The organism is Lentzea cavernae (assembly GCF_014653695.1).
In the GTDB taxonomy this organism is placed as follows: Bacteria; Actinomycetota; Actinomycetes; order Mycobacteriales; family Pseudonocardiaceae; genus Lentzea; species Lentzea cavernae.
The window spans coordinates 569,436-627,106 of record NZ_BNAR01000005.1 but is presented as its reverse complement, the minus strand read 5'-3'; the positions used below and the strand labels follow the sequence as shown (position 1 = coordinate 627,106).

General features: G+C 72.4%; 45 protein-coding genes (2 of these 45 cut by a window edge). 24 read left to right on the top strand and 21 right to left on the bottom strand.

Annotation, left to right across the window (positions count from 1 at the left end; translation table 11 throughout):
• On the bottom strand, window positions 1-230 hold the start of the coding sequence (locus IE307_RS20125) for an NADP-dependent oxidoreductase (RefSeq protein WP_191299668.1). Its footprint begins 748 nt before the window's first position; the window shows 230 of its 978 coding nt (coding positions 1-230); the start codon lies at window positions 228-230; its stop codon lies off the left edge, out of view.
• Window positions 231-323: 93 nt separating this feature from the next.
• Here IE307_RS20125 and IE307_RS20120 point away from each other — a divergent pair, with 93 nt between their 5' ends.
• From IE307_RS20120 to IE307_RS20070, 11 genes are all read left to right on the top strand, one after another.
• Window positions 324-1,202, top strand: coding sequence for a LysR family transcriptional regulator (locus IE307_RS20120; RefSeq protein ID WP_229904897.1), 879 nt, complete (start codon window positions 324-326; stop codon window positions 1,200-1,202).
• A 184-nt stretch (window positions 1,203-1,386) separates the two neighbouring features.
• Complete coding sequence (locus IE307_RS20115; RefSeq protein ID WP_229904896.1) at window positions 1,387-2,121, top strand: GntR family transcriptional regulator; 735 nt, start codon at window positions 1,387-1,389, stop codon at window positions 2,119-2,121.
• A gap of 41 nt (window positions 2,122-2,162) precedes the next feature.
• Window positions 2,163-2,390: a 4Fe-4S dicluster domain-containing protein gene (locus IE307_RS20110; protein ID WP_191299662.1), complete on the top strand. Its 228-nt coding sequence runs from the start codon at window positions 2,163-2,165 to the stop codon at window positions 2,388-2,390.
• Between the two features lie 11 nt (window positions 2,391-2,401).
• Window positions 2,402-3,709: an ABC transporter substrate-binding protein gene (locus tag IE307_RS20105; protein ID WP_191299660.1), complete on the top strand. Its 1,308-nt coding sequence runs from the start codon at window positions 2,402-2,404 to the stop codon at window positions 3,707-3,709.
• Window positions 3,709-4,473, top strand: a complete 765-nt coding sequence (locus IE307_RS20100) for an ABC transporter permease (RefSeq protein ID WP_191299658.1) — start codon at window positions 3,709-3,711, stop codon at window positions 4,471-4,473. Before IE307_RS20105 ends, IE307_RS20100 begins: the two co-directional genes overlap by 1 nt.
• Entirely contained in the window at window positions 4,470-5,126 is a 657-nt protein-coding gene (locus IE307_RS20095; RefSeq protein ID WP_191299656.1) for an ABC transporter ATP-binding protein, read from the top strand. Before IE307_RS20100 ends, IE307_RS20095 begins: the two co-directional genes overlap by 4 nt.
• Window positions 5,123-7,705, top strand: a complete 2,583-nt coding sequence (locus IE307_RS20090) for a fumarate reductase/succinate dehydrogenase flavoprotein subunit (RefSeq protein WP_191299654.1) — start codon at window positions 5,123-5,125, stop codon at window positions 7,703-7,705. The genes IE307_RS20095 and IE307_RS20090 overlap by 4 nt, the downstream gene beginning before the upstream one ends.
• Before the next feature lie 39 nt (window positions 7,706-7,744).
• Complete coding sequence (locus tag IE307_RS20085) at window positions 7,745-8,872, top strand: sensor histidine kinase (RefSeq protein WP_191299652.1); 1,128 nt, start codon at window positions 7,745-7,747, stop codon at window positions 8,870-8,872.
• A complete protein-coding gene (locus tag IE307_RS20080) occupies window positions 8,869-9,567 on the top strand; it encodes a response regulator (RefSeq protein ID WP_191299649.1) in 699 nt (232 codons plus the stop codon). Before IE307_RS20085 ends, IE307_RS20080 begins: the two co-directional genes overlap by 4 nt.
• Before the next feature lie 54 nt (window positions 9,568-9,621).
• Window positions 9,622-10,281: a DUF2306 domain-containing protein gene (locus IE307_RS20075; protein WP_191299647.1), complete on the top strand. Its 660-nt coding sequence runs from the start codon at window positions 9,622-9,624 to the stop codon at window positions 10,279-10,281.
• Window positions 10,278-11,264 (top strand): NAD(P)-dependent alcohol dehydrogenase, encoded by a 987-nt coding sequence (locus IE307_RS20070; protein ID WP_191299645.1) that lies wholly within the window; start codon window positions 10,278-10,280, stop codon window positions 11,262-11,264. The genes IE307_RS20075 and IE307_RS20070 overlap by 4 nt, the downstream gene beginning before the upstream one ends.
• On the opposite strand, the gene IE307_RS20065 is transcribed toward IE307_RS20070, so the two are convergent.
• Together IE307_RS20065 and IE307_RS47445 are read right to left on the bottom strand one after the other, a co-directional pair.
• Window positions 11,254-11,397, bottom strand: coding sequence for a hypothetical protein (locus tag IE307_RS20065; protein ID WP_191299643.1), 144 nt, complete (start codon window positions 11,395-11,397; stop codon window positions 11,254-11,256). The genes IE307_RS20070 and IE307_RS20065 overlap by 11 nt on opposite strands.
• A gap of 351 nt (window positions 11,398-11,748) precedes the next feature.
• Complete coding sequence (locus IE307_RS47445; RefSeq protein ID WP_308436375.1) at window positions 11,749-11,913, bottom strand: hypothetical protein; 165 nt, start codon at window positions 11,911-11,913, stop codon at window positions 11,749-11,751.
• Here IE307_RS47445 and IE307_RS47440 point away from each other — a divergent pair.
• Window positions 11,885-12,295 (top strand): VldE C-terminal domain-containing protein, encoded by a 411-nt coding sequence (locus IE307_RS47440; RefSeq protein ID WP_505744279.1) that lies wholly within the window; start codon window positions 11,885-11,887, stop codon window positions 12,293-12,295. The genes IE307_RS47445 and IE307_RS47440 overlap by 29 nt on opposite strands.
• A 6-nt stretch (window positions 12,296-12,301) precedes the next feature.
• On the opposite strand, the gene IE307_RS20055 is transcribed toward IE307_RS47440, so the two are convergent.
• The 4 genes from IE307_RS20055 to IE307_RS20040 all read right to left on the bottom strand — a co-directional run bounded on the left by IE307_RS20055 (window position 12,302) and on the right by IE307_RS20040 (window position 15,266).
• A complete protein-coding gene (locus IE307_RS20055; RefSeq protein ID WP_229904895.1) occupies window positions 12,302-13,228 on the bottom strand; it encodes a PDR/VanB family oxidoreductase in 927 nt (308 codons plus the stop codon).
• Entirely contained in the window at window positions 13,225-13,383 is a 159-nt protein-coding gene (locus IE307_RS20050; RefSeq protein ID WP_191299637.1) for a hypothetical protein, read from the bottom strand. The genes IE307_RS20055 and IE307_RS20050 overlap by 4 nt, the downstream gene beginning before the upstream one ends.
• Complete coding sequence (locus IE307_RS20045; protein ID WP_191299635.1) at window positions 13,380-14,414, bottom strand: Rieske 2Fe-2S domain-containing protein; 1,035 nt, start codon at window positions 14,412-14,414, stop codon at window positions 13,380-13,382. The genes IE307_RS20050 and IE307_RS20045 overlap by 4 nt, the downstream gene beginning before the upstream one ends.
• An 84-nt stretch (window positions 14,415-14,498) precedes the next feature.
• A complete protein-coding gene (locus IE307_RS20040) occupies window positions 14,499-15,266 on the bottom strand; it encodes an IclR family transcriptional regulator (protein ID WP_191299633.1) in 768 nt (255 codons plus the stop codon).
• A gap of 148 nt (window positions 15,267-15,414) precedes the next feature.
• Here IE307_RS20040 and IE307_RS20035 point away from each other — a divergent pair, with 148 nt between their 5' ends.
• Entirely contained in the window at window positions 15,415-16,536 is a 1,122-nt protein-coding gene (locus tag IE307_RS20035; RefSeq protein ID WP_191299631.1) for a GH12 family glycosyl hydrolase domain-containing protein, read from the top strand.
• An 11-nt stretch (window positions 16,537-16,547) separates the two neighbouring features.
• On the opposite strand, the gene IE307_RS20030 is transcribed toward IE307_RS20035, so the two are convergent.
• The gene (locus tag IE307_RS20030) at window positions 16,548-18,857 is read right to left on the bottom strand and encodes a beta-L-arabinofuranosidase domain-containing protein (protein WP_191299629.1); all 2,310 of its coding nucleotides are present in this window, start codon (window positions 18,855-18,857) and stop codon (window positions 16,548-16,550) included.
• A 425-nt stretch (window positions 18,858-19,282) separates the two neighbouring features.
• Here IE307_RS20030 and IE307_RS20025 point away from each other — a divergent pair, with 425 nt between their 5' ends.
• On the top strand, window positions 19,283-20,311 hold the full coding sequence (locus IE307_RS20025) for a S1 family peptidase (RefSeq protein ID WP_191299627.1): 1,029 nt from the start codon (window positions 19,283-19,285) through the stop codon (window positions 20,309-20,311).
• Window positions 20,312-20,357: 46 nt separating this feature from the next.
• Window positions 20,358-21,341, top strand: a complete 984-nt coding sequence (locus tag IE307_RS20020; RefSeq protein WP_191299625.1) for a hypothetical protein — start codon at window positions 20,358-20,360, stop codon at window positions 21,339-21,341.
• Window positions 21,342-21,502: 161 nt separating this feature from the next.
• Here the strand turns inward: IE307_RS20020 and IE307_RS47725 are convergent, their stop codons facing one another.
• The 9 genes from IE307_RS47725 to IE307_RS47290 are packed head-to-tail and all read right to left on the bottom strand — an operon-like array spanning window position 21,503 to window position 43,297.
• Window positions 21,503-30,106, bottom strand: a complete 8,604-nt coding sequence (locus IE307_RS47725; protein WP_191299623.1) for a non-ribosomal peptide synthetase — start codon at window positions 30,104-30,106, stop codon at window positions 21,503-21,505.
• A 12-nt stretch (window positions 30,107-30,118) separates the two neighbouring features.
• Complete coding sequence (locus IE307_RS20010; RefSeq protein WP_191299621.1) at window positions 30,119-31,348, bottom strand: MFS transporter; 1,230 nt, start codon at window positions 31,346-31,348, stop codon at window positions 30,119-30,121.
• Between the two features lie 14 nt (window positions 31,349-31,362).
• Window positions 31,363-32,541 (bottom strand): cytochrome P450, encoded by a 1,179-nt coding sequence (locus IE307_RS20005; RefSeq protein WP_229904894.1) that lies wholly within the window; start codon window positions 32,539-32,541, stop codon window positions 31,363-31,365.
• Window positions 32,519-33,289: a thioesterase II family protein gene (locus IE307_RS46860; RefSeq protein ID WP_229904893.1), complete on the bottom strand. Its 771-nt coding sequence runs from the start codon at window positions 33,287-33,289 to the stop codon at window positions 32,519-32,521. The genes IE307_RS20005 and IE307_RS46860 overlap by 23 nt, the downstream gene beginning before the upstream one ends.
• A complete protein-coding gene (locus IE307_RS20000) occupies window positions 33,286-33,576 on the bottom strand; it encodes a phosphopantetheine-binding protein (RefSeq protein ID WP_191299619.1) in 291 nt (96 codons plus the stop codon). The genes IE307_RS46860 and IE307_RS20000 overlap by 4 nt, the downstream gene beginning before the upstream one ends.
• A gap of 1 nt (window position 33,577) precedes the next feature.
• Window positions 33,578-33,772: an MbtH family protein gene (locus IE307_RS19995; protein WP_191299618.1), complete on the bottom strand. Its 195-nt coding sequence runs from the start codon at window positions 33,770-33,772 to the stop codon at window positions 33,578-33,580.
• A gap of 34 nt (window positions 33,773-33,806) precedes the next feature.
• On the bottom strand, window positions 33,807-38,504 hold the full coding sequence (locus IE307_RS19990; RefSeq protein ID WP_229904892.1) for a non-ribosomal peptide synthetase: 4,698 nt from the start codon (window positions 38,502-38,504) through the stop codon (window positions 33,807-33,809).
• A complete protein-coding gene (locus IE307_RS19985) occupies window positions 38,501-43,129 on the bottom strand; it encodes a non-ribosomal peptide synthetase (RefSeq protein WP_191299616.1) in 4,629 nt (1,542 codons plus the stop codon). The genes IE307_RS19990 and IE307_RS19985 overlap by 4 nt, the downstream gene beginning before the upstream one ends.
• Before the next feature lie 45 nt (window positions 43,130-43,174).
• A complete protein-coding gene (locus IE307_RS47290; RefSeq protein ID WP_268250386.1) occupies window positions 43,175-43,297 on the bottom strand; it encodes a hypothetical protein in 123 nt (40 codons plus the stop codon).
• Window positions 43,298-43,321: 24 nt separating this feature from the next.
• Between IE307_RS47290 and IE307_RS19980 the strand changes: the two genes are divergently transcribed.
• The 3 genes from IE307_RS19980 to IE307_RS19970 are packed head-to-tail and all read left to right on the top strand — an operon-like array spanning window position 43,322 to window position 46,799.
• Complete coding sequence (locus IE307_RS19980; protein ID WP_191299614.1) at window positions 43,322-44,362, top strand: TauD/TfdA family dioxygenase; 1,041 nt, start codon at window positions 43,322-43,324, stop codon at window positions 44,360-44,362.
• Window positions 44,359-46,026, top strand: coding sequence for a non-ribosomal peptide synthetase (locus tag IE307_RS19975; protein WP_191299612.1), 1,668 nt, complete (start codon window positions 44,359-44,361; stop codon window positions 46,024-46,026). Before IE307_RS19980 ends, IE307_RS19975 begins: the two co-directional genes overlap by 4 nt.
• A gap of 8 nt (window positions 46,027-46,034) precedes the next feature.
• On the top strand, window positions 46,035-46,799 hold the full coding sequence (locus IE307_RS19970) for a thioesterase II family protein (protein WP_191299609.1): 765 nt from the start codon (window positions 46,035-46,037) through the stop codon (window positions 46,797-46,799).
• A gap of 592 nt (window positions 46,800-47,391) precedes the next feature.
• Here the strand turns inward: IE307_RS19970 and IE307_RS19965 are convergent.
• Complete coding sequence (locus IE307_RS19965) at window positions 47,392-50,223, bottom strand: AfsR/SARP family transcriptional regulator (RefSeq protein ID WP_191299607.1); 2,832 nt, start codon at window positions 50,221-50,223, stop codon at window positions 47,392-47,394.
• A gap of 146 nt (window positions 50,224-50,369) precedes the next feature.
• Here IE307_RS19965 and IE307_RS19960 point away from each other — a divergent pair, with 146 nt between their 5' ends.
• From IE307_RS19960 to IE307_RS19945, 5 genes are all read left to right on the top strand, one after another.
• On the top strand, window positions 50,370-50,735 hold the full coding sequence (locus tag IE307_RS19960) for a nuclear transport factor 2 family protein (protein WP_191299606.1): 366 nt from the start codon (window positions 50,370-50,372) through the stop codon (window positions 50,733-50,735).
• A 101-nt stretch (window positions 50,736-50,836) separates the two neighbouring features.
• Window positions 50,837-51,274: a cobalamin-dependent protein gene (locus tag IE307_RS46855; protein WP_229904891.1), complete on the top strand. Its 438-nt coding sequence runs from the start codon at window positions 50,837-50,839 to the stop codon at window positions 51,272-51,274.
• Window positions 51,271-52,524: a methylaspartate mutase gene (locus IE307_RS19955; protein ID WP_229904890.1), complete on the top strand. Its 1,254-nt coding sequence runs from the start codon at window positions 51,271-51,273 to the stop codon at window positions 52,522-52,524. Before IE307_RS46855 ends, IE307_RS19955 begins: the two co-directional genes overlap by 4 nt.
• 5 nt (window positions 52,525-52,529) lie before the next feature.
• Window positions 52,530-53,522, top strand: coding sequence for an asparagine synthetase A (locus tag IE307_RS19950; RefSeq protein WP_191299601.1), 993 nt, complete (start codon window positions 52,530-52,532; stop codon window positions 53,520-53,522).
• Entirely contained in the window at window positions 53,519-54,781 is a 1,263-nt protein-coding gene (locus tag IE307_RS19945) for a glutamate synthase-related protein (protein WP_191299599.1), read from the top strand. The genes IE307_RS19950 and IE307_RS19945 overlap by 4 nt, the downstream gene beginning before the upstream one ends.
• A gap of 165 nt (window positions 54,782-54,946) precedes the next feature.
• Here the strand turns inward: IE307_RS19945 and IE307_RS19940 are convergent, their stop codons facing one another.
• Both IE307_RS19940 and IE307_RS19935 read right to left on the bottom strand, forming a co-directional pair.
• Window positions 54,947-55,291 (bottom strand): hypothetical protein, encoded by a 345-nt coding sequence (locus IE307_RS19940; protein WP_229904889.1) that lies wholly within the window; start codon window positions 55,289-55,291, stop codon window positions 54,947-54,949.
• A 124-nt stretch (window positions 55,292-55,415) separates the two neighbouring features.
• On the bottom strand, window positions 55,416-56,549 hold the full coding sequence (locus tag IE307_RS19935; protein WP_191299595.1) for a helix-turn-helix domain-containing protein: 1,134 nt from the start codon (window positions 56,547-56,549) through the stop codon (window positions 55,416-55,418).
• Window positions 56,550-56,800: 251 nt separating this feature from the next.
• Between IE307_RS19935 and IE307_RS19930 the strand changes: the two genes are divergently transcribed.
• Window positions 56,801-56,977, top strand: a complete 177-nt coding sequence (locus tag IE307_RS19930) for a hypothetical protein (RefSeq protein ID WP_191299593.1) — start codon at window positions 56,801-56,803, stop codon at window positions 56,975-56,977.
• A 22-nt stretch (window positions 56,978-56,999) separates the two neighbouring features.
• On the opposite strand, the gene IE307_RS19925 is transcribed toward IE307_RS19930, so the two are convergent.
• Window positions 57,000-57,671, bottom strand: partial view of an ATP-dependent Clp protease ATP-binding subunit gene (locus IE307_RS19925; RefSeq protein WP_191299591.1) — the 3' portion only. 1,338 nt of this gene lie beyond the right edge of the window; 672 of the gene's 2,010 nt are visible here — the last part of the coding sequence; its start codon lies off the right edge, out of view; its stop codon occupies window positions 57,000-57,002.

Below are 57,671 nucleotides of genomic sequence, written 5' to 3'. Positions count from 1 at the left end.
TGCAGCGCTGATCGCGAGTCGACGACCCGTCCGATCGCCCTGCCCTCCCGGCCCGCCTCGCCGTTGTCCATCAGCTGCCGCATGTAGGGGTCGACGGACAGGTAGACGTTCTCGACCAGGACCTGCCCGTCGGTGAGGGCGGGCAGGTCTTCGGTGACGACGGTGAAGTCGTCCGCGCTGGGTGCGCCTTCGGGCCGGCGTACCTGGCGGACGGAGAGGAAAGTGCTCATGCCGGGAACGTAAGGAATCCCGTGGTGTGGGAGCAGATCGCGCAGTTGATCGATCGGGCCGTTCCATGAGCGGCGTTCATGGATAGTGGAGTCGTGGACCTGAGTCCGTCTGAGCTGCGCCTGCTGATCGCCGTCGAGAACACCGGGAGCTTCACCGCGGCCGGCCGGGAGGTCGGGCTCTCGCAGTCCGCGGTGTCGCACGCCGTCCGGGAGTCCGAACGCCGGGTCGGAGCGGTGCTGTTCGACCGCGGACGCCGCGGCGCCACGCCGACCCCGGCCGGGGAACGGGCACTCGTGCACGCCCGGCAGATCCTGCGCCAGCTGGAACTGCTGCGCGTCGAGGCGCGGGGAGCGGCGTCGGGTTCGGTCACCGGAACGGTGCGCGTCGCGGCCTTCCGCACCGCCGCGGCACACCTGCTGCCACCCGTGCTCGACCGGCTCACCACCCGCTTTCCCGGCCTCCGCCCGCAGGTGCTCGTCGTGCCGGAACTGGGGCGCGGCACGGCGGGTGAGGTGGCGGACGGCCGCGCGGATCTCGCGATCGCCACCCTCGACGACAACGCGGAGCTCCCCGGCCTGCGGCACGGTGACCTGTTCACCGAGCCCTACCTGCTCGTGCACCCCGCGAACCACCCCGACCCGCGCGGCCTGCCGCTGCTCGACTGGCCGGAGAACTGCTCCTCCTACACCCGGCGCTGGTGGCGCACCCAGGACTGGCTGCCGCCGCGCAGGCTGGACGTGACCGACGACAGCGTCGTGCTGTCCATGGTGGCGCAGGGCATCGGCATCGCGATCCTGCCGCGGCTGACCGTGCTCACCCCGCCGCCGGGCGTCACCGTCGTCGACCTCGGTCCCGGCCGCCCGACGCGCAGGCTCGTCCACGTGACCACCGGTGCCGCCAGGTACTCCCTCGCCGTGCGGGAGCTGATCCGCGAGCTCCGCGCGGGCGCCGCGGTCAGCGAACGCGACTGACGCCGGTCTCGTCAGGGAGGTGGACTCCGTGCTATACCTCGTATTCCGAGGTATCAGCCCGTTTTCCGCGGTTCCACATGATGGACTGGCGTAGCGGGAGTCTTTTGCCTGCTCGCCGCGCTGACCAGGCGGCGTAACACAGGCGTAACAAACTGATCGTCTCGTGCCGTCCATGCTGTGGGCCATGAGCAGCAGCCCGCGACCAGCGCGGCGGTTGCGCGCCGACCGGGCGCGTCAGGCCGCCGACGTCATCCGCCAGCAGGTGGTGCGCCGTGCCTTTCCGGACGGTGTCCTGCCCGACGAACGGTTCCTCGCCGCCGAGTTCTCGGTGTCCCGCAACAGCATTCGCGAGGCGCTGGACCTCCTGCGCGAGGAGGGGCTCGTCGAGCGCGTGCCCGGCGTCGGCACGGTGGTCATGGCGGACAAGGTCGAGCACGGGCTGAACCAGTTGATGGGCCTTGCGGAAACCCTGCACGAACAGGGAGAAGTCACCAACGACGTGCGTGCGGCCAGCGTCATCCGCGCGCCTTCGTCGGTGGCACAACGACTCCGGCTCCCGCTCGACTCCGCAGTGGTCTACGTGGAACGGTTGCGGCGGCTCAACGGACTGCCGTTGTCGCTCGACCTGACCTACCTCGCCCTGGACGTCGGGGAGCGGTTGCTCGAGGAAGACCTCGTCAACCGCGACATCTTCTCGCTGATCGAGCAGACCTCCGGGCAACGGCTCGGCACCGCGGCGGTGACGCTCGAGGCGGTGAACGCCGACCTGCACTCGGCGACCGTGCTGGAGGTGCCGCGCGGGTCGGCGCTGATGGTCGTGGAACGGCTCAGCCACTTCGCGGACGGCCGGCCGGTCGACCTCGAGTTCATCCGCATGCGCGGCGACCGACTGACCATGCGCGCTGAAATCTGTCGTTAGCAAAACCTCATATCTCCCACCACATTTCCTGGAGTTGAGTCATGGCTCTGGTCAACAACCGTGCCGACGTACCGGTCACCATCAACGAGTCCAAATGCATCGACGGCTGCCGGCTGTGCGTTGACATGTGCCCGCTCGACTCGCTGTCGATCAACCCGGAGACCGGCAAGGCCCACATGCACGTCGACGAGTGCTGGTACTGCGGACCGTGCGCCGCTCGCTGCCCCACGGGCGCCGTGACCATCAACATGCCCTACCTGCTGCGGTGAAGGGAAAAACGATGAAGCGCGCCTTGCTCGCGTCAGTTCTCCTGGTCGCCGCCTGCGGTACGGGCGAGGCCGCGTCCGGCGACGAGGTACCCGTGGTCGTCGGGTACCAGTCGAAGACCATCAACACCGTTACCGCGGGAACGTTGCTGCGGGACAAGGGCTTCTTCGAGCAACGGCTCGCCGAGCTCGGCAAGAAGACCGGCAAGGCGTACAAGGTGACGTGGCAGGACTACGACACCGGTGCGCCGATCACCGCCCAGATGATCGCCGGCAAGATCGACATCGGGTCCATGGGCGACTACCCCCTGCTGATCAACGGGTCGCGCACCCAGAAGCAGGGCGACCAGGGCACCCGGATGGTCGCGGTCACCGGGTACAACGCCCGCGGTGCGCTGAACATGGTCGTGGTGCCGCCGAGTTCGCGGGCCAGGACGCTGGCGGACCTCAACGGGCAGAAGGTGTCCGCGAGCGTGGGCTCGGCCGGGCACGGCACGCTGGTGCGTGCGCTCGGGGACACCAAGGTGACGGTGGAGAACCAGCAACCGTCGGTGGGTGCCTCGGCGCTGCAGTCGGGCAACGTCTCCGCGCTGGCGCAGTTCGTGGCGTGGCCGGGGCAGCTGGTGTTCGCCAAGCAGGCCAAGCTGCTCTACGACGGCGCGGCGCTGAACCTGCCGACGCTGCACGGCACGGTCGTGCGCAACCCGTTCGCCCAGCAGCAGCCCGAGGTGCTGCGGGAGTTCCTGCGGGCCCAGCTCGACGCGACGAAGTTCCTGCACGCGCAACCCCTGCAGGCCGCGGAGATCGTCGCGAAGGCCACCGGCCTGCCGGTCGAGGTCGTGTACCTCTACAACGGGCCGAACGGCATCGCGACCTTCGACCTGTCGCTGAAGAGCGTGTTGCGCAAGGCCTTGAAGGACGACGTGCCGTTCCTGAAGTCGATCGGCAACATCGACGAGCTCGACGTGGACCGGTTCATCGACGACAAGCCGTTGCGCGACGTGCTGGAGCCGACCGAGGACCTGACGAACCCCGCGTCGCTGGGCGGTGACCCGAAGACGGCGAGCGAGGTGTGGTTCGACGGAGCCGCGCCGGAGCCGGTGGCGTCACCGGCCGCGTTGCTGAAGCTCGTGCGCGACAGCGGGAAGAAGCTGCGGGTCGCGTACGTACCCGATGCGGAGACGGGCACGCGGTGGTTCGCCGAGCAGGCGCACTGGGTGCGGTCCGGCGCCGACCTGCTGCCGTTCACGACGGAGGCGGCCGCGGCGAAACGCGGTGCGGTGCTGACGTTCCAGCAGGCCCTCGACTCGGTGGAGCGGTGATGCGCTGGGTGTTGCGGATCGGGTCGCTGGCCGTCGTCCTGGTGCTGTGGCAGCTCCTGACGGCCTCCGACACGCGGGCCTGGCTGCGGTTCGACCAGCTGCCGACGGTCGTCGAGGTCGTCGAGCGGTTCGCGGTGCAGATCGGCGTGGCCGAGTTCTACCACGACCTGGGCGCGAGCCTCGGGCGGATCATGGCGGGGTTCCTGCTGGCCGCGGTGCTGGGAGTGGCGCTCGGGGTGGTGATCGCCCGGTCGCGGTGGCTGGGCGACCTGCTGCGGCCGCCGCTCGAGGTGGTGCGGCCGATCCCGGCGATCGCGCTGGTGCCGATCGCGATCCTGCTGTTCCCGACCGACGAGCAGGGCATCGTCTTCATCACGTTCGTCGCGGCGTTCTTCCCGATCCTGGTGTCCACTCGGCACGCCGTGCGCGCGCTGCCGACGATCTGGGAGGACGCGGTGCGGACGATGGGCGCGAGCACCCGGCAGGTGCTGTTCCGCGTCGTGCTGCCGGGCACGCTGCCCGGTGTCTTCGGCGGGCTGTCGGTGGGCATGGGCGTGGCGTGGATCTGCGTGATCTCGGCCGAGATGATCTCCGGCCAGTTCGGCGTCGGGTACCGCACCTGGCAGGCCTACACCGTCGTCGACTACCCCGGCGTGATCGTCGGCATGGTCACGATCGGAGGGCTCGGCTACCTCACGTCCGCCGCGGTCGAACTGCTCGGTCGCCGGGTCACCCGGTGGTTGCCCCGGGAGGCACTGAGATGAGCCTGCACGTCCGTTCGCTGACCGTCGGCTACGGCCGCTCCACCGTGCTGTCCGACTTCTCCCTCGACGTCGGCCCCGGCGAGTTCGTCGTGGTGGCAGGGCCTTCCGGCTGCGGCAAGTCCACCCTGCTGCGCGCGGTCGCCGGGCTCGTCCCGTTCGCCGGGTCGATCACCGTGGCCGGTCAGGCGGTGCGCGGGCCGTCCCGGGACCGCGCGCTCGTCTTCCAGGACGACGGATTGCTGCCTTGGCGCACGGCGGTGCGCAACGTCGAACTTCCCCTTGCGCTGCAGGGGGTTCCGCGCACCCAACGCCGGGCGCGGGCGCTGGAGTGGCTGGGCCGGGTCGGTCTGACGGGGTTCGAGGACTACCTGCCGCGCGAGCTGTCCGGCGGCATGCGCCAACGGGTCCAGCTCGCCAGGACGTTGGCGCAGCAGCCGTCCGTCGTGTTGATGGACGAGCCGTTCGGCGCTCTCGACGCGCAGACCCGCGCGTCGATGCAGGACCTGGTGACCGAGGTGCTCGACGGCACCACCACTCTGTTCGTCACGCACGACGTCGACGAGGCCGTGCTGCTGGGCGATCGCGTGGTCGTCCTCGGCACGGGCGAGGTCGAACGCCGGCGGGACGCGATCCTCGCGGCGGTGAAGGCATGACCATCGAACTGTCCTGCGACGTCCTGGTGATCGGCGGCGGCACGGCCGGCTCGATGGCCGCCATCACCGCCGCCGAGGCGGGCCGTGACGTGCTGCTGCTGGAAAAGGCCCACGTACGGCACTCCGGCGCGCTCGCGATGGGCATGGACGGCGTGAACAACGCCGTCATCCCGGGCAAGGCGAAGCCCGAGGACTACGTCGCGGAGATCACCCGCGCCAACGACGGGATCGTGAACCAGAAGACCGTCATGCAGACCGCGACCCGCGGCTTCGACATGGTGCAGCGCCTCGAACGCTACGGCGTGAAGTTCGAGAAGGACTCGTTCGGCGAGTACCACGTCCGCCAGGTGCACCGGTCGGGCAGCTACGTCCTGCCGATGCCGGAAGGCAAGGACGTCAAGAAGGTCCTGTACCGCGTCATGCGCGAACGGCGCCTGCGGGAACGGCTGCGCATCGAGAACCGCGTGATGCCCGTCCGCGTGCTGGTGCAGGACGGCCGTGCGGTCGGCGCGGCGGGCTTCCACACCAGGACCGGCGAGTTCGTGACGGTCTCGGCGGGCGCGGTGATCCTCGCGACCGGTGCCTCCGGGCGTCTCGGCCTGCCCGCCTCGGGGTATCTCTACGGCACGTACGAGAACCCGACGAACGCGGGGGACGGCTACTCGATGGCCTACCACGCGGGCGCCGAGCTGTCGGGCATCGAGTGCTTCCAGATCAACCCGCTGATCAAGGACTACAACGGGCCCGCGTGCGCCTACGTCGGCAACCCGTTCGGCGCCTACCAGGTCAACTCGCTGGGGGAGCGGTTCGTCGACTGCGACTACTGGTCTGGGCAGATGATGGCCGAGGTCGCCGCCGAGATCGCCTCCGACCGGGGCCCGATCTACCTCAAGACCACACACCTGCCCGAGGAGTCGATCTCGGCCCTGGAAGGCATCCTGCACTCCACGGAACGGCCCTCGCGCGGAACGTTCCACAGTGGACGCGGGCACGACTACCGCACGCACGACATCGAGATGCACATCTCGGAGATCGGCCTGTGCGGAGGTCACTCCGCGTCCGGGGTGTGGGTCGACGAGAACGGCCGCACCACCGTGCCCGGCCTGTACGCGGCCGGAGACCTCGCCTGCGTGCCGCACAACTACATGATCGGCGCGTTCGTGTTCGGCGACCTCGCCGGAGCGCACGCCTCCGCGCACTTCGAACGGCCGGCGGCACTCCCGGCCGACCAGGTCGCCGAGGCGCACGAGCTGATCTACCGGCACTCGCGGCAGCCCGACGGCCCGCCGCAGCCGCAGGTCGAGTACAAGCTGCGCCGGTTCGTCAACGACTACGTGGCGCCGCCCAAGAGCGAGACGAAGCTGTCCCTGGCGCTGGAGGCGTTCAGCAGGATGGAGGCCGAGATCGCGGCGATGGGTGCCCGGTCCCCGCACGAACTGATGCGCTGCGTCGAGGTCTCGTTCATCCGCGACTGCGCCGAGATGGCGGCCGCGTCGTCGCTGATGCGCGACGAGTCGCGGTGGGGCCTCTACCACTCGCGCGTCGACCTGCCCGAACGCGACGACGAGCGCTGGTTCCACCACCTCAACCTGCGCAAGAACGCCGACGGCGCGATGGAGTTCATCAAACGCCCGGTCGCGCCCTACCTCGTGCCGGTCGAAGGCGTGCCGCACCGCACCGGCGTGGAGGAGTTCCTCGGCGTGCGGTCGGTGAACGTGGCGTCCGAGGTCGCGCAGGTGGCCGACGACGAGGCCGTGGTCGAGTCGGCACGGGTGCTGGAGGTGGTGGCGCTGGCCGACTCGCAGCCGGCGCTCGCGGACCTGGAGCCCTACCTCACCGATCCGGATCCCGTGGTGCGCCGGGCGGCGGTGTCGGCGCTGACCGAGGCCGTGCCGCGGGGATTCGAGTTCGCTCTGGTCAGGGCCATGGCGGACGTCGAGACCCGTGCCGTCGCCGCGGCGGGCCTGCGCGAGCTGGTCGAGGTCGTGCCGGCCTCGGAGGAGCTGCGGGAGGTGCTGGAGCTCTCGCCCGCGCGGGCGATCGCGCTGGAAGTGCTGTGGGCGTTGAAGCTGGGCACCGCGCCGATCTACGCGGCCGGCCTGACCGACGACGACCTGGAGGTCCGGCAGGCGGCCGTGCGCGGTCTCGTGGCCCTGCGGGAGGACGGGCTTCTGGCCACCGCGGCGAACGACCCGTCCCGGGAACTGCGGGTGCAGGTGGCGAAGGGGATCACGGACGTGTCCGTCCTCGTCGCCCTGACCGCCGACCCCGACCCGCTGGTCCGCGCCGCCGCGCTCGAAGCCGCCGAACGGGTCGGGCGCCCGGCACCGTTGAGCGGCCTGGCGGCCGAGCTGCTCGGCGATCCCGCGTGGGAGGTGCGGGTGGGCGTCGCGAAGGCGCTCACCGATCCCGGCCTCGTGACCGGGCTGGCGCGCGATCCGAACCTGGACGTCAGGAAGGCGGCGGTGCGCGCGCTGGCGCGTTGGGCGGACGACCCGTCCGTGGCGCTGGCGCTCAAGCGGGCCACGGACGACACCGACGCGGACGTGCGTGCCTATGCGAGGCGGGCGTTGGGCTGATCCGGCCGCCGCCGGTGCACGCTCTCGTACGATGACGCGGTGTTCGCCCTTGTGCGGTCGGTGTGGGACGAGCCGCGGCCGGTGCGTGCGGCGGCCCGGCTGTGGTGGGACTGGGCGCTGGTCGCCGTCCTGCTGGTGGGCGCCGTGCTCGAAACGGCGCTGCGACCGGACCTGAGCTGGCGGGCCGGCTCGCTCGTCCTCGTCGCGGTGCTGGCGCCGCTGCTGCTGGTGCGCCGGAGCAGGCCGTTGCTCGCGGTCGTGTGCGCGTTCGGGATCGCGGCGGTGGCCTCGCTGGTGTTCGGGGGCGAGCCTGACCTCACCGTGCTGGTGTTCATGGTGTTGTTCCCGTTCTCCCTGTTCCGGTGGGGGTCGGGGCGGGAGTGGGCGATCGGGCTGGCGGTCGTGCTCGGCAAGGTCGGCTCGTCCGCGGCACTCGGGTACGTCGACCCCGGCGACGCGGTGGCCGGCTGCGCCGTGCTGGGGACGGCCTGTGCGATCGGTGCCGCGGTGCGGTACCGGGGGCGGGCTCGGGCGCGGGAGCTCGAGCAGGTCAAGTCGCTCGAACGCGAGCGGCTGGCGAGAGACCTGCACGACACGGTGGCCCACCACGTGTCGGCGATGGCGATCCGGGCCCAGGCCGGGCTCGCGACGGCGGCGCACCGGCCGGAGGCGGCCACCGAGGCGCTGGAGCTGATCGAGTCGGAGGCCTCGCGGGCGCTCGCCGAGATGCGCACGATGGTGCGGGCGTTGCGGCAGGACGACTCCGCGGACCGGGCTCCCAGCCCGACGGTCGCGGACATCGCGCTGCTCGCGAGCGCGGGCAGGCCCGGTCCGGAGGTGGACGTGCTGATCGACGGTGCCGCGGGCGACCTGCCCCAGTCGGTGGGGACCGCCCTCTACCGGCTCAGCCAGGAGTCGGTCACCAACGCCCGCAGGCACGCGCGGCACGCCACCCGCATCGAGGTGCGGGTCACCGTGGGCGAGAGGTCGGCGCACCTGCGGGTCAGCGACGACGGGGAGACCGGCGGCACCCGCGCCCCGCAGGGGCACGGGCTCATCGGCATGAAGGAGCGCGCGACCTTGCTCGGCGGCACCTGTGAGGCAGGCCCGGACGCGCGGGGCTGGACCGTGACCGCCGTGCTGCCGCTGAACGGTGCCGCGCGATGAGCGTCCGGGTGGTCGTCGCCGACGACCAGGAGATCGTCCGCACCGGCCTGTCGATGATCCTCGACGTCCAGCCGGGCATCGAGGTCGTCGGGGAGGCCCCCGACGGGCGGCAGGCCGTGGAGCTGGCCCGGCGGCTGAGGCCGGACGTGTGCCTGTTCGACATCCGGATGCCCGGGATCGACGGCATCGAGGCCACCCGGCTGCTGGCCGGGCCCGGTGTCACCGAGCCGCTCGCGGTCGTCGTGATCACCACGTTCGACCTCGACGAGTACGTCTACGCGGCGTTGCGCGCGGGCGCCAAGGGGTTCCTGCTCAAGGACGCCGGCCCCGCGCTGCTCGCCCAGGCGGTCCACGCCGCAGCGGCCGGTGACGCCCTGATCGCGCCCAGCGTCACCGCCCGGCTGCTGGACGCGTTCGCCGACATCGGCCCGGCGGGCCCCGCACAACAGCCGGTCGACCCGCTCACCGAACGGGAGGAGCAGGTCCTCGCCGCTGTGGCCGGCGGGCGCACCAACAGCGAGGTCGCACAGGAGCTCCACATCACGCTCAGCACCGTGAAGTCGCACATCGCGAGCCTGATGGCCAAGATCGGGGCGAGGAACCGGGTCGAGGTCGCCATCTGGGCCTACGAGACCAGGCGGGTCCGGCGGTCAGCCGGAAGTACTACGCGCGCGTCCGACCATCGGCCAGGATGATCGCGGCCCCCGGACCGATGAGCTGACCCCGCCCCGCGCGCCACGATCTGGTGCATGAACTCCAGGTACGACAAGCTCCTCCCGGTCGCGATCATCCTGTTCAGCGCCGTCCCGGTGCTCGGCGGCGCACTGCGGCTGACCGAGCTCGGCGCGGGCGCGGAGATCACGCCGGACAACGCGCGGTTCTTCGCCTCGCCCGTGCCCGTGGTCGTGCACGCCGTCACCGTCAGCGTCTACAGCCTGCTCGGGGCCTTCCAGTTCGCACCGGGCCTTCGCCGTCGCAGACCGGGATGGCATCGGCTCGCGGGCCGCGTGCTGGTCCTCTGTGGACTGGTGGGTGCGCTGTCCGGTCTGTGGATGACCGCCTTCTACCCGAAACCGGCTGACGTGGGCGCGTTCCTCACCGGCGTCCGGCTGGTGTTCGGCACGGCCTGGGCGGTGTTCCTCGTACTGGGGTTCCTCGCCATCCGCCGGCGGGACGTCGCCGGGCACCGCGCGTGGATGGTCAGGGCGTTCGCGATCGGACTCGGCGCCGGCACGCAGGCCGTGCTGCTGGGGTCGTGGATCGCCGCCACCGGCCCGCTCGACCAGCTCTCCAAGGCGTTGCTGATGCTCGCCGCCTGGGTGGTCAACCTCGCCGTGGCGGAGTGGATCATCCGGAAACCGCACCGCACCACCACCCGCACCGCACTCGCACGAGGAGGAACCCGATGAAGGCGATCGTCCAGGACCGGTACGGCTCACCGGACGCACTGGAGTTCCGCGACGTGGAACCACCGACGGCCTCGGGCGGCGAGATCCTCGTGCGGGTGCGCGCGGCCGCGGTGAACGCGTACGACTGGCACGTCATGCGCGGAGATCCCCACCTGGCCAGGCTCACCGGCATCGGGTTCCGGCGGCCCAGGGCGAAGATCCGCGGCCGCGACTTCGCGGGCACCGTCGAGGCGGTGGGCGGGGACGTGCGGCGCTTCCGGCCCGGCGACGAGGTGTTCGGCGACCTCGGCACCGCCGACGGCGCGTTCGCGGAGTACGTGTCGGTGCCGGAAGAGCTGGTGGAGAGCAAGCCGGCCGGCCTGACCTTCGAGCAGGCCGCCGCGATCCCGCTGGCCGGCCAGACCGCGCTGAAAGGCCTGCGCGACGTCGGAAAGCTCCGCCAGGGCCAGCACGTCCTGATCAACGGCGCGTCCGGCGGCGTCGGAACGTTCGCCGTGCAGATCGCGAAGTCCCTGGGCGCCACCGTGACCGGCGTCTGCCGCACGAGGAACGCCGACCTGGTGAAGTCGCTCGGCGCCGACCACGTCATCGACTACAGGACGAACGACTTCACCACGACCGGACGGCGCCACGACCTCGTCTTCGACCTGGTAGGCAACCACTCGCTGACCGCCCTGCGCCGCGCGGTCACACCGGGCGGGACGATCGTGCTGTCCGGCGGGGGAGTGTTCGACGGCGGCAGCCTCCTCGGCCCGATGCGCCTGATGATCGGCGCGAAGCTGCGCGCCCCGTTCGTCCGCGACGAGCTGTTCGTGCTGACCACGGCAGCCGGCCGCGACCACCTCACGGCCCTGCGGCACCTCGCCGAGACGGGTGGCCTCACCCCGGTCATCGACCGCACCTTCACGCTGGCCGAGACACGCGACGCCCTGCGGTACGTCGAGACCGAGCACGCTCGCGCGAAGGTCGTCATCACGGTGTGAGGTCGGGGAGCTTCGTCGCCCGGCGCAGCGGATCCTGGGGGGGCAGGTCGTACTGCCGCACCGAGCTCGCCAGCAGGTGGCTCATGCCGGGCGGACGCGGCGGATCCTCCGCGACCGCGCGGGCCGGGATCACGGCGTTGTTCAGGCCGCACTGGAGCGTTGCAGACCCTCGCCGGTGAGGATTCGATGTCCGATTTCCATCGGTTTCTGATCTGTCGGACCGTCCACCACCTGGGACTGTGACGTCGTGTAGCGACGCGCTCACCAGGGGAATTGTGAGCATGAACACTAGGCTGTGATGTCGTCGTGCTCATTTCGTAACATGGCGGGCCGTGTGAACCTGCCCCGTCCCCAACGCAAGGTGTTCCCGAATGCCGGGCCGACATAGAACAGATCAAAAACCCAGCCGGAAGCTGCCCATCGCAGTTGCCGCCACCCTCTCCGCGGGCCTGGTCGTGACCTTCTGGGTCGTCCGCGGAACCGATCAGCCGGTCGACCCGACCGGAGCCGCCGCCAACCTGGCCGCCACGTCGAGCTCCGCCAGCCAGAGCACTCCCGCCACGTCCTCGACCACCGTGCCGCCGTCCTCATCGGCCCCGGTGACCACCACGCCGCCTCCGGTGACCACGACGACACCGGAGACCACCACGCCTCCTCCGCCTCCACCTCCGCCGCCCTGTCCGACCACCCTGGACGGCGTCAAGCCGCACGTGGCTCAGGTCGGGCACCACATCGCCGGCAAGTTCGGCGTCGACGACATCGGCGGCGCGGCCGGCCGCGGCGGCTCCGGCGAGCACCCCCTCGGACTGGCGCTGGACTTCATGGTCGACACCGCCACCGGCAACCAGCTGGCGGAGTACGTGCTGGCCAACCGCAAGGCGTTCGGCGTCACCTACGTGATCTGGCGCCAGCGCTACAACGACGGCAGCGGCTTCACGCCCATGGAGGACCGCGGTAGCCCCACGGCCAACCACATGGACCACGTGCACGTGTCGTTCCAGGCGGGTGCGAAGGTCAACGTCGTCTGCTGACCTGCCTCACAGGTCGAGCACCAGACGTGTCGAACGCGATCGCGAGACGCAGACCATCATCACGTCACCGCACTCCTGTTCCTCATCGGTGAGAACGGAGTCGCGGTGGTCCGGGGTGCCGTTCAGGACGGTCGTCTCGCAGGTGCCGCACGTGCCTTCCCGGCACGACCACAGCACGGACACGCGTTGTTCCTCGAGCACGTCGAGCACGGACTTCCCGGAGGGGACCCGCAGAACGGCGCCCGTCCGCGCCAGCTCGACCTCGAACTCAGCGGAATTCGGCGGTGCGACGGTTCTTGGCGAGAACCGTTCGACGTGCAGGGCACCCCGGGGCCACGCCGCGCACTGCTGTTCGACGGCGAGCAGCAGGGACTCCGGGCCGCAGCAGTACACCGCGGTGCCCGGTGCGGGGTCGCCCAGCGACGCCTCCAGGTCCAGCTGCCCGTACTCGTCCTGCGGGCGGATCTCGACGTTGGCCCGCTGCTCCAGCGTCGTGCGGAACGCCATCGAGGACCGCGTCCTGCCGCCGTAGACCAGGCGCCAGTCGCGTCCCGCCGCCTCGGCCCAGGCGACCATCGGCAGGATCGGCGTGATCCCGATCCCTCCCGCGACGAACAGGTAGCGCCGCGCCTCGACGAGCTCGAAGTGGTTGCGCGGGTCGCCCACCTCGACGAGCTGCCCCTCGGCCAGCACGTCGTGCAGGTGCCGCGATCCGCCCCGTCCCTCCGGCGCGCGCAGCACGGCCACCTGGTAGGCCGAGGTGTCCGCCGGATCGCCGCACAGCGAGTACTGGCGGACGAGACCGTCGCCCAGCACCAGGTCGACGTGCGCGCCGGGAGTCCACGCGGGCAGCGGGCTGTCGTCCGGGTCCCTCAACGTGAGCAGCACGACGCCGTCGGCGACCGGTTCCTTCTTGTCCAGCACCAGTTTCACGGCGTGTGGCCCTCCGGGTGGGCGAGCAGCCACTCCCACAGCTCGACCGGGTCCTCGAACTCGCGCTCGGCGGCGCAGTGGCACGTCGCGTGCAGCCGGTCGGTGCCCGGTACCCAGTGGATGCGGAACACCCGGCGACCGGTGGTCGTCTTCACGACTTCTCGCACAGCCGGCCCAGCACCCGGCGCGCGGCGAGCCCACCGGTGTCGATGTTGATGGACAGCTCCTGGAAGCCCTCCGGCTCGGCCGCGATGACCTTCTCCAGGACGTTCAACGCCTCGACGTCCTGCAGCACGACGGTGCGGTTGCTCTCCGCGAGGAAGGCGGAGACCTCCTCGTCGCCGAGAGCGAAGTCCCTCGCCACGGCCCAGAAGTCGTGCGTCGAGGTCTCGGTCTCCGGTGTGATCGCGTAGACGACCTCGACGTGGAACGCGTCGGGGTCGGTTCCGTCGGCGCGGGGGACCGAGCCGACCGGGGCGATGCGGCTGTGCAGCGTGTACAGGCACGGCGGCATGTACTCGATGTCCTGCCAGCGTGCGATCCTGCCCTGCAGACCCGTCGACTTGGAGTAGAACGGCGGGCATTCCGCGTCGTCCATGCGGCGGGACACGGAGATGACGCCGGCGTCCTCGTCCACCGAGGTGTTGATCGGGGTCGACGCGACCTCGGGCGTCCCGATGTACCCGCCGTGCAGGTAGGTCTCGTGCGAGAGGTCCAGCAGGTTGTCGACGAGCAGGCCGTACCTGGCACCCAACGGTTCCATGCCGCAGACGGTCGTGTAGCCGGGGTCGACGAGCCACGGCGCGCGAGGGATCCGCGAGGCGTCGGCGTTCGCCGGGTCGCCGATGAACACCCACACGAACGAGTCCTGCTCCACGACCGGGTAGGGCAGCAGTCGTGCGGTGCGGGGAATCCGGGCCTGGCCGGGCACGGCCACGCACTTGCCGCCGGAGTCGTAGGTGAAACCGTGGTAGCCGCAGACCACCTGGTCGTCGACCAGCCGCGACGGGGGCTGGGACAGCGGGAACCGGCGGTGGACGCAGCGGTCGGGCATGGCCGTCACCGAGCCGTCGCGCGTGCGCCAGAACAGGATCGGCTCGCCGCAGACGGTGCGGGTGAACAGGTCGTGCGCGATCTCGGAGCCGTAGGCGGCGACGTACCACTGGTCGCGCGGGAACCAGGACATCAGCACTCCTTCTCGTGGTGGGAGAGGCACAGATTGGCCGAAATCACCAACGGAGCCGAAGCGCCTTTCCAGAAAATGGAAGGGTCACGCCATGAGGGCGCGGGAGATCGCCTGGGCGCAGGTGCGCACCAGGCCGGCGAGCCCGTGCGGGGTGGTGCTGCCGTGCCGCACGACCAGCGACACCGCCGCGACGACCTCGCCGTTGCCGCCGCGGATCGGCGCGCCGACGGACAGCGCGTCCATCGTGACCTGGCGGTCGCTGATCGAGTAGCCGTTCGTGCGGACGTCCGCGAGCATCCTGCGCAGCTGGGCGGGATCGGTGACGGTCATCGGGGTGTGGTGCTCGATCGGTCCGTTGAGGACGTCCTCCTGCACCTCCGCCGAGGCGTGCGCGAGCAGGACCAGGCCGACGCCGGTGGAGGTGAGGGCCCACCGGCCGCCGACGCGGGTGCGCACCCGCACCGACCTCAACCCGGCGATCCGTTCGACGAAGACGACCTCCGTGCCCTCCCGGACCGCGAGCTGCACGTTCTCCCTGGTGATCTGGCTGAGGTCCTCCAGGTAGGGCAGCGCGGTCTCGCGCAGACCCGGTCCGCGCGGCGCGAGCGAGCCGAGCTCCCACAACCGCAGGCCGACCTGGTAGAGCCCGTCGTCGTCGCGTTCGACGGCGCCCCAGGCGCCCAGTTCCTGCAGCAACCGGTGGGCGGTCGACAGCGGCAGGTCCGCGCGGCGGGCGAGGTCGCTCAGCGTCAGCACCCGGTGCTCCGCGTCGAACGCGTCGAGCAACTGCAGCGCGCGGCCGATCACAGGCCCGGTGGGCCCTTTCGGCCGGCCGCGCCTCGGGTCGTTCATCGCGTCATCTTCCACTGTGGACCACGGCCGTGACCAGGGTGGACACCGGTCCGTTCGCGCCGGGCGGACAGGTCGCCCGCGAACCGCGGTGAACGCCGCCGACGGCGAAGGCGTATCCCTCCACAGGGCCACCGACCTAGGAGCACGGATGAACCCCGCCGCTCAGATCGCCTTCCGCGTCGCCGTCGCGTTCGTGGCGCTCGGACTCGGAGGAGCGTCGATCGCCGCGATCGTCGGCCTGGTCCTGTCCCGCACCGGACCGTCGACAGGTGTCTCGCTGTGCGCGGGAAACGCCGTCGCACCGGCCGGCGGCCGCGACTACCTGGGCCAGAACAACGTGTGGGGCGCCGGGACACCCCAGTGCGTCACCGTGGGGGACCAGTCGTTGCGGATCGACAGCGCCGAGCACGACGTTCCGCCGCAGGGTGCTCCCGCCGCCACGCCGTCGCTGGTCAGGGGATGCCACTGGCAGGAGTGCACGGACGTCGGCGACCTGCCGGTGCAGGTGTCGGCGATGCCCCGCGTCACCAGCGACTGGGTCAGCAGCCAGGTCGACACCGGCGTGTTCAACGCCGCCTACGTCGTGTGGTTCCACAGCGGACCCGTCGCCGAGGGCACACCGGACGGCGCCGAGCTCGTGATCTGGCTCCGCAGCCGCGGCGGTGTCCGCCCCGGTGGGGTGCTGCTCGCCCGCGAGGTGCCTATCTCCGACGCGCGGTGGAACGTCTGGCTGGCCCGCGACCAGGGCCGCGTGCGGATCACCTACGAACGCGTCGGCGAGGTCACGGCCGTGAAGGGCCTGGACATCAGCGCGTTCACCCAGGACTCCGTCGGCCGCGGCCAGGTCTCGCCGGACTGGTACCTCGTCGCGGTCGAGGCCGGTTTCAACCTGTGGCGAGGAGGCGCGGGCAACGCCATCGAGGACTTCTCCGTGTCCGTGGACGCGCAGGCGCCCAGGAAGGCGATCGGAACTCCTGTTCCCGCAGCGTGTTTCGCCGCGCTGACCGTGGACGAGACCTGGACGGGAGGGTTCCGCGCGGTCGTGGAGGTGGCCAACGTGGGGACCTCGCCGGTCGGGGGCTGGGTTCTGGACTGGACGTTCCCCGACGGTCAGCGGGTCGAGGAGTCGGCGGTGGTGCGGGTGACCCAGTCCGGTTTCTCCGTTTACGTGACAGGCGGCGCGCTCGAACCGGGCGCGTCCACCACCTTCGACCTCGTCGGCAGCGGTGTCGCGCCCGGCATCGTGTCGATCACCTGCACCCCTGTGTGAGCGCTCCGTCCTCAGTTCGCGACGAGTCGCCACCGGTTGTCCGCCGTGCCGTTGTCGGAGTCCTGCACGACCTGCGCTCCCGCACTGCCGGAGCCGTTGAGGATGCCGAGCAGCTTGCCGCTGTGGGCGTTGCGGACCTTGTACGTGCCGTCCCCGTTGGCGATCAGGGTCCACCGGTGGTCGGCCGTGCCGTTGTCCGACCACTGCAGGACACGCGCGTTGTCCGCGGTGGACATGTTCTCGACGCCCAGCACCTTGCCGCTGTGGACGTTGCGGAACCGCACGTCGGAACCGTCGGTGATCAGCTGCCAGTTGTGGTCGGCGGTCCCGCTGTCGTGCCACTGCACGGCGAGCCCACCGTCCGATGTGGACATGTCCTGGACACCCAGCACCATGCCGGTACCCGCGTTCACCAACCGGTGGCTCGCCGTGGTGCCGGTGCTCCAGTAGACGGTGTAGTTGAAGCCGTGCGCGTCGTGGAACGGCCCGAGGTTCACCTGGGTTCCGTTCGCTCGCGCGGTGAACGCCAGTGACGACGAGCTGGTGCGGGTGACTGAAGCGACATCGAGAGCGGGCAACGCCGACAGGCTGGTGTTGCCGTAGTTGCCCGCCAGCACGGCCGGGCCGTAGGTGAGCGCGACGACGTTGGCGTTGTCGTTGGAGGGCTGCACGACCACGCGCATCGGCAGCCGGAGCGCCACCACGTCGCCGGGAGTCCACGACCTGGTCAGGGACGCGTAGGTGCCGGGCGTCGCGGCCACGTTCTGCGCGGTGCCGTTGACGCTGACGGTCGCGTTCTCGGTCCACGCCGGGATGCGCAGTCGCATGGTCCACGACCCGCCTGCGTTGCCGGTGACGGTCAGCGTCGTCGTGTCACCGGCCGGGTAGCTCGTGCTCTGGGTGACCGTGATGCCGCGGGACGACCAGGTCAGCACCGACGGCGTGTAGAGGTTCACCGTGAGCGTCGTGCCGTTGTGGAAGTAGACGGAGTCGGCGAGCTTGGTGTTCGTCTCGATCCCGGTGCCCTGACAGCACCAGAAGGTCCCGTAGTCGGTGCTCCAGTTCCCGCCGCCCCACGCCGGTCCGGTGTTGCCGCGCCGGTGGCCCGGGTTCAGTCCGGTGAAGTAGCAGATGTGGCCGTGCGGGTCCGCCGGGTTCTGCTGGCCGATCAGGTGGTTGAGCAGGGCGCGTTCGTAGTAGTCGAAGTAGGCGGCCTTGCCGGGGTCGGTCAGCCACAGTTCACGGGTCAGCTCGAGCATGTTGTAGGTGTTGCAGGCCTCGCACGTGTCGGTGTTCAGGTAGGCGGCGATGGCGTTGGGGGAGCGGAAGTGCTCGGCCTGGCTGTTGCCGCCGATCACGTAGGTGTGCGCGCCGACGGTGATGTTCCAGGCGTTGAGGGCGATGTCGCGGTACCGGGTCGTCCCGGTCGCCTTGTACTCCCGGGCCGCGCCGATCCACTTGGGCACCTGGGTGTTGGCGTGCAGGCCGTTCAGCCGGTCCTGGCCGCCGGCGAGCGGGTCGAACACCGCGGCGTGGTCGAACCGCTGGGCCGTCGTCAGCCAGCGCGAGTCGCCCGTCTGCTGGTAGAGGTCGGTGAGCACGGCGTTCATCCCGCCGAACTCGGTGCCCAGGACCCGCTGCATCGTGCTGTAGGACAACCGGGCCGTGCGCCAGTCCACCCACGCGGCGAACCGCAGGAGCACGTCGCGTGCCTGGGTGTTGCCGACGAGGCGCCAGACGTCCAGCAGCCCCGCGAGCGTCTTGTGCAGCGAGTAGTACGACACGGACTTGGGCGACCCGGCCTCCAGCGCGTCGAAGTCCGACTCCGGGAAGCCCGACAGGTACCCGGTGGTGAAACCGGCCGCCGAGTTGTTGGCCTGGCACTTGGCCAGTTCGGCCACCACGCGGTTCGCCTTGTCCCGGCACGTCGTGTCACCCAGCACCGCCCACGCCTGCGCCCAGGCGGTCAGGAAATGTCCTTGGCTGTGCGTGCGGAACGGGAAGTCCGGCGCCTCCCAGCCGCCCAGCGCCGCGGCGCCGCCGGTGGACAGCCGGTGGTTCGCGCGGAAGTTGTAGAGCAGCCGCTCGGTGTCGATGAACCGCAGGTACGACAACGTCCGGTTCTGGTTGTCCAGCCACCGGCCCGCTGTCAGCCGCACCTCGGAGAGGTCGAAGGGGAAAGCGGACACACCGATGTCACCGCGAACGGGAGGTGTCGAGGCCGCGTGCGCTGTTCGTGGCACCAGTGGCGGCACGGTGGTCGCGACGACGGCCACTCCGGCGGCGTTCAGGAAGCCACGCCGGCTCAACGATGAGGACATGAGGACGCTCCAGTTGCTCGGTCGACGACACCGGTGGCGGACGCGCTGCGAGCGAACCTAGCCACGACGTGGTGCTGCGGTCAACGGCTCTTGTTAGCGTTAACTCGGATCTGTCGAACATTCGACGATGGTGGATCTGCGGCGCGACAGGGACCTACTGTTAACGTTCACACTAGCCTTGCTGCCGTGGTTGGCGATCGCGGATGTCTTCGGATTTGTTCTGACAAGTGATGGGCGGCGATTCTCTTCCAATCAAGACGCTAATACTATTTCCATCCTTCGTATGTTGACGAGTTTCTCCTGGTGCGGTTTCGGGACAAATAAAAATTATCGTCTGGACCCTTTTCTCCGGAACGAGCACTCTGTCTGTCCGTACCTCAGGCGCGCCGCCCCGCCTTCCGTCACGGAACAGTCGAGGAGAATTGATGGGTCGCACCACCTCTCTCGCGCTGGCGTCGGTCGTAGCTCTGGCGGCCGGTCTCGTCGTGAGCGCGCCGATCGCGCAGGCCTCCGAACCCGGCCGGCTCGCCGACGCCCTGGCCGCCGGGCTCGGAGCCGCGAGTCCCGGGTCCTATGTGGACGACAGCGGCCGGCTCGTCGTCACGGTGACCGACGGTGCCGCGGCGAAGGCCGTGACCGCGGCCGGCGCCCGCGCCGAGGTCGTCGAGCACAGCGCCGCAGCGCTCGCCGCCAGCACCGGTGTACTGGACCGCACGGCGAGGATTCCCGGCACCTCCTGGGGAGTCGACCCGGCCACCAACCAGGTCGTGGTGTCCGCGGACGCGACGGTGACCGGGTCCGCGCTCGCCCGGCTGAGGTCGGTGGTCGGCGGTCTCGGCGAGACCGCGCGGCTGGAGCAGGTCGGCGGCTCGTTCCGGCCGGCGATCACGGGCGGGGACGCGATCCTCGGCGGCGGCGTGCGGTGCTCGCTCGGCTTCAACGTGAAGACGCCCGGCACCAGCACCGCCTACCTGCTGACCGCCGGCCACTGCGGCAACGCCACGTCCACGTGGAGCACCTCCGGCGGGCAGGTCATCGCGTCGCGGGTGGGGACCAGCTTCCCGGGCAACGACTACGCGCTCTTCCGCTACACCAGCGGTATCAGCAGGCCCGGCGAGGTCAACCTCTACAACGGCACCCGCCGCGACATCGCCCGCGCGGGCAACGCCGTGGTCGGGCAGACCGTCGGCCGCAGCGGCAGCACCACCGGGTTCCACCGCGGCAAGGTCACCGGCCTGAACGTCACCGTGAACTACGTCGACGGCACGACGGTGACCGGCATGATCGGGACGACGGTCTGCGTCCAGGGCGGCGACAGCGGGGGACCCCTGTTCGCCGACAACACCGCGCTCGGCCTGACCTCCGGCGGGAGCGGTGACTGCACCAGCGGCGGGCGGTCGTTCTACCAGCCCGTCACCGAAGCCCTCCAGGCCTACGGGGTCGCCGTCTACTGAACGGTCCGTCCACAAAGGAACTCACTCGGCGCTGAGGAGCATTCCCATGACACTGAACCGTCGCCGACTGCTGCTCGGCAGCGCGGCCCTGCTGGCCGGCACGGCGGGCACGGCCGTTCCCGCCGCCGCGGCACCGGCGGGCTTTCCGGACTACCGCTACAGCAGACTCGCACTGGTCAAGAGCAAGCTCCGCTACAACCCCACCGGCGAACTGATCTTCCCCACGATCCGGGGCACGAAGGACCGGATCGCGGGCGCGCGTGCCGCCTACTACCTCTACTACGCGCCGCACGACGCCCCCGGCGGCATCTGCCTGGCGTACGCGAACTCCCTCGACGAGGAGTTCACCGAACATCCCGGAAACCCGATCATCTCCCGGAGCTGGCCCGGCGAGTACAGCGTGTCGCACGTGTCGTCACCGCACGCGATGTGGAACGACGACGTCAAGCGCATGTACCTGTACTTCCACGGTGAGAACACCGTGACCCGCCTGGCCAGTTCCGCCGACGGCATCAACTTCACCTACGAGAAGGAAGTCCTGTCCACGCGGCTGCAGCCGGAGGGGACCACGGAGACCTCCTACGCCAGGGTGTTCCGCCACGACCTGACCTCGCGCGGCGCCCGGTACGTCATGGTGTTCATGCTCAACAACAGGACGAACCGGCGCGACATCGGCTGGGGCTGGTCGGCGAACGCCCGCGACTGGACGTTCTCGCAGACCCCGCTGATCCGCCACCAGGACGTGGGTGCGGTCAACGTCGGCGGGCCGCACCTGCTCTTCCGCAACAACAGCGTCTACGTCGTTTACAACACCGACATCGGCAGCGGCGGCAACATCCTCATCACCGAGGTCGGGCGGGACTTCACCCTGCGCAGGCACCTGGGCGTCTTCCACGACTCGCTGTCCGGGTCGCCGGACAACGGCAGGTCGGCCGCGCCGTCCTTCGGCACGTACCAGGGCCGCGAGTACATGATCTACGAGGCCGGTGACCGGCTGGCGGGCAACATCGCCATCGCGCGGGCCGTCTGACGGCAACGACGACGCGGCCGCCCTCCACGCAGAGGGCGGCCGCTTTTCGTTGAATCAATTGCTTCAGTGTTGACCGAATTGAACCGTCCGTCGATGTGCGCCGGTCAGGAAACCCGGCAGTGAGCAGGACCAGCCCGCCCGGAGACGGGCCGGTCCTGCGCTCAACGGTTCAGGTGCCCGGCGATGGTGCCGGCGATCTCGGCCATGGGCACGGGACGGGTCATGTCCCCGTGGGTGGTGGGGACGAGGTGGAGGTGGAGGGTGCCGGTGATGTGGGGGCTCCACGCGCCGGGGTGGGGCGAGGACTCGGTGCGGCCCTCGGTGGCCAGGAAGAACAGGGCGTCACCGCGGTAGGGGGTGGTGGGGGTGTGGGTGTCGGAGAGGTGGCGGTTGTGGGCGAAGACGGCGGGGAGGGCGTCCACGGCGCGGGCGCCGAGGACGGGGACGAGGTCGTCGAGGGAGGTGCGGCCCAGCGAGGCCAGGAGGTCCGCGGTGGGGTCCGTGACCGGAGCGGCGGAACCGCTGCCGGGGTAGCCGTCGAGCAGCGCCAGGAACGACACCTCCGCGTTCTCGGCCTGCAGGCGGGTGGCGATGGCGTGGGCCACCTGGGCGCCGAAGGACCAGCCCAGCAGGTGGTAGGGGCCTTCGGGCTGCACCGCGCGGATCTCGGCGACGTAGTCCTTGACCATCTCGTCCAGGGTGCCGGTCCAGGGTTCGGTGAGGGCGCGGGACTGGAGTGCGTGGACGGGGCGGTCGTCGAGGTGGCGGAGCAGTCCTGAGTAGACCCAGCCGATGCCCGCGGCGGGGTGGACGCAGAACAGCGGCGCCTTGGATCCGGTGGAGCGCAACGGGAGCAGGACGTTGAGGGGGTCGGTGCCGGAGTCGTCGAGGCGGGTGGCGAGTCCGGCGGGGGTGGGGGCGTCGAAGACGGCGCGGATGGTGGCGCGCACGCCCAGGGCGCGGCGGATTCGGTCGACCAGGCGGGTGGCGAGCAGGGAGTGGCCGCCCAGATCGAAGAAGTCGTCGTCGACACCGACGGAGTCGAGGCCGAGGACGTCGGCGAACAGGGCGCAGAGGACGCGTTCGCGGTGGTCGCGGGGCGCGCGGGTGGGGGTGCGGGTGAAGTCCGGGGCGGGCAGGGCCTTGCGGTCGAGCTTGCCCGACGGGCTCAGGGGCAGTTCCGCCAGCGCGACGACGGCCGCGGGGACCATGGCCTCGGGCAACGACCTTGCCGCGAACTCGCGCACCGAGGCCGGGTCGAAGTCGGCCGAGGGGACCGCGTAGACGACCAGGCGCTTGTCGCCGGGACGGTCTTCGCGGACCACCGCGGCCGCCTGGACCACCGACGGGTGGGCGGAGACGGCGGCGGCGACCTCGCCCAGTTCGATCCGGACGCCGCGGATCTTGACCTGGTCGTCGGTGCGGCCCAGGTACTCCAGCGTGCCGCCGTCGTGCCAGCGGACCAGGTCGCCGGTGCGGTACATCCGCTCGCCGGGCCGGTGGGGGTTGGGGACGAAGCGCTGACCGGTGGTGGACGGGCGGTTGAGGTAGCCGGTGGCCAGCTGGACGCCGGAGAGGTAGAGCTCGCCGGTCGCACCGGCGGGCACGGGGGACAGTGCGGGGTCGAGGACGTAGACCTGGGTGTTCCACACAGGGCGTCCGATGGGGACGGACGGGGTCGGGTCGTGCCGGAAGCGTTGCCAGGTCACGTCCACCGACGCCTCGGTGGGGCCGTAGAGGTTGTCGAGGTGCGCGGCAAAGCCCTCGCTGAAGCGCTCGGCCAGCGGCGTGGGCAGCGCCTCGCCGCTGCAGACGACCTGGCGCAGGCTCGGGCAGCGACCGGCGTCGACGGAGGCGGTGAAGACCTCCAGCATCGACGGGACGAAGTGGGCGACGGTGACGCCCGCGTCCTCGATCAGGTCGGCCAGGTAGGCGGGGTCCTTGTGCCCCTCCGGCTTGGCCACGACCAGGACCGCGCCCGTGATCAGCGGCCAGAAGAACTCCCACACCGACACGTCGAAGCTCGACGGCGTCTTCTGCAGGACGCGGTCCGCCGGCGTGAGCCGGTAGCGGTCCTGCATCCACAGCAGGCGGTTCACGATGCCGGAGTGGGGGACGACCACGCCCTTGGGCTTGCCGGTGGAGCCGGAGGTGTAGATGACGTACGCCGCGTCCTCCGGGGTCGCCGACGGCAGAGGGGTGTCTTCGGCCGCGTGCGGTAGTGCGGCCAGCGACTCCGGGGTGAGGACGAGCACCGGTGCCGCGTCGGTGACCATGTGCTCCACCCGGTCGGCCGGGTAGCCGGGGTCGACGGGCAGGTAGGCCGCACCGGTCTTGTGCACGGCGTACAGCGCGACGATCAGCTCCAGCGAGCGCGGCAGCGCCACGCCGACCGTGCGGCCGGGAACGGCACCCGCGCGGTGCAGGACACGAGCCAGCGCGGTCGCGCGGTCGTCCAGTTCGGCGTAGGTCAGGACCGCGCCGTCGAACTCGACGGCCGGTGCGTGCGGCGTGCGGGCGACCTGGGCGGCGAAGAGGGCGGGCAGGGTCGTGGCGGGCACCTCGGCGTCGGTGTCGTTCCAGTCCTCGAGGATCACCGTGCGCTCGGCCGGGTCGAGGACGTCGATCTCACGGGTGCGCAGGCCGGGTTCGGCGGCGACGGCGGCCAGCACGCGGACGAACCGGTCGGCCAGGCCTCGCGCGGTGCCGGCGTCGAACATCTCGGCGGAGTAGGCCAGGGAACCGTCCAACCCACCGTCGGGCGTCTCGGCGAAGCCCAGCCCGAGGTCGAACTTGACGCTCTCCGCGCCGACCTCGTGCTCGGCGACCGCCAGACCAGGCAGGGACAGGTCGGCGTGCTCGGTGTTCTGCAGCACCAGCGAGACCTGGAACAACGGGTGCCTGGCGAGCGACCGCGCCGGGTTCAGCTCCTGCACGAGCCGCTCGAACGGCACGTCCTGGTGCTCGAACGCCCGCAGGTCGGCCTCCCGCACCCTGGCGAGCAGATCGGTGAACGCGGGATCACCTGCGGTGTCGACGCGCAGCACAAGAGTGTTCACGAAGAACCCGACGACGTCGTCGAGGGCGCGGTCCGCCCGCCCGGCGACAGGGGTGCCGATCGGGATGTCGGTGCCCGCGCCGACGCGGGTGAGCAGGGTGGCGAGCGCGGCCTGCAGGACCATGAACAGCGTCACCCGGTTCTCCCTGGCCATCTCCAGCAGCCGGGCGTGCAGGGCGGCACCGATCTCGACGGGCACCGTGCCACCCCGGTGGGTGGCGACGGCGGGCCGGGGCCGGTCCGCGGGCAGCGCCAGCTCGTCGGGCAGACCCGCGAGCGCCCCGCGCCAGTGCTCGACCTGCCCCGCCAGCAGGGAGTCGAGCAGGTCGCGCTGCCACAGCGTGTAGTCGGCGTACTGCACCGGCAACGGCGCCCACCCGGGCTCGGCGCCGTCCAGCCGCGCGGTGTAGGCGGTGCGCAGATCGCGGACCAACGGCCCGAGCGACGCACCGTCGACCGCGATGTGGTGCAGCAGCAGGAGAAGCACGTGCTCGCCGGGCCCGGTGACGAACAACGTCGTGCGCACCGGCGCCTCGACGGCCAGGTCGAACTCCCGGCGGGCGGCGCCCGCGATCGCGTCGTCGAGGTCGGCAGGCCCGTCGACGACCGCGAGCTCGGGCCGCCAGTCGTCGAGCACGAGCTGGCAAGGTGTGCCGTCGACCTCGGGGAAGACGGTGCGCAACGCCTCGTGCCTGCCGACCACGTCGTGCAGGGCGGCTTCGAGCGCGCGCCGGTCCAGTTCGCCGGTCAGGCGCAGCGCGTACGGGACGGCGTAGCCCGCGCCGCCGTTCTCCAGGCGGTTGAGGAACCAGAGCCGGGACTGGGCGGGCGACAGGGGCAGCACCCGCGGCCGGGGCCCCGCGACCAGAGCCGGGCGGACGGGCCTGCCCGCGGCGCGGTCGACGGCGGCGGCGACGCCCTCGACGGTGGGGTCGGCGAACAGGTCGGCCAGCGCGATCTCCGCGTCGAAGGTGGTCCGGACGCGGGCGATGAGCTTGGCCGCCAGCAGCGAGTGACCGCCGAGGTCGAAGAAGCTGTCGCGGACGCCGACACCCTCGACGCCGAGCAGGTCGGCGTACATCCCGCAGAGGATCTCCTCGCGGACCGTGCGGGGCCGGACCTGGCTGACGGCTTCGGCCGCCGGGGCGGGCAGGGCGCGGCGGTCGAGCTTGCCGTTGGGGGTCAGGGGCAGGGCGTCGAGCACGACGAACGCGCTGGGCACGAGGTAGTCGGGCAGCGCGGCAGCGCAGTGCGCGCGGACCGCGGCGGTGTCGAGCGCGCAGGCCCTGGCAGCCTGCACACGGGCCCCGGCGGTGTCGGGCTCGCTTACTCCGGCGGCCTGCTCGCGAACTTCGGCGGTGTCGAGCGCGCCGGCCCCTGCGGTTCGATCGCGGACACCGGCGGTGCCGACCTCCGCGGCCTCCTCACGAACCCCGTCGAGGTTGCCCTTGCCGTCTGCCGCCACCAGGTAGGCGACCAGGCGCTTGTCGCCCGGCCGGTCCTCCCGGACAACCACTGCGGCCTGGGCCACGGCGGGGTGCCGGGTGAGCACCGCGCCGACCTCACCGGGCTCCACCCGGAAGCCGCGGATCTTGACCTGGTCATCGGTGCGCCCGACGTACTCCAGCACACCGTCCGCGCTCCAGCGCCCCAAGTCGCCGGTCCGGTACATCCGCTCGCCAGGCCCGTCGAACGGGCTGGTGAGGAACCGTCCCGCGGTCAGTCCGGCCTGCCCGAGGTACCCCTCCGCGAGCCCGAGCCCGGCCAGGTAGACCTCGCCGACCACCCCGGGCGGCACCGGCTGCAGGGCGGCGTCGAGCACGTGGGTGCGCTTGTTGGCGAGGGAGCGGCCGATCGGGACCGACCGGCCGAGCGCGTCGGCGGGTGCGACGGCGTGGCTGGTGCCGATGATCATGTTCTCCACCGGGCCGTAGCCGTTGACCAGGCGCACGTGCGGGTGGCGGCGCAGCAGTTCGCCGGCGTGGCGGGTGGAGGCGGCCTCGCCGCCGGTCATCACCTGGTGCAGGCCGGCGAAGACCTCCGGGTGTTCGTCGACGAGGTAGTTGAACAGGCTGGCCGACAGGTAGGCGGTGGTGACGCGGTGCTGGGGGAGGAGGCGGGCGACGACGGCGGGTTCCGGGCGCGATCCGGGGTGCAGCACGCAGGCGGCCCCCGACAGCAGGGAGCCGAACAGCTCCAGCACGAACGCGTCCCACGACGCGGGCGAGCACTGCAGCCACACCTGGTCCGGGCCGAAGTCGAAGAAGGACTGCGACCGCAGGCTGGCCACGATCGAGCGGTGCGAGCCCAGGATGCCCTTGGGACGCCCGGTGGAGCCCGAGGTGAACATGACGCAGGCCGCGTCGGTGGGCGCTCCGGGAACGTCGACCGGGGCGGCGGACAGTCCGGCGGCCGCCGCCATCCGCTCGGCGGTGACGGTCTCGCCGACGCCGGCCTCGGCGCTGATCTCGCGGACGCGTTCGGCGGGCAGTGCCAGGTCGAGCACGGTGTAGGCGGCGCCCGCCTTGAGCACGCCGAGCACGGCGGCGACGAGGTCGATGCCGCGGTCCAGTGCGATGCCGACGACGTCGCCGCGCCGCACGCCGGAGTCGCGCAGGTGGCGGGCGACGCGGTTGGACCGCTCGTCCAGCTCGCGGTAGCCGATCCGGGTGTCGTCGGTGATGAGCGCGACGGCGTCGGGCCTGGCGGCGGCGTGGGCGGAGAACAGGGCGTGCGCGGTCATGTCCAGGAAGGGGGTGTCGGTGTCGTTCCACTCGTGCAGGACCAGCGCGCTGTCGGCGGGGACGAGCACGGGCAGGCGGTCGACGGCCCGGCCGGGGTCGGTGGCGACGGCGGTCAGCACGAGGGTGAGGGCGTCGAGCAGGCGGCGCGCGGTGGCCGGGTCGAACAGGTCGGTGCTGAACTCCAGCGTGCAGTCCAGGCCTGCGGCGCGCGGCTTCTCGTCGACGGTCAGGGTGAGGTCGAACTTGGCGTTGCCCTGCGCGCCGTCGGCGAGGTGGACGTCGAGCCCGGCCAGCTCCGGACCACTGGAGTCCTCGCCGCCGGTCAGCGACAGCGCCACCTGGAACAGCGGGTGGCGGGCGAGCACGCGCGGCGGGTTGAGCTCCTTGACCAGCCGGTCGAACGGCACGTCGGCGGCGGCGTAGGCGGCCAGGTCGGCTTCGCGGACGCGGGCGAGCAGGTCGGTGAACGCGGGTCCGCCGCCCGTGTCCACGCGCAGCACCAGGGAGTTGACGAAGAACCCGACCAGGTCGTCGAGGACCTCGTCGGCGCGGCCCGCGACGGGCGTGCCGACGACGATGTCCGTGCCCGCGCCCATGCGGGTCAACGCGGTGGCGAGAGCGGCGTGCACGACCATGAACAGCGTCGCCTGGTTGGTACGGGCCAGGGCGGTCAGAGCCGCGTGGGTGCCGGCGTCGACCTGGGCGCTGACGGCGTTCTTGGCATGGGTCGGGTCGGCCGGGCGGGACCGGTCGTAGGGCAGGGGCAGCTCCTCGGGCAGGCCGTCGAGCGCCGTCTTCCAGTGGTCCACGCGTCCGTCGAGGTCGAGTTCTCGTTGCCAGAGCGTGTAATCGGCGTACTGGACCGGCAACGGTGCCCAGCCGGGCGCGCGTCCCGCCAGCCTGGCCTCGTAGGCGGTGCCCAGGTCTCGCAGCAGCGGTCCGCTCGACACGCCGTCGCTCGCGATGTGGTGCAGGGCGAGCACGAGCACGGAATCGGTGTTGCCGGCGAGGAGCAGGGTGGCGCGCAGCGGGAGGTCGGTGGCGAGGTCGAAGGGCGCGCGGGCGGCCTCGTCGACGAGCCGGTCGAGGTCGTTCGCGGCGCAGCGGTGAACGGTGAGGACGTCGTCGAACTCGGCGAGGACGTGCTGGCGCGGCTGCCCGTCCACGGCGGGGAACACCGTGCGCAGGCTCTCGTGCCGGATGACGACGTCGCGCAGCGCCGCCCTCAGAGCGGATACGTCGACGCGCCCGGTCAGGTCCAGGGTCAACGGGATCGTGTACGCGCGGTCCTGGCCGCTCACGCCCGCGAGGAACCACAAACCCTGCTGGGCGGGTGAAAGCGGCACCACCTCGGGTCGCGGCCGGGCCACCAGCGGCGGGTGCGCCGTGCCCGAGGCGTGGTCGAGGGCGGCGGCGAGCCCGGCAACGGTGGGGGCGCGGAACAGCGCGCGCACACCCACCTTGACGCCCAGCGCCGCGTGGACGCGGCTGAGCAGCCGGGTCGCCAGCAGCGAGTGCCCGCCCAGGGCGAAGAACCCGTCGTGCACGCCCACGGAATCCAGGCCGAGCACGTCGGCGAACAGTCCACAAAGGATCCGCTCGCGCTCGTCGCGCGGCTCCCGGCGGACCAGGGCCTCCTCGACCGGCGCCGGAGTCTCCTCCAGCACCGGGACAGGCGTGGTGGGCAAGCCGAGCTTCGACAGCGGTACGTCCGGAGTGGACAGTGCGATGTCGAGCAGGCGGACCAGGTTGTCGCCGAGGTGCGTCACGAACGCGCGGTCGAGCCGGTCGGCGGCGTACTCGAGCTGGCAGTCCATGCCGCCGTCGGCGCGGCGGGCGAACACCACGCTCAGGTCGAGCTTGGCCGCGGCGAGGTCGAGCGGTTCCACGGCGACGTCGAGCCCGCCGAGCCGCGGCGGGACCGAGTCCTCCTGCAACACCAGCATGACCTGGTAGACCGGGTGCGCGGGCGAGCCGCGGTCCACGCCGAGCCGCTCGACGACCCGCTCGAACGGCACGTCCTGGTGTGCGTAGGCGTCGAACGCGGACTCCTTGGCCCGGCGCAGCAGCTCGCCGAAGCCGGGGTCGCCGGAGAGGTCGGTGCGCAACGCGAGGGTGTTGCCGAAGAACCCGACCAGGTCGTCCAGCGCGGGGTCCTGCCTGCCCGACACCGGCGTGCCCAGCACGACGTCCTGCCCTGCCCCGGCCAGCCCCAGCACCGCGCTGACCGCCGCCTGCACACCGACGAACGGCGTGCAGCCCGCCGCACGCGCCGCGTCGGCCAATCGCGCGCAGAGCGGTGCGGGCAGCTGCACCTCGACGATTCCGGCCCCCGTGCCGCGTCCGTCGGCGGGCAGCGCGATCCGCTCGGGCAGGCCGGCCAGCTTGCCCTCCCAGTAGGTCAGCTGCTCGGCCAGCAGGCTGTCCGGGTCGTCTTCGGCTCCGAGCACTTCTTGCTGCCACAGGGCGAAGTCGCCGTACTGCACCTCCAGCGGCGCCCAGTCCGGGGCGGTGCCCGCCGCACGAGCGGTGTAGGCGGCGTCGAGGTCGCGCAGCAGCGGGCCGAACGAACCTCCGTCGGCCGCGATGTGGTGCAGCAGAACCAGAAGCACGTGCTCGTCAGGTTTGACCCGGAACAGCGTGGTGCGCAACGGGATCTCCGTCGCGAGGTCGAACGGCCTCGTCGCCGCCGCGACGAGCGCCGAGGGCAGCTCGGCGTCGACGATCTCGAACGGCGGCACCGCGTCCTCGACGACGAGGTGCCCCGGCGTCCCGTCCACGACGGGGATGACCGTGCGCAGCACCTCGTGCCTGTCCGCCACGTCGGCGACGGCGGCGCGCAGGGCGGCGGTGTCCAGAGGTCCGCGCAGCCGCAGGGCGACCGGGACGTTGTAGGCGGATCCGGGACCGTCGAGCTGGTCGAGGAACCACAACCGCTGCTGGCCGAACGACAATGCGGACATGGGTTTTCCTTTCTAGGCGGAAGGGATCCGCAGCGCGCGGGCGGCCGTGATCGGCCCGCCGAACGCGACCAGCGCGGTGACCGCCCAGGCGAGCTCGGGCGAGGTGAGGCCGGCGAGGGCGCCGGAGATGGCGTAGGCGAAGGGAGCGCAACCGATGCCCGCCAGCGCGAGCATCGCCATCGCGGTGCCGAGCCGGTCGGAGGGAGCGGCCTTCTGGTAGAGCGTGACGGCCGCGGGGCCGTTGAGCCCGGAGCAGACGCCGAGGGCCACCGACAGACCGGCCATCACCGCCAGGGTCGGGGCGAGCACCATGGCCACCAGCAGCACGCCGATGCCGACGCCACTGCCGACCAGCCGGACCGACAGCGGGATCCGCTCGCCGACCACGGCGCTGATCCCGGCGCCGGCCAGCGCGCCGCCCGCCCAGCAGGCGATCACCAGGCCCACGGCGGAGACCTGCCAGCCGCGGTCGATCACGAGCACCGGCAGGCCGGGGTTCATCGGCCACGCGAAGGCGAAGTCCAGGCACAGCGCGGAGAAGAACAGCAGGCGCAGCTTGTGGTTGGAACGCAGCAGCTTCAGCCCGTCACCGGTGCGCTTCCACATCGGCACACCGCTGGGCGCCGCAGAGGGTGCGGAGATCTCCTTGGTGACGGGGGCCAGGCACAGCAACGCGACCACACAACCCACCGTCACCACGCCGAGGGCCACCGGGAGCTGCCCCTCGGCCACGAGCCACGCACCGAACGGGGACCCGATGATCGGCGCGAACCGGGCCACCATGGTGCGCACGGAGTTCGCCCGGCCGAGCTGGTCGCCGTTCACCATGCGCGGCATGAGGGTGCCGAACGACGGCGTGCCCAGGCCCAGCAAGGCGCCTTCCAGCGCGGCGACGACGACGAGCAACCACACCGTCGGCGAGTTCAGCGCGATCACCGTGGCCACCGCCAGCACCGCGATCCGCACGGTAGTGGTGCGCAGCAACACGACCCGCGGTCCCAGTGCGTCGCACAGCACCCCGCCGAAGATCATCGCCAGGGCGCGGGGCACCGACTCGGCCAGGGTGACCAGGGTGACGGCGGTCGTCCCGCCCATCTGGGCGGCCGCCCACACCGCGGCGATGAAGAACACCTGGTCGCCGATCAGCGACACGCCCTGGCCGCCGAGCACCACCCCGACGCGCGTCCAGCCGGGCCTTCGCGGTGGGGACGGGCGTGCGTCGCTGACTGTCGTCTGGGACATGGGAAGGACCTCTCTCAGCGCGCGTGCAGGGTGACGGGCAGGTGGTCGAAGCCGAAGTTGATGATCGACTGGTTGTGCACCGGCTCCCCGGACACCTCGATCTCGGCGACCTGGTCGAGCAGCGCCCGGTAGACGGCGCCCAGTTCGGCCTTGGCCAGCGGCGCGCCGATGCAGTAGTGCGGGCCGACGCCCAGCGCCAGGTGCCGGTTGGGCGAGCGGTCCAGGCGCAGCTCGTGCGGTGCGTCGAAGGCGGCCGGGTCGTGGTCGGCGGCCCACGTCCACACCGCGACCTTGTCGCCGGCGCGGACGTCGACCCCGCCGAGGTGGGCGTCACGGGTGGCCGTGCGCAGCACGTGCAGGCCGACGGAGGTGTAGCGCAGCAGCTCGTCGGTGGCGGAGTCGACCTCGACGGCGCCTTCGCGCAGCCGCTGGAGCTCCGCGGGGTTGTCCAGCAACGCCATGATGCTCATCGCCGCGGTGTGCCGGACGGTCTGCACGCCGCCGACGATGATGTTGTCCAGGTTGAGGACGACGTCCTCGATCGGCAGCAGCCTGCCCTTGACCTTGTGCGTGGCGAGCACGCTGATCAGGTCGCCGGCCGGCGCCATCCGGCGGCGCATCGCCTGGTCGAACAGGTACGGCAGGAGCCGCTGGTGGGCGGCCCTGCGGTCCTGCGGGGTGGTGCCCAGGAACGCGGCGTCGCAAACCGACACGACCATGTCGCGGTCGGACTCGGGGATGTCGAGGACGTCGCACATGACGACCAGCGGCACGGTGGCCATGACCTCGACGAGGTCGACCTGTCGCTTGGCGACCGCGTCGGCGACCACCTGGGCGGCCAGGTCGTTGATGCGCTCGGCGCTGCCGCGCACGCCCTTGGGGGAGAAGAAGGGCAGCAGCGGGGTCCGCAGGTCGCGGTGGTGCTTGCCGTCGGTCAGCGCCATCATCTTCCCGGCGCCGGCGGGTGCGCCGCCGCTGCCGAGCAGCGAGCCGCCGGTGGAGCCGTAGGTGGCGGCGTCGGTGAGCACCGCCGAGGCGTGCTCGTAGGACAGCACCGACCACACCGGACCGTCCTCGGCGGTGTGGGTGAGCTGCACCGGGGCGAGGGCGCGCAGGTCGTCGACGAGCGCGCCGATGCCGGGGTCCGCCCAGAGGCGGGCGTCGGTCAGGTCAACGGTCGTGGTGGTGGTCACTGCGCGCTCCCAGGCAGAGGGTTCGGAGGAGGTCGGCCGGTCCGGGGTCGCCGGGCGCGACGAGCAGGTGCCCGCCGGGCAGCACCGCCGAGGTGAACGGTCCCGTCGTGGTGCCGGCCCACGTCCCGGGCGGGCTGGCGCCGGTGTCGGCGTCGCCAGCCAGGGCGTGGACGGCGAACCGGGCCGGTGGGCCCGGCCGGTGCCGGTAGGTGGCGCCGACGGCGATGTCGGCGCGCAGCACGGCCAGCACCATGGCGCGGACCGCGTCGTCGTCGGGCACGGTCAGCCCGCACTCGGCGAGCAACCGCTCCGCCCCGGCCTCCGGGTCGGCCGAGACGGACCGGACGGCGCGTTCCCAGTCGGCCGGCGCGGGAGCCGAGGCGGCCACGACCGCCGCAGGCCCCCTGAACCCCAGCGCGAGCGCCACCTCGTAGGCGAGCAGGGCGCCGAAGCTCTGGCCGTAGAACACCGCGTCGCGGCCCAGCCGGGGGCCGACGCCCGCGGCGACCGCGGACGTCAGTTCGGCGAACGTCCCCGGCAGCGCGTGGGAGTAGCGCCCGCCGCGGCCGGGCAGGCGGACGGCGAGCACCTCGACGTCCGGTCCGACCGCGGCGGCGAGCTCCGCGAAGGTGCCGACGTCGCCGCCCGCGTGCGGGAAGCACACCAGGCGCCGTGCCTGCGGCCCTCGCGGACGGGGCAGGTAGGACCAGTCGTCCAGCACGACCGGGCGGGCGACGGCGGTGGTCATCGCGTGCCGCGCCTGCCGGTCAGGCGCACCACGGGCCGTGCGGGCGCGCCCGACTCGGCACGGGCCCGCACCGCGGCGGCGAAGTCGGCGAACGTGCCCGCCGACATCAGGTCCCGCAGCGTCACGGCCACGCCCAGGCGGTCGCGCAGCAGGTGCACCGCGCGCACCGCCTGCTGCGAGTAGCCGCCCAGCGCGAAGAACCCGTCGGTCGGCGCGACCCGCTCGACGCCGAGCACGTCGGCCCACACAGCGGCGACCACGCCCTCGATGTCGGTGGTGGCGGTCATGTCAGACTCCCAGCGCGGTGCGCAGGCTCAGCGGGCGGATGTCGGTCCACACCTCGTCGATGTAGTCGAGGCACTCCTGCTGCGCACCGCTCTTGCCGACCGAGTGCCAGCCCGCCGGCACGTCCAGCTCGGTGGGCCAGATCGAGTACTGCTCCTCGTGGTTGATCACCACGGCGAAGTCGGTGAACGCGTCCATGGGTGTTCCTTTCTCCGATGGGGACAACAGGGGGCTACCGGGCGAACGCCGGGACCCGCAGGTCCGCGGCGGGGTCGTGGGCGAGCACGTGCAACGCCTCGACGTAGGCGTCCGCGTAGGCGTCCGCGACGTCGTCGGGGACCACGGAGGGCAGGTGGTCGACGGCGAGCAGCACCCGCGCCGACGAGGGGTCCTGCACCAGGGCGGCGCCGAGGGCGAAGTTCGTCGGCTCGTAGCGCATGGTCGGCTCGCAGCCGATGCGGTCGTCGAGCAGGCGGGTGGGGGAGTCGGCCAGCCTGCCCAGCGAGTGGAACCGCAGGAAGGCGAAGCAGGCCTCCAGCCGGGTGTCGGCGAGGTGGCGTGCGATGCGGGCGAACGGCATCCGGCGGTGGGGCAGCATGTCCGCCTCGGCCTCGTGCATCGCCGCGATCAGGTCGGCGCCGTTCTCGGTGAAGTCGACGACCAGGGGAACGGTGTTCAGGAACAGGCCGTAGGCCTCGGTGCCGCCGTCGGTCTCCAGCCTGCCGTTGACCGACAGCCCGGTGGTGAACCGCGCCAGACCGGTGATCCGGTGCAGCGCGGCGACGTGCGCGGCGAGACCGACGGTCTTCACCGTGACGCCGTGCCGGCGGGCGGTGTCGCGCAACATCTCGTCGGCGCCGGGGACGACGCGCTCGATCGTGCGCGGGATCTCCGGGTCGCCCAGGTCCGGCCCACTGGACCAGATCGCGCCGCTGGCTCCGTCCAGTGTGGACTTCCAGTAGCGCTCGCTCTCCTGCGACGCCATCGCTTCCCGTTCGACGGCCACGAACTCGCGGAAGGTCGACCGGGGAGCGGGCAGCGGCTCCTGGCCGGGCGCGCTGTGCCGTTCGAGGATCTCGGCGAGCAGCGAGGTGAAGCTCCAGCCGTCGAGGATGGCGTGGTGCTCGGCGATGGTGAGCTGGAACGCGTCGTCGGCCAGGTGCTGCGCGGTGACCCGGAACAGCGGTGCTGTGCGCAGGTCGAACCGCGCGGCGACGTTCTCGTCGAACACGTCGGCGACCTCAGCGGCCTGCTCGTCGGGGCTCAGCCCGCGCAGGTCCTCCACGTGCACCGGGATCGGCGCCTCGGCGTGCACCAACTGCAACGGCTCGCTGTAGCGGGACACGTCCAAAGTGGTCCGCAGCACGGGATGGCGGGTCATGGCGTCACCGACGGCGCGGCGCAGCGCGGCCTCGTCGAGCGTGCCGGCGACCCGGTAGCTGTTGACGTTGTGGTAACCGCCCGCGTCGTCGGACAGCTCCATGTGGAAGATCATCGACATCTGCATGGCCACCATCGGGTAGGCGTCCACGACGTCCGCCGGCAGCGCTTCCCGGTCGGCGTCCGACACCAGGTCGAACGCTGCCGACTGCTTCGCCGGACCGGTGCAGGCCTTCAACAGCGGGCCGAGCTCGGCCGGCGTCGGCGCGCCGAACAGGTCCGGCAGCGACAGCGTCCAGCCGCGCTCGCGCAGCTTCCCCGCCAGGTGGACGGCGCGGATGGAGTCGCCGCCCAGGTGGAAGAAGTTGTCCCGGGCGCCCACACCGTCGAGGTCGAGCACCTCGGCGTAGACCTCGGCGAGCGCGCGCTCCTGCGGCGTCTCAGGGCTGACGTGCGCCTCGGTGTCGAGCACGGACCCGAGATCGGGCGCCGGCAGCGCTTTCCGGTCGACCTTGCCGTTGACGGTCAGCGGAATGACCCCGAGCACGGTCGCCGTCGCCGGGATCATGTGCTCGGGCAGGGTCGTGGCGAGGAACGCGCGCAACTCGGCGTACGACGGTGCGGCCCCGTCGACCGTGACGTAGGCGGCGAGCCTGTCGTCGTGCACGGTCACCACGCAGGACGTGACCGCGGGATGCGCGGCGACGGCGGCTTCGACCTCACCGAGCTCGATGCGAAACCCGCGCACCTTGACCTGGTTGTCGCACCGGCCGACGTACTCCAGACCGCCACCGGCCAACCGCCGCGCCACGTCCCCGGTGCGGTAGAGCCTGCCACCGGGCATGACCCCGTACGGGTCGGGCAGGAACCGCCGCGCCGTGAGCCCAGGACGACCCCAGTACCCGTTGGCCAGCGACCCGCCCCCGATGTACAACTCGCCGGGGACGCCGACCGGGCACGGCTGCAGGCGCTCGTCGAGCACCAACGCCGACAGGTGCGGCATCGGCTCGCCGATCAGACTGCGACCGAACCCCGCCGCGCCGGGCACGTCGAGCGTCGTGACGTGCACCGTGGTCTCGGTGATGCCGTAGAGGTTGCACAGGACCGCCGGCGGGCAGTGCTCCAGCGCGAACCAGCGCTGCACCACGGCCGGTTCGAGCGCCTCCCCGCCGAGCATCACCGACCGCAACGCGGGCAGCGGACGCGGTGCGCCGCGCAGAACACCCTCGAGCGTCCGCAGCGCCGACGGCGTCAGGCACAGACGGGTGACGCGCTCGTCCGAGAGCAGGTCCGCGAACGCCTCGGGCGAACGGCTCACCACACGAGGCACCACGACCAACCGGCCACCGTGGTGCAGCGGCCCCCACAGCTCCCAGACCGTCCAGTCGAAGGCGTAGGAGTGGAACAGGGTCCACACGTCGTTCTCGGCGAACGCGAAGTGCTCCGCGCCCGAGCGCATCAGCCTGCCGACGTGCTCGTGCGAGACCGCGACGCCCTTGGGGCGGCCGGTCGAGCCGGACGTGAAGATGATGTACGCCAGGTCGGCCGGGCCGGCCTCTATTCCGGGCCGGTGCGACGGCGCCTGTGCCAGCCGCGGGTCGGCCAGGTAGTCGTCGGTGACGACCACGTCGACGCCGGTGTCGGCGAAGACGAACTCGGCCCGGTCCGCCGGGGTGGCCAGGTCGACGGGCACGTAGGCCGCGCCGGCCTTGAGCACGCCCAGGATCGTGGTGACGACCCGCTCGCCGCGCTCCAGCAGCACGCCGACCCGGTCGCCTCGGCGCACGCCGTCGGCGGCGAGGGTGTGGGCGACGCGGTTGGCGGCCGCGTCCAGCTCCGCGTACGTCCACGACTGGTCGCCGCAGGTGAGGGCGAGGCGGTCGGGGTGGGCGTCGGCGGCGGCCTCGAACGCGCGGTGCAGCGTTCGGGGAGTGGCCGGGGTGGCGTGCGGGGGTGCGGGCGGTGTAGCGGCTTGGGTGGCGAGCGGCGGCACGGCGGACGGCGTTGCTTGCGGCGCCGTCGACGGCTGCACCGCGGCCTGGGTGGCGGGCAGCGGTGCCAGTGGCGGCACAGCGGCCTGCCCGGCAGGCGTCGATGCCATCGGCCGCACGCTGGCCGGAGTTGCCTGCGAGGGCACCGATGACGGCGCAGCGGCGAGGTCGGCCAGCGGCGGCACAGCCGCCTGAGTGGCCATCGGCGGCACAGCCGCCTGAGTGGCCAGCGGTGCCACAGCCGCCTGGTCGGCGCGAGGCGGTGCGAGCGCGGCGGCCGTCTCGGCGGCGTCGAGCGGGCTCAGCCGCCACAGCGGCGCTTCCGGCGCGTCCAGCGCGGCGGCGAGCAGGGTGCGCCAGTGGCCGGCCATGCGCAGCACGGTCTCCCGGTCGAACAGGTCGGTGGCGTACTCCACCTCGCCCCGCAGTTCACCGTCGTCGAAGGTCGACCAGGTCAGGTCGAACTTGCTGGTGCCGTTGTGGTGCATGCGCCGGGTCGCGGTGGCCGTGCCGAAGCGCAGCGGTGCCGGGTCCTCGGCGTGCGCGCCGAAGACGACCTGCACCAGTGGCGCGTGCCGGGCCGAGCGTTCGAGTGCCAGCGCGTCGACGACCTCGTCGAACGGCACGTCGAGGTAGGCGTAGGCGTCGAACGCGGCGTCGCGGACCTGCTCGACCAGGTCGGCGAAGGTGGCGGCGGGGTCCACGGACACGCGCAGCGCGACGATGTTGACGAAGTAGCCGACGACGTCGGCCAGTTCGGGACGGTCGCGGGTGGTGACCGGTGTGCCGACCACCAGGTCCCGCGCGCCGGTGTAGCGGTGCAGCAGCGCGGCGAACGCGGCCACCTGCACCACGAACGGCGTCGCGCCGAGGTCGGCGGCCAGGTCGCGGATCCTGTTCGAGCTTCCCTCCGGCAGGCCGAACATCTCCGTGCCGCCCGCGAACGTCCGGCTGGGCGGACGGGGCCGGTCGGTCGGCAGCGTCAGCTCGGCGGGAGCGCCGGCGAGCCGCTCCGTCCAGTAGGCCAGCGAGTCCTCTGCCGGCACCGCGACGTCACCGGAGTGGTCCAGAGGTGCGAGGTCGGGTTCCCTGCCCGAGGCGAGGGCGTTGTAGACCTCGGCCAGCTCCCGCTCGAACACCCCGGCCGACCAGCCGTCCCACACGATGTGGTGCACGACGAGGACGAGCGTGTCCGGCACCCCGGGCCCGGTGGCCAGGGTGGCCCGCAGCAGCGGCCCCTCGGCCAGGTCGAACCCGGTGCGGGTCTCGGAGTCCAGCAGTGCCCGCAAGGCCTGCCCGTCGACCGAAACCTCCGCGAACGGCAGCCGCACGGCGGAATGCACTGTCCGAACAGGACCGTCAGGGCCGAGGTCGAACGTGGTGCGTAGAGCGGAGTGCCGGCCGACGAGCAGGAGCAGGGCGCGGTGCAGCACGTCGGCGGACACCGGGCCGTCGAACTCGAAGACCCACGGCACGAGGTAGGCGGGTGATCCCGGGTTCCAGCGGTCCATGAACCACAGGCCGCGCTGCAGGCCGGACACCGGCGTCGTGGTGCTCACTGGGCTGCTCCAGTCGTCTCGAGCGTGCGGGCGAGGGCGCTCACGGTGCGTGCGGCGAACACCTGGCGGGGCAGGACGCGGGACCCGGTGGCGCTGGACAGGTGCATGGCGACCCGCACCGCGGCCAGGGAGTTGCCGCCCACGCGGAAGAAGTTGTCGTGCGGGCCGACCTCGGCGAGTCCGAGCACCTCGGCCCACACGCGTGCCACCAGGCGTTCGGCGTCGGTCGTGGCCGGACCGCCCGAGGGGGCGACGGCCTCGGTGGGGACCGGTAGGGCAGCCCGGTCGAGTTTTCCGTTGGCCGTCAACGGAAGTGAGGAGAGGACGGTCACGCTGGACGGGATCATGTAGTCGGGCAGCAGGCCCGCGAGGAAGTCGTGCACGCCGGCGAGGTCCGGGACGACGTCGCCGCGGGCGGTGACGTAGGCGGCGAGGCGGGGCTGGCCGGGCACGGGCTCGTGCGCCACGACCGCGCAGTCGCCGACGCCGGGACACCCGCCCAGCACCACGGCCACCTCGCCGGGCTCCACGCGGAAGCCGCGGATCTTGACCTGGTCGTCGGCGCGGCCGGTGATGGCGAGGGTGCCGTCCGGGTTCCACGCGCCGATGTCGCCGGTGCGGTACATGCGGGATCCCGGCGGGCCGAACGGGTCGGGCAGGAACCGCCCGGCGGTGATCCCGGACTGGGCGACGTAGCCCAGCGCGAGGCCCGCGCCCGTCACGTAGATCTCGCCCTGTTCGCTGCCGCCGACGGGCTTGAGCTTCTCGTCGAGGACGTGGACGCCCTTGTGCGCCACCGCCCGGCCGATGGGCACCGCCGCGGAGGGATCGACCGGAGCCACGTCGTGGGTGGTGGTGAAGCCCATGCTCTCCACCGGTCCGTAACCGTTCACCACGCGCACGTGCGGGTACCGCTCGGCAAGGCGGGCGATGTGGGCGGCCGAGGCGCGCTCACCGCCGGTGAACGCCACCCGCAGGCCGGCGAAGACCTCCGGGAGCTCGTCGACCAGGAAGTTGAACAGGCTCGACGACAGCTGCAGCTGCGTGACGCCGTGCCGGGCGACCAGGTCGGCCATGGTCTGCGGGTCGGGCCGCTGGCCGGGGTGCAGAACGGAGGTCCCGCCGAACATCAGTGCGCCGTACAGCTCCAGCCCGAACGCGTCCCACGACACGGGCGAGCACTGCAGCCAGACCTCGTCCGGGCCGAACCCGGCGTAGTCCTGGCCGCTGTAGGTGGCCGCGAGCGCCCGGTGCGTGGCGGCGACGCCCTTGGGACGGCCCGTGGAGCCGGAGGTGTACATGACGCAGGCGACGGCGTCGGCGTCGACCGGCACCACGAAGTCGCCGTCCTCCGTGGCCGCGGCCACCACGTCGGCGGTGACGATCAACCGCACGCCGGCGTCGGCGACCACCTGGTCCTGGCGGGCGGCGGGCAGGTCGGGGTCGAGCAGCGTGTAGGCCGCACCCGCCTTGAGCACGGCGAGCAGCGCCACGACCAGGGCGGTGTCGCGGGGGATGCGGACGGCCACCACGTCGCCGGGGGCGACCCCGAGGGCGGTGAGGTGCCGGCCCACGCGGTTGGCGGCGGCGTCGAGCTCCGCGTAGGTCAGCGACTCCGCGCCGGACACCAGGGCGGTGGCGTCCGGTGTCCGAGCGGCCTGCGAGGCGATGCGCACGTGCACGGGGGTGTCGATGTCGACGGGCAGGGCCGGCGCGGGCAGTTCCGCGTCGATGTCGGCGACCAGTTCCTCGACCACCGCACGCCACTGCGCGCCCAGCGCCTCGGCGGTCGCGGGGGCGAACAGGTCGGCGGCGTACTCGACGCGGCCGTGGAAGCCCACCCCGTCGTCCTCGACCGACCACGACAGGTCGAACCGGGAGAACTCGTTGGAGTGCAAACGCTTCTCGACGGTCACAGCGCCGTACGGGGCCGTGCCGGCCTCAGCGGTGTGCATCTCGAACACCAGCTGGAACAGGGGAGTGCCCGCGCCGCTGCGTTCGCCGGACGTCGCGGCGACGATCTCCTCGAACGGCACGCCCTGGTGGCGGAAGCCGTCCAACGCCACCGAACGCACGTGGTCGAGCAGGTCGCGGCCGGTCAGCTCCTCGCCGTCGGGCCGGAAGCGCAACGGGACCAGGTTGATGAAGTAGCCGACGAGCGCGTCGAGCTCGGCGCGGTCGCGGACGCTGACCGGGGTGCCGATCACCACGTCGCCGGCCCCGCGGCGCCGGTGCGCCTCGACGAGAGCGGCCAGCAGGACGAGGTAGGGGGTGGCACCGGCGGCGCGGGCGAGGGCGCGCACGCCTTCGGCCAGTTCCGGGCCGAAGGCGAAGGGCAGGACCCCGCCGCGCCCGGTGCCCGCGGTGCCGTCCAGGTCGGGGCGGATGGCCGGCGTCGACGGCGCACCGCGCAGGTGCTCCACCCAGTAGTCCACATCGGACTCGTCCTCTGTGGACCAACGGGCGTAGTCGCTGTACTGGACGGCCAGATCGGGGAGGCGGGGTGCCCGGCCCTCGACGGCGGCGAGGTAGCACTCGCGGAGTTCGCGGTCGAGCACCCGCAGCGACCCCTCGTCCCAGACGATGTGGTGCACGACGAGCACGAGAGTCGCCTCGCCGGGGCCGGTGTGGACCAGGCGGGCGCGCAGCAGCGGTCCCGAGGCCAGGTCGAACGGCAGCTGCGCCGCGGTGGAGACCTCCGACTCCAGCTCAGCGTGGGTCTCGGTGAACGGCACCTCGACGCGGTCGTGGACGATCAGCACGGGAGCCATGTCCGCGTCCGTGCCGATGGTCGAGCGCAGTGCGTCGTGCCGATCGGCCACCGCCTGGAGCGCCTGTCGCAGCGCGGCCGCGTCGAGCGGTCCGCTGAAGTGGAACAGCCACGGCACGTTGTAGACCGAGCCGCCGGGCTCCCAGCACTCGCGCAGCCACAGACCGCGCTGGAACCGCGACAACGGCGCGGGGGAGCCGGGCCGGGCGACCGGACCGGGACGGGCCGGGGTCGAACCGGCACGCAGCGCGGCGGCGAACTCCGCGAGCGTGGGCGCCTCGAAGACCAGGTACGGCGAGACCGGGCCGAACGCCTCGAACACGCGGCTCGCGACCCGGACGGCGGTCAGCGAGTCACCGCCGAGGTGGAAGAAGTTGTCGTGCGCGCCGACCCGGCGGACCCCCAGCACGTCGGCCCAGATGCCGGCGAGCAGCTGCTCGGTGTGGTCGCGGGGCGCGTCGTCCTCAGGAGCCGGTTCGGAGGCGGCCGGGGCGGGCAGCGCGGCGCGGTCGACCTTGCCGCCGTCGGTGAGGGGCAGCCGGTCGAGCGCCGTGACCGAGGCGGGGACCATGTGCGAGGGCAACCGGCGGGCGAGGAAGTCGCGCACCTCGGCGGTGTCCGCGGCTCCCGTGACGTAGGCGGCCAGGCCGGTGCCGTGCGGGACGACCGCGCAGGTCTCCACGGCCGGGTGCGCGGCGAGGGCGTGCTGCACCTCGCCCAGCTCCACCCGGTAGCCGCGGACCTTGACCTGGTCGTCGCCGCGGCCGACGAAGTCGAGCACGCCGCCGGAGTCGCGGCGGACGGTGTCGCCCGTGCGGTACATGCGCGATCCGGGCGGACCGGACGGGTCGGGCAGGAAGCGGGCCGCGGTCAGCGCCGCGCTGCCCAGGTAGCCCACGGCCAGCTCGGGGCCGCCGAGGTACAGCTCGCCCTCGTCGCTCGGGCGCAGGCCGTCGAGGACGTGCGCGCGCCGCCCGCCGACCGGCGTGCCGATCGGCACCGAGCCGGTCTCCCCGGCCGTCGCGTGCACCGTCGCGGTGATCACGGTCTCGGTGGGGCCGTAGGCGTTGAACAGGCGCACCCCGGTGCGCCGGGTCCACTCGGCGGCCGCGGCGGGGGACAGGCGGTCGCTGCCGGAGATCATGGTGCGCAGCGACGGCGGCACCCGGTCCAGGGCGGCGGTGAAGTCGTGGAAGTAGCCCGCGGGGAGGTTGGCCACGGTGACCTGCTCGTCCTCGACGAGGCGCAGCAGCTCGTCGACCGACAGCAGCCGTCGTTCGGGCAGCACCAGGCATGCGCCCGTGGTGAGCGCGGTCAGGACCTGCTCGACGGCGACGTCGACCGACGGGCCCGCCATCTGCAGCACCACGTCCTGGCCGGTGATGCCGAAGCGCTGCGCGACGGCGGGGACGTGCGCGGCCAGTGCGGCGTGGTCGACGGCGACGCCCTTGGGACGGCCGGTGGTGCCCGAGGTGTAGATCAGGTAGGCCAGGCCGGCGGTCGCGACGCGGGCGGCGACACCGGTCTCGCGGACCGCGCCGTCCTCGACGAGCAGGGCCGCGCCGGCGTCGTCGAGCATGTCCCGCGTGCGCTCGGCCGGGGCTTCGGGGTCCAGCGGCAGGTACACGCCGCCCGCCCGCCACACGGCCAGCATCGCGGTCACGTAGTCCGGCCGCGCACCGCTGCGCACCGCGACGACGCCGCCGGGCCGCAGTCCGGCGCCGGCGAGTTCCGCGGCCAGCGCACCCGCCAGCCGGTCGAGCTCGGCGTAGCCGGTCGACCTCCCGCCGGTCCGCACCGCGGTGCGATCCGGTGCGGCGGTCGCGAAGCGGCCGACCTCCTCGTGCAGCGACATGTCACCCTCCGGATCGGTGTGCGCGGTGGACGTTCGAGTCGAAAGCTAGGCGCGCGCCGACGGCCGGATCGGCAGGTCGAGCGGCACCTTGGCGGAAGCCCGCACCTGCCCCAGCAGCTGCCGCACCGCCTGCCGCACAGGGGTTCGCGGCGTCCCTAGCGTCGGCACCACGCCAGCAGAGAGGAAAGTGCGATGAGCCCCACCGCTTTGTCAGGTACGGCGCCGTTGGTGGTCACGATCGAGCCCGGCGCTCCTGCCACCGTCGACGCCGAGAACGTGCACACGATCGAGCAGGCCACGGAGTGGTTGCGGGCCAACACCGACGCCCTGCGCGCCCTGCTGCACGAGCACAGCTCGGTGTACGTGCGAGGCCTGCCGGTGCACGACGTCGACGACTTCGGCCTCGTGCGCGACACGCTCATGCCCGAGCGCACCCCGTACCGGGAGAAGGCCACCCCGCGCAGCGACTTCGGCAACGGGGTGTTCTCGTCCACGGACCTGCCCGCCGCGCAGGCGATCCACATGCACAACGAGAACAGCTACACCCTGACCTTCCCCGGTCTGCTCATGTTCGCCTGCCTGATCGCCCCGCCCGAGGGCGGCGCGACCCCGGTGGCCGACTGCCGCAAGGTGCTCGCGTCGCTGCCGGCGGAACTCGTGGCCAAGATGCGCAAGGTCGGCTGGCTGCTCAACCGCAGCTACTCCGAGCACATCTCCACCTCGTGGCAGACCGCGTTCGCCGCGACCACGAAGGAGGAGGTCGAGGCGTACGGCGCGGAGAACCTGGTGTCCTGCGACTGGCAGTCCGACGGCCACCTGCGCACCACCCAGCTGCGCCCCGGGATCATCTCGCACCCCGTGACCGGTGCGGAGGTCTGGTTCAACCACATGGCGTTCTGGAACGAGTGGGCGCTCGACGAGGAGCTGCGCGACGCGCTGGTCGACGAGTTCGGCGTCGAGGACCTGCCGTTCAACACCGCTTTCGGCGACGGCACCGTGCTCAGCCGCGAGGAGCTCGCCACCATCCAGGCCGCCTACGACGCCGCCACCACCCGCCGCCGCTGGGAGCGCGGTGGCCTGCTCCTGGTCGACAACATCCTGTCCACGCACGGCCGCGACCCGTTCCGCGGCGACCGCAAGATCGTCGTCGCCATGGGCGAACCGGTCTCCGTGCTGGACTGCGCGCCCACCGTCGCCCCGTCGGCCACCCCGGTGAGCGGAGAGGACCGATGACCGGCCGGGACCTGCTGTCCCGCTTCCACGACGTCGTGCGGACGGCGCCCGAGCGGATCGCCGTGCGCGACACCGCGGGCGCGCTGACGTTCGCCGAACTGGAGGCCCGCACGGCCGCGCTGGCCGCCGTGCTCGCCGCGCGCGGAGTGGTGCGCGGGGATCGCGTGGGTGTGCGCGTTCCGCGGGGCAGCGGGCTGCTCGTCTCGCTGCTCGCGGTGTGGCGTGCCGGGGCGGCGTACGTGCCGCTCGACCCCGCCTACCCCGCCGACCGCCTGGCCCACATGGCGGGCGACGCCGCTGTGCGCACGACCGTGACGCCGGACGACCTGGCTCTCGTCGGCGGTGAGCACGTCGACGTTGCCGTGTCCGCCGACGACGCCGCCTACGTGATCTACACCTCCGGCTCGACCGGTCTGCCCAAGGGGGTGCAGGCCACCCGCGGTGGTGTCGCGTCCCTTGTGGACGGACTGGAGCAGATGGCCGTGTACGCGGCCGAACCCGGTGTCGTGGCGTGGAACGCCAGCGCGTCCTTCGACGCGTCGGTGCAGCAGTGGGCGCGGGTCTGCCGCGGCGACACGATCGTCGTCCTGGAGGACGCGCACCGCACCGAGCCCGCCAAGCTGGTCGCGTGGCTCGACGAGTGCGGTGTGTCCGATGTGGACATGACGCCGACGCACTGGGAGATGCTGCGCGAGCACCTGCTGCCCGGACGTCCCGACGGCAGGCGGCTGCGCCTGTTCATCGGCGGCGAGCCGATCAGCGTGCCGGTGTGGCGGGAACTGGCCGCCGCCGGGACCGTGGAGGCGTTCAACCTCTACGGCCCGACCGAGTGCACCGTCGACGCGACGGTCGCCCTGGTGCGGGGCGAGCACCCGACCATCGGCGACCCGTTGCCCGGCAACAGGCTCCTGGTGCTCGACGCCGGCCTGCGGGAGGTGCCCGACGGCGAGATCGGCGAGCTCTGCATCGCAGGCCCCCGCGTCTCCCACGGCTACCTCGGCCGCTCCGGCCTGACCGCCGGCCGCTTCCTGCCGGACCCCTCCGGCGAGCCGGGCGCGCGCATGTACCGCACCGGCGACCTGGTGCGCCGCACCGCGGACGGCCTGCTGGAGTTCCACGGCCGCGCCGACCGGCAGGTGAAGATCCGCGGCCACCGCGTGGAGCTGGGCGAGATCGAGACCGTCGTGCGGTCGTCCCCGGCCGTCGCCGCGGCAGCCGTCGTCGTCCGCGACGACCTGGGCGGCCAGCCCGTCGCCTACTACGTGCCCTCGGGCCTGGAGGGCGCGTCCGGACTGCGCGAGCACGCCGCCGCCTCCCTGCCGGAGGTCATGGTCCCGGCCGCGTTCGTCGAGGTCGCGGCACTGCCGCTCACCCCGGGCGGCAAGCTCGACACCGCCGCCCTGCCCGCACCGCCCGCCGCGGCCGGCACCGCCCCGGAAGGCGAGTTCGAACAGTTCATCGCCCAGGTGTGGGCCGAGGTCCTCGGCCGCGACTCGGTCAACGCCGACGACGACTTCTTCGCCCTCGGCGGCCACTCCCTGGTCGCCCTGCGGGTGGTGTCGAAGGTGAAGAAGACCTTCGGCCTCAAGATGTCCACCCGAGACGTCTACCGCCACCCCCGCCTCACCGACCTCGCCCGGCACGTCGAGTCCCTGCGCGTCTAGGAGGAACCGTGGACAACATCGACAACGTGGTGGTCCGCCCCCGCCGCAAGCCGGAGGCCACGAGGTCGCTGGTGTGCCTCGGCTTCTGCGGCGGCGGCGCTGGCCCGTACCTGCCCTGGGCCGACGTCCTGCCCGCCGACGTGGAACTGGCCGCGATCTGCTACCCCGGCAGGGACGGGCGCTTCCTCGAGGACCACGCCGACGACTGGCAGGCCCTCGCGGCCGACGCCACCTCGGCCGTCCTCGCGGCGGCCACCCGCCCGTACGTCCTCTTCGGACACAGCATGGGCGGCTGGATGGCGTTCGACGTGGCCGCCCGCATCGAGAAGGCCGGCGGCCGCCTCCCGGACGCCCTGGTCGTCTCCTCGGCCAACGCCCCGAGCCGCGGACTGACACCACGCGACATGTTCCCCGCCCAAAGCGACACCGACGCGGGACTGCTGTCGTGGATGACGGTCAACGGCCTCCTCGCGGACTACGTCCTCGGCAACGAGGAACTGCGCGAGATGGCGCTCGAGCTGATGCGGGCCGACATCCGCGTCCGCGACACGTTCGCCTACGCCGACGGGACCACGGTCGGCGTGCCGCTGCAGGTGCTGACCGGGGCCGACGACGACGTGATCGTCGCGGACACGGCGGCGCAGTGGCGGGCGCTGGCCGGGGGCGAGTACCGGCACGTGGAGTTGCCGGGCGGGCACTTCTACACCGAGGAGGTGTGGCGGTCGCTGCCCCGGTTCATCCCGGCGCTGGAGTCCGTCCCCGCCGGGGTGTGACCGGAGTGCGGGGCGGGCGTGGGGGCTCCTCGGGCCTCCGCGCTCATCCCGCGGCCGGGGTTGTGGGGTGAGGAACGGGTTGCGGGGGAAGGGCCGGGGTGCGGTTCTGGTGTCTGCCAACCGCGCCGGCGCACGCGCTCGCCAGCTCGCCCACCGAGCCAGCACGCGTCCGCCAGCCAACCGCGTCAGCACACCGTTCGCCAGCCAGCCCACCGTGCCAGCCAGCCCACCGTGCCAGCCAGCCCACCGTGCCAGCCAGCCCACCGTGCCAGCCAGCCCACCGTGCCAGCCAGCCCACCGTGCCAGCCAGCCGTGCCAGCCCGCCCGCCGAGCCGGCCAGCCGTGCCAGCCCGCCTACCGAGCCGGCCAGCCGTGCCAGCCCGCCTACCGAGCCGGCCAGCCGTGCCAGCCCGCCCGCCCGCCGAGCCAGCCAGCCGTGCCAGCCCGCCCGCCGAGCCAGCCCGCCGACCGAGCCAGCCAGCCAGCCGAGCGAGCCAGCCCGCCGAGCCAGCCGAGCGAGCCCGCCAGCCGAGCGACCAGTTCGCCTTGGCGCCAACCCGCCAGCGCCTCTCGTGTCGCCGCCGACCCCGGATCACCCAGTCGGGGCCAGCGTGTGAGCCTCCCCAGCGGGCAGCGCCGCCAACTCAGCCCGAATCGTGCTCGCCGCCGTGTGATCCAGAATCCGCTCACGAATCGCCAGAGCCTGCTCGAAATAGGCGCGAGCCTCCCCAACCCGACCCGCGGCGGCGCTCACCTGCCCCAGGTTGCGCAGGAGCTGGCCCTCGCCGATCACGTCGCGGGTGTCGCGGACCATCTCGAGGACGCGGCGCATGGTCGCGGTGGCCGCGGCGTGCTCGCCGGCCATGGCCTGGACCTGGCCGATGCGGTTGAGGGTGCGGGCGGCGCCTCCCGTGTAGCCGACGGACTCGTGCACGGCCATCGCCTCGGCGAGGTCGGTGCGGGCCTGGGTGATCTCGCCGTTGGTGGCCAGGATGAAGGCGCGCTGGGTCAGGACGATGGCGCGGCCCACGATGTCGCCGGCTTCGCCGTAGGCGGTGAGGGAGCGGTCGTAGAGGCGCAGGGCGGTGGTGGCGTCGCCGGTGTTGCGGGCGATCAGGGCCAGGTCGCGGTCGCACAGGGCCAGGCCGTGGGTGTCGCCGAGGTCGGCGAACAGGTCCCTGGCCGGGAGCAGGGCGGCGCGGGAGTCGTCGAGGCGGCCGCGGTTGATGTGGAGCGTGCCCAGGGAGCTCAGGACTGCTGCGGTGCCACGGGTGTTGCCCGCGGCGCGGCAGGCGGTGAGGGCCTCGGCGTGGGTGCGTTCCCAGTGGGCGAGATAGCCGCGGGACTCGAAGAGGGTGACCGAGGTGACGGCGAGGTCCCAGCAGAGCTCGTCCAGGCCGGAGGTGGCCGCCTGGTGGACGGCGGCGCAGAGGTTCTCGAGTTCGCCGTCCATCCATTCGAGCGGGTCGGCGAAGGTGACCTCGGGTTGCCAGCGCGGTGCGGTGCCGTGCAGGACTGTGTAGTCGCCGCCGTAGATGTCGCGGTGAGCGCGTTCGGCCAGGGCCAGCCAGCCGCCGAGCAGGCGGGAGACCGCGGCGGTGCGGTCGGTGGCGGGGATGTCCTGCGCGGCCTTCTCCCTGGCGAACAGGCGCAGCACGTCCTGGTAGCGGTAGCGGAACTCGCCGGTGGGCTCGACCGAGACCACGTCGAGCACCTGGACGTCCACCAGCGGTTCGAGCAGGTCGGACGGGAACGGGCGGTCGTCGTCGAGGACCGCGCCCGCGATCCAGCCGGGGACGACGGGGCCCTCGGTGAGGCTCAGCAGGCCGAACAGCACGCGGGACCGGCGGTCGAGGCCGTCGTGGGTCAGCGCGAGGCTGGCGCGGATGGTCAGTTCGCCGTGGGCGAGCTCGTCGAGGCGGTGTCGTTCGCTGGCCAGCCGGAGCACCATCGACGCGAGCGTCCAGTGGGGGCGGGCGGCCAGGCGGGCGGCGATGATCCGCAGCGCCAGCGGCAGGCCGCCGACGGTGCGCACGAGTGCCGCGGCGGCCTCGGGTTCGCGGGTGACGCGGTGTTCTCCGACGACCATGCCGAGCAGCCGCAACGACTGCTGGGCGTCGAGGACGTCCAGCTCCACCTGGCGGGCGCCGGGGAGGCCGGTCAGCCGCGAGCGGCTGGTCACCACGACGGCGCACGTGCTGCTGCCGGGCAGCAGGGGCAGGACCTGTCCCTCGGTGGCCGCGTCGTCGAGCACGACGAGCACCCGGCGGTCGGCCAGCAGCGTGCGGTACATCTCCAGCCTGGCGTCGACGCCTTCGGGGATCGCCGGGCCGGGGATGCCCAGCGCCAGGAGGAAACGGCCCAGCACGTCGTCCACAGTGGACGGTGCGCCGGTGCCGTGCAGGTCGCAGTACAGCTGTCCGTCGGGGAAGTGCTCGTGCGCCACCCGGTGCGCGAGGTGGGCGGCCACGGTGCTCTTGCCGACGCCGGGGCGCCCGGTGATCACCACGACCCCCACGGCCGAGCGCGCGGCCTCCCCGACGAGCACGGACTCCGCGCCGCGCAACATCTCCTCGTCACCGACGAAGTCGGCGGTGTCGGCGGGCAGCTGCCGCGGACGGGCCGGCTGCGCGGTGGCGGCGGGGCGCGGGGCGGGCTCGGCCTGGCGCTGGGCCGGGGTCTCGCCGGCCAGGATCGCCGCCTCCAGCTCCCGTAATCGTTCCCCCGGCTCCAGACCCAGTTCCTCGACGAGCAGGGCACGGCCTGCGCGGTAGGTGTCGAGGGCCTCGGCCTGCCTGCCGGAGCGGTGCAGCGCGAGCATCAGCAGTGCGCGCGGGCGTTCCCGCAACGGGTGTTCGTGGACCAGGCGCGTGACCTCGCCGACGAGCTGGTGGTGCTGGCCCAGTTCCAGCTCCAGTTCCAGGTAGTCCTCGACGCAGGTGAGCCGGTCCTCGTCCAGCCGCAACGCGCGGGTGCGCAACGTCCGGTTGGGAGCCCCGCCGAGGCACTGCCCGCGCCACAGCGCCGCGGCCTCCCGCAGGAGCGCGGCCGCCTCGGCGGCACGGCCCTCCTTGACCAGCACACGGGCCTCCGCCGTGCGGGCGAGGAAGTCGGCGAGGTCCAGCGCGTCCCCGTTGAGCCGCAGTTCGTAACCGGGCGGACGGGTGTCGATGACCGCGGACATGCCCGCGGTGTCCAGGGTGCGGCGCAACCGGGAGACGCAGATCTGCACCTGTGTGCGCGCGGTGTCGGGCGGGCTCTCGTCCCACAGGGCGTCGACGAGCGCCTCGGTGCTCACGACCCGGTTCGCCTCCACGAGAAGCAGCCCGAGGATCACCTGCTGCCTGCCCGGTGGGATCCGGGCGGCGCCGCCGAGACCGTCGACCTCCACCGGGCCGAGAACCCGGAATCTCCCTGGAGACATAGCGCGCGGCCACCCTTCACGGTCTGCGATTCCCCGAGAGTAAGCACATGGTCACGGAGGAGTACAAGCCCCGGCGATAGCGTGGAGATATCGGCAGGTTGCCCGGCGGCGGGACCGTGGTCGTTCATCGCGTGAGGAGAACCGCCATGAGCACCGCCGCAGGTGTCGACCACGTACGCCTCTCCTACCACTACCTCGACACGGGGGACCTGGACGGTTACGCCTCTTTGTTGCATCCCGACATGCAGCTCAAACGCAGCGACGCGCCACCGGGCCACGGCCGCGACGACACCGTGCGGCTGCTGAACACCGCCCACGCCCTCAAGGGAAGGCATCACATCCACAAGCTCGTGGCGGACAAGGACACCGTGGTCGTCGTCGGCCGCTACACCCCGCCTCCGGACGCGGAACGCCGCTTCCCGTCCGAGTTCGCTGACGTGGTCACCCTGTCCGACGAGGGACTTTTGCTCTGCAGCAGACGTTTCTACTACGTCGATCCGCCGTCCCTATAGCGGCAACTGCCGGACGGCTGCCGTCGGCGCTGCCTGGTGGCGCGGGGCGCGGCTTCTAACTTTCGGGGCAGGGAAACACCCGCGACCGAGGAGCTCGCCCCATGGAGTTGGACGCCGCCCGCCCGGACGCAGCCCGCCTCGACATCGTGGTCTCCGGGCTCGCCTCCGACGCGCACACCTGGAACCTCGTGTACCTGCAGCTGGTGCTGGAGGAGATGGGACACCGCGTCACCAACCTGGGGGCGTGCGTCCCCGACGGACTGCTGACGTCGAAATGCGGACAGGCCGCACCCGACCTCGTCGTGCTCGGCAGCGTGAACGGGCACGGGTTCCAGGACGCCAGGCGCGTCATCGGACCGCTGCGCGCACGACTGGCAGGCACCCCGGTCGTCATCGGCGGCAAGCTCGGCGTCGACGGCGCGGGCGGTCGTGCGGCAGCGCTGCTGGCCGCCGGGTTCGACGCCGTGTTCGAGGACGCCGATGCGATCCCGCAGTTCCGCCGCTACGTCGAGCGGCTCTCCGCCGGGGTGAGGTCGTGACCGACCGCTCGTTCGGCGGCTTCGTCGCCCGCGCCGCCGCCGCGGGGGAACTGGTCGTGCAGCCCAGGATGGGCGTCGCCGGACCGGCGCGGATGCGGGCCGGTCTCGCCGCGGTGCGCGGCGCCGGGGTGAGGGCGGCGGGCACGATCACCGTGGACAGCTTCACCCGCGTGGGGGAGCACCTCGCGGTGCGCAGGGCGCTGGACACCGGCGCCGAGCTCAACGGTTACCCCATCGTCGCCCACTCGCCAGGGACGACCCGCGCCGTGCTCGACGGTCTGCGGGGACGGGACTTCCCGGTGCAGGTGCGGCACGGCTCCGCGTGCCCGCAGAAGATCGTCGCGGCCCTGCTGGCCGCCGGTCTGGACGCGACGGAGGGCGGGCCGCTGTCGTACTGCCTGCCCTACAGCCGGGTTCCGGTCGCCGAGTCGGTGCGCGCGTGGGCCGAGTCCTGCCTGCTGCTGTCCGACGCCCGCGAGCGCGGCGCCCGGCCGCACCTGGAGTCCTTCGGCGGCTGCATGATGGGCCAGCTGTGCCCGCCGAGCCTGCTGGTGGCGATCAGCGTGCTCGAAGGCCTGTTCTTCCGCCAGCACGGCGTGGACAGCATGTCGTTGAGCTACGCCCAGCAGACCGACCCCGGCCAGGACGCCGAGGCCGTGGCCGCACTGCGCGCCCTCGCTGCCGAACATCTGTCCGATGTGGACTGGCACGTCGTGCTCTACACGTACATGGGCGTCTTCCCGCGCACCCCGCACGGCGCGACCGCGTTGCTGGAACGCTCGGCGGAACTGGCCGTGCGCACCGGCGCGGAGCGCCTGATCGTCAAGACGACGGCCGAGGCGCACCGCATCCCCACCGTCGCCGAGAACGTCACCGCGCTGGTGACCGCGGCGGCCGCGGCGGCTCAAGCCGAGCCGGGCGGCCCGATCGAGGACACCGGTGTGCTCGACGAGGCCCGCGCGCTCGTGGAGGCCGTGCTCGGCCTCGCTCCCGACGTCGGCATCGCCCTGGTCCGCGCGGTCGAGCGCGGCTACCTCGACGTGCCCTACTGCCTGCACCAGGACAACGCCGGGCGCACGCGGGCGTTCGTGGACGGCGACGGGCGGCTGCAGTGGTCGCGCATCGGCGCCCTGCCGCTGCCCGCCGGCCGTGCCGTCCCCGCCGCCGCCCCCACCGCCGACGAACTGCTCCGCTCGCTCACCCACGTCGAGCGCGCCTTCGACCGTCCCAGCCCCCGTCCCCAGGAGTGACCACGATGGACACGACCACCTCGGCGCCGGTGGACCCGCGCGCCCACCTGACCTCACCGTCCACCCGCGCCGTGCTGCGCGTGCAGCACCGCGTGCTCGACGCCGTGCGCGAACACCTGGGCGGGGAGGGCTTCACCGAGATGCTGCCGCCGGTCATCGGCCCGGTCACCGACCCGGGAGCGCGCGGGGCCAAGCAGGTCGACGTCGACTACTACGGCCACCGCTACAAGCTGATGACCAGCGCGATCCTCTACAAGCAGGCGTCGCTGACGGCGTTCGACCGGATCTTCTGCATCGCCCCCAACGTGCGGCTGGAGCCGCTGGAGACCAGTTCGACCAGCAGGCACCTCGCCGAGTTCCACCAGATCGACGTCGAGGTCGCCGGCGCCTCCCGCGACGACGCGACGCGGGTGGCCGAGAACCTGGTCGTGCACGTCGTGCGCCGCGTCGTCGAGCGCTGCGCCCCCGAGCTGGACGTCCTGGGCCGCGACCCGGACGCGTTCGCCGACCTGTTGTCCGGCCAGGCCTTCGACCGGCGCACCCACGCCTCCGCCGTCGCGGACCTGCACGACACCGGCCACGCCCAGAACCCCGACGCCGAGATCGACTGGACGGGGGAGGCGCTGCTGTCGTCCAAGTCCAGCAGGCCGTTCTTCCTCACCGACTACCCCAAGGGCTCCCGCGGTTTCTACGACCGCGAGAACCCGGCGGCGCCCGGCCACCTGCTCAACTTCGACCTGCTGGCCCCCGAGGGCTACGGCGAGCTGTGCAGCGGCAGCGAGCGCGAACACGAGTACGCCACCATCGTCGCCAGGATGCGCGAGACCGGGGAGAACCCGGCGAAGTACGCCTGGTACCTGAAGATGGTGCGCGAGGGCGTCCCGGGAAGCGCGGGCTTCGGCATCGGACTGGAGCGGCTGGTCCGCTACCTGTGCGGGCTGGACGCGGTCTGGCAGGCCAACGCCTTCCCGAAGATTCCCGGCGTGGTGTCCCCGTGACCGCGTTGCGCGCGGACACGTTCCCGGAGGACGCCGTCCGGGAACGGGCTCGCCTCGGCGCCGCGGCGGTGTTCCCCCCGCTGTCGGACTACGGCGGCGCCCTGCTGGGCGAGCCGCAGGGTCCCGCGCCCGCCGACGCCCTCGACGCGACCCGCCTGGTGCCGCCGGTGTTCATGCCGCGCCGCCTGGAGAAGCTCATCGACCTCGCCCGCGAACCCCTGCACGGCGACGTCGACCTGGAGAGCACCGTCGGCGGTTTCGCCGCACGCCTGCCGCTGTACCTGTCCGCGTTCGGCTCGACCCGTGCCGTGGGCACCGACCTGGGACGCGCCGCCGCGGCCCAGGCGGGCGCCCTGGGCATCCCGATGGTCGTCGGCGAGAACGTCGTTCCGGTCGACGGTTTCACCGGCGAACGGTCCCTGCTGGCCAGGATCACGGCCTACGCCGACCACGCCCCGGACGGGGTGGGCGGAGTGGTGGTGCAGCAGAGCACGGAGGACGCCGACGCCGAGGTGTGGAACCGCGTCTACAGCGACCCGGCGACGCGGCCCCTGCTGGAGTCGGGGCGGCTGGGGTTCGAGCTGAAGGTCGGTCAGGGCGCCAAACCCGGCATCGGCGGCCTGACCGTCGTCGACCGCGCCCAGGCGGATCGCCTGGCCGGCCAGTACGCCCTGGAACCGCTGATCGACCCCGCCGGCGACCGGGTGCTGCGCTGCGCCAGCCCCGGGACGTTCACCGACGAGATCCTCCGGCAGCAGATCCGCCTGATGCGCAACAACTATCCGCGCGCGCGGGTGTGGGTCAAGCTCCCGCCGGGACGTGACGTCGCCGCGGCGGCGGACGTCGCGTGGCAGGCGGGCGCGGACGCGGTCACCGTGGACGGGGCCGAGGGCGGCAGCGGATGGGCCCCCACGGCGTCGCTGGCTGGCGTCGGCCTCCCGTTGGCGGAGTGCCTGCGCCGCATCGGTTCCCCGCGCGGCTGCCTGCTGGTGTCGGGCCGGGTCTGGGAAGGACTGCGGGCCGTGAAGTGCCTGGCCGCCGGGGCCACCGCCACGGGTCTCGGCCGGGCGGCCCTGCTGGCGGTTGATGAGAACCCCCAGTCGGGCCTGACCCGTCTGGTCGAGGCGATGACCCTGGAGCTGCGCCTGCTCATCAGCGCACTGGGCAAGTACCACCCGTCCGCACTGTCCACTGAGGACCTGTGGTCTCCGGCCGGTTGGCCGGTCCCCGCCGAGCAGGTGGTGGCGGCACGGGGATAGCGCCTGCAGCGGAAGTGACCCGCTCCGGAGACCGGGGCGGGTCACTCCCGCATGGTCCGGAAACGCCGCGTGCCCGCACCGATGTCCGGTGCGGGCACGTGGTCGGTGTGGCTCAGGTCAGCCGCGTGCCGGCGATGTCCGGTGCGAGCACGTGACCGATGTGGCTCAGGTCAGCCCAGCGGCGGCGCGAAGGCCGCACAGGTGCACCGGGTCGGCCCGCAGGCGGACGGCCAGGTCCGGCAACGGCCCCGGTGGCCGGTGGCCGCCCGCCGCGGCGTCGGCGACGGCCAGGGCGATGGCGAGGCACTCCGCCTGGGCGTCGGAGGTGGGGGAGATCAGGCAGACCACACCGCCCAGGTGGTCGTACCCCAGCGTCCGCAGGGCCCACGCCGCCGCCCGGCGGGCGTGCGGGGTGGACGGCCACACGCTGAGGACCTCCGGGCCGGCGGGGACGAAGAAGGCGTGCACGGGGGAAGCCGTCGCGGCACCTGTGGGACCGGTGCTCGTCATGGGGGCCATCGGTCACGCTCCCGGGCTCGGCGTCGCGACCAGTCCACCACGGGGAGGGCGTCGTCCTCGGCAGTCGCGGAGGCAGGCCGGGGGCGTGTCCGGGACGACCGCGAACGGGGGCGGGTCAAGGCGTCGGCGGTGCGGCCGCCAGCACCGAGCGGATCAGCGGGGAGACCGTGAAGCTGCGGCCGGTCTCGGTCTCGACGGGCCGCACCAGGCCGCGCTGGAGCAGGTCGCGCAGCAGCCGGCCGGTGTCGGCCGACGGGCCGAAGCGGGCCGGGAGGTTCTCCAGCACCTGCCGGTAGGGCTCAGCGGCACCGGCGAGCGCGCGCACGAGGGTGTCGTCGAGCAGTTGAACGGGGTCGGTGGCGGCCAGCTCCGGCAGCGGGTAGACCGACAACCACGACCCGACGGCGGCGAGCGCGCCGGGCAGGCCGTCGAGTGCGCGGCACAGGCGGTCGACCTCGGCCGGGTCGGCCGTGCCGGGGTGCTCGGCGAGCAGCAGTCCGGCCGCGTCGCCTGGCTCCAGACCGGACAGGACGAACACCCGCTCCCCGGCGAGTCCGCACGGCGCCGGAGCGGTGATCAGCACCCGCACGCCGGGGCAGTCGGCGAGCAGGCGCAGCACGCCGTCCCCGCACACCGGCCCGTCGACCCCGTCGAGGACCACCAGCGCGGAACGGGTGCCGATCACCTCGGCGAGGTCGTCGTACGCCCACCCGCCCGTGCGCACGGCCGTCGACCACGCGGTCACCAGCCCGGCCAGCCGCGGATCCCGCAGAGGCGTGCCGTCCACCCCCGCCCACAGCACCGGCATCCTGGCGTGCACCACCTCGGCCACCGCCGCCGCGAACCGCGTCTTGCCCACACCGGGGAGCCCCACGACGGTCGCGAGCCTGCACCCGCCGGCCAGTTCGGCGGCCAGGCCACCGGTCTCGAGGTCGCGCCCCACCTGGGCGGAGAGCGAAGTGGGCGGGACGCCGGCGGCCACGTCGACCTCGGCACGGCGGTCCGGGTCTGCGGCCACCTCCAGGTCGTGCCGCGCCCGGCTGCCCAGCCGCAACCCCTCGGCGATCAACCGGACCGTGTCCGGCCGCGGCCGCAACGCCCGCCCCTGCTCCAGGTCCCGGATGGCCCGCACGCTCACCGTCGACAGGTCGGCCAGCTCCCGCTGCGTCAGCCCGACGCGGCTGCGGTGCCTGCGCAGCAGTTGGGCGAAGGGCGGAAGTCCGGGGTCCAAGGCGGGCGGAGTGGCCATCTCGGGATCCTCTTTTCACGCGGATGATTTTGTCCGCCCAATAGTCGGTAGCCCCGCTATCACGCTGCAATCCCCGCGCATATCCCGTCTGCAAAACACCGGGAAATCCTGCATCTCCGCAGTTCAGAGCATGTTTTATGTCGCCATCGCCGCCGGGATAGCGCCGGGATAAACCGCGTGATAGTCCCGGGATTAAGGAGCCTCATAACGTTTGTCCCATCGCCGGAGAAACATTCCTGAGGAGGCCCCAAATGGTCCGCACCGCCATCGCCGAGATCGCCGCTGTCGCCCTCGCCGTCGCCGCCTTCACGACCGTCGCCGCCACCACCGCCCACGCCGTCACCGACACGACGCCCGCCACGGTGGCCGGCAGCAACCCCTGGGAAACGACGCCCGCCACCGCGTCCGGCAGCAACCCCTGGGAGTAGGCACCACCCCCGCACCGACGGGTCAGGCCGGATCGGTGACCGTGAGCGCCAGGTCCGCGTCGACGACCGTCACGAGCACGTGCTGCCCGCCGCGCAACTCACCCGCGAGCAGGGCACGGGACAGCCGCCGGTCGAGTTCCTTCGCGATCGTGCGGCGCAACGGCCGGGCGCCGTACTCGGGCACGTGACCGCGGGCCGCGAGCCAGTCGACGGCCTGGTCGTCCACTTCGAGCGTGATGTCCTGCTCGCGCAACCGCTGCCGGGTGCTGTCGAGCAGCAAAGCGGTGATCTGCCGCAACTGGCCCTGGTCGAGGCCGCGGAACAGGATGATCTCGTCCACGCGGTTGAGGAACTCCGGGCGGAACCGGCGGCGGACCGAGGTCATCAACGGCTCGCGCAACTGCTCCACCTCGACGCCCGAGGCAGCCGCGGCGAGCAGCTGGTCGGCACCGATGTTGCTGGTCATGATGATCACCGTGTTGGCGAAGTCCGCCGTGCGTCCCTGGGAGTCGGTGAGCCTGCCCGCGTCGAGCACCTGCAGGAGCGTGTTGAAGACGTCCGAGTGCGCCTTCTCGATCTCGTCCAGCAGCAGGACCGAGTACGGCACGCGCCGGACCGCGCCGGTGAGCTGACCGGCGTCCTCGTACCCCACGTACCCCGGCGGCGCGCCGATCAGCCGCGACACCGTGTGCTG

Excerpts from the sequence above, each read along its gene's own strand:
- IE307_RS20115 (WP_229904896.1), top strand. The coding sequence starts at position 1,387 with ATGAGCAGCAGCCCGCGACCAGCGCGGCGGTTGCGCGCCGACCGGGCG.
- IE307_RS20110 (WP_191299662.1), top strand. The coding sequence starts at position 2,163 with ATGGCTCTGGTCAACAACCGTGCCGACGTACCGGTCACCATCAACGAG.
- IE307_RS20105 (WP_191299660.1), top strand. The coding sequence starts at position 2,402 with ATGAAGCGCGCCTTGCTCGCGTCAGTTCTCCTGGTCGCCGCCTGCGGT.
- IE307_RS20100 (WP_191299658.1), top strand. The coding sequence starts at position 3,709 with ATGCGCTGGGTGTTGCGGATCGGGTCGCTGGCCGTCGTCCTGGTGCTG.
- IE307_RS20095 (WP_191299656.1), top strand. The coding sequence starts at position 4,470 with ATGAGCCTGCACGTCCGTTCGCTGACCGTCGGCTACGGCCGCTCCACC.
- IE307_RS20090 (WP_191299654.1), top strand. The coding sequence starts at position 5,123 with ATGACCATCGAACTGTCCTGCGACGTCCTGGTGATCGGCGGCGGCACG.
- IE307_RS20080 (WP_191299649.1), top strand. The coding sequence starts at position 8,869 with ATGAGCGTCCGGGTGGTCGTCGCCGACGACCAGGAGATCGTCCGCACC.
- IE307_RS20075 (WP_191299647.1), top strand. The coding sequence starts at position 9,622 with ATGAACTCCAGGTACGACAAGCTCCTCCCGGTCGCGATCATCCTGTTC.
- IE307_RS20070 (WP_191299645.1), top strand. The coding sequence starts at position 10,278 with ATGAAGGCGATCGTCCAGGACCGGTACGGCTCACCGGACGCACTGGAG.
- IE307_RS20045 (WP_191299635.1), bottom strand. The coding sequence starts at position 14,414 with ATGTCCTGGTTCCCGCGCGACCAGTGGTACGTCGCCGCCTACGGCTCC.
- IE307_RS20040 (WP_191299633.1), bottom strand. The coding sequence starts at position 15,266 with ATGAACGACCCGAGGCGCGGCCGGCCGAAAGGGCCCACCGGGCCTGTG.
- IE307_RS20035 (WP_191299631.1), top strand. The coding sequence starts at position 15,415 with ATGAACCCCGCCGCTCAGATCGCCTTCCGCGTCGCCGTCGCGTTCGTG.
- IE307_RS20030 (WP_191299629.1), bottom strand. The coding sequence starts at position 18,857 with ATGTCCTCATCGTTGAGCCGGCGTGGCTTCCTGAACGCCGCCGGAGTG.
- IE307_RS20025 (WP_191299627.1), top strand. The coding sequence starts at position 19,283 with ATGGGTCGCACCACCTCTCTCGCGCTGGCGTCGGTCGTAGCTCTGGCG.
- IE307_RS20020 (WP_191299625.1), top strand. The coding sequence starts at position 20,358 with ATGACACTGAACCGTCGCCGACTGCTGCTCGGCAGCGCGGCCCTGCTG.
- IE307_RS47725 (WP_191299623.1), bottom strand. The coding sequence starts at position 30,106 with ATGTCCGCATTGTCGTTCGGCCAGCAGCGGTTGTGGTTCCTCGACCAG.
- IE307_RS20010 (WP_191299621.1), bottom strand. The coding sequence starts at position 31,348 with ATGTCCCAGACGACAGTCAGCGACGCACGCCCGTCCCCACCGCGAAGG.
- IE307_RS46860 (WP_229904893.1), bottom strand. The coding sequence starts at position 33,289 with ATGACCACCGCCGTCGCCCGCCCGGTCGTGCTGGACGACTGGTCCTAC.
- IE307_RS20000 (WP_191299619.1), bottom strand. The coding sequence starts at position 33,576 with ATGACCGCCACCACCGACATCGAGGGCGTGGTCGCCGCTGTGTGGGCC.
- IE307_RS19995 (WP_191299618.1), bottom strand. The coding sequence starts at position 33,772 with ATGGACGCGTTCACCGACTTCGCCGTGGTGATCAACCACGAGGAGCAG.
- IE307_RS19985 (WP_191299616.1), bottom strand. The coding sequence starts at position 43,129 with ATGTCGCTGCACGAGGAGGTCGGCCGCTTCGCGACCGCCGCACCGGAT.
- IE307_RS19980 (WP_191299614.1), top strand. The coding sequence starts at position 43,322 with ATGAGCCCCACCGCTTTGTCAGGTACGGCGCCGTTGGTGGTCACGATC.
- IE307_RS19975 (WP_191299612.1), top strand. The coding sequence starts at position 44,359 with ATGACCGGCCGGGACCTGCTGTCCCGCTTCCACGACGTCGTGCGGACG.
- IE307_RS19965 (WP_191299607.1), bottom strand. The coding sequence starts at position 50,223 with ATGTCTCCAGGGAGATTCCGGGTTCTCGGCCCGGTGGAGGTCGACGGT.
- IE307_RS19960 (WP_191299606.1), top strand. The coding sequence starts at position 50,370 with ATGAGCACCGCCGCAGGTGTCGACCACGTACGCCTCTCCTACCACTAC.
- IE307_RS46855 (WP_229904891.1), top strand. The coding sequence starts at position 50,837 with ATGGAGTTGGACGCCGCCCGCCCGGACGCAGCCCGCCTCGACATCGTG.
- IE307_RS19950 (WP_191299601.1), top strand. The coding sequence starts at position 52,530 with ATGGACACGACCACCTCGGCGCCGGTGGACCCGCGCGCCCACCTGACC.
- IE307_RS19940 (WP_229904889.1), bottom strand. The coding sequence starts at position 55,291 with ATGACGAGCACCGGTCCCACAGGTGCCGCGACGGCTTCCCCCGTGCAC.
- IE307_RS19935 (WP_191299595.1), bottom strand. The coding sequence starts at position 56,549 with ATGGCCACTCCGCCCGCCTTGGACCCCGGACTTCCGCCCTTCGCCCAA.
- IE307_RS19930 (WP_191299593.1), top strand. The coding sequence starts at position 56,801 with ATGGTCCGCACCGCCATCGCCGAGATCGCCGCTGTCGCCCTCGCCGTC.